This is a genomic window from Sphingobium sp. LF-16 (assembly GCF_003711185.1).
GTDB lineage: Bacteria > Pseudomonadota > Alphaproteobacteria > Sphingomonadales > Sphingomonadaceae > Sphingobium > Sphingobium yanoikuyae_A.
In genome coordinates this window covers 2,267,609-2,325,279 of the sequence record NZ_CP029335.1, presented here as the reverse complement: position 1 = coordinate 2,325,279, position 57,671 = coordinate 2,267,609, and the positions used below count along the sequence as shown (strand labels likewise).

Annotated in this window: 44 protein-coding genes, 1 tRNA gene and 1 pseudogene (2 of these 46 running past the window's edge); 34 read left to right on the top strand and 12 right to left on the bottom strand. The window is 61.5% G+C overall.

Going from position 1 to position 57,671, the window contains the following annotated elements; all coding sequences use genetic code 11:
- From DIZ22_RS10845 to DIZ22_RS10825, 5 genes and pseudogenes are all read left to right on the top strand, one after another.
- On the top strand, window positions 1-354 hold the final stretch of the coding sequence (locus DIZ22_RS10845) for a mannitol dehydrogenase family protein (protein ID WP_122928194.1). It extends 1,107 nt beyond the left edge of the window; only the last 354 of its 1,461 coding nucleotides appear in the window; the start codon falls outside the window, past its left edge; it ends in the stop codon at window positions 352-354.
- 11 nt (window positions 355-365) lie between these two features.
- Window positions 366-3,047, top strand: a complete 2,682-nt coding sequence (galB, locus tag DIZ22_RS10840) for a beta-galactosidase GalB (RefSeq protein ID WP_048937357.1) — start codon at window positions 366-368, stop codon at window positions 3,045-3,047.
- A 133-nt stretch (window positions 3,048-3,180) separates the two neighbouring features.
- Window positions 3,181-6,046, top strand: a pseudogene (locus DIZ22_RS10835) (TonB-dependent receptor).
- 394 nt (window positions 6,047-6,440) lie between these two features.
- On the top strand, window positions 6,441-7,673 hold the full coding sequence (locus DIZ22_RS10830) for an SGNH/GDSL hydrolase family protein (protein ID WP_107917675.1): 1,233 nt from the start codon (window positions 6,441-6,443) through the stop codon (window positions 7,671-7,673).
- A gap of 76 nt (window positions 7,674-7,749) precedes the next feature.
- Window positions 7,750-7,953 carry a hypothetical protein gene (locus DIZ22_RS10825; RefSeq protein WP_048937356.1) on the top strand — a complete coding sequence of 68 codons (204 nt, stop codon included), beginning with the start codon at window positions 7,750-7,752 and terminating at the stop codon, window positions 7,951-7,953.
- Here DIZ22_RS10825 and DIZ22_RS10820 read toward each other — a convergent pair.
- A complete protein-coding gene (locus DIZ22_RS10820) occupies window positions 7,950-8,435 on the bottom strand; it encodes an Lrp/AsnC family transcriptional regulator (RefSeq protein ID WP_004211443.1) in 486 nt (161 codons plus the stop codon). The two genes, DIZ22_RS10825 and DIZ22_RS10820, sit on opposite strands and share 4 nt — an antisense overlap.
- A 98-nt stretch (window positions 8,436-8,533) precedes the next feature.
- Between DIZ22_RS10820 and putA the strand changes: the two genes are divergently transcribed.
- The gene (gene putA, locus DIZ22_RS10815; RefSeq protein WP_048937355.1) at window positions 8,534-12,160 is read left to right on the top strand and encodes a trifunctional transcriptional regulator/proline dehydrogenase/L-glutamate gamma-semialdehyde dehydrogenase; all 3,627 of its coding nucleotides are present in this window, start codon (window positions 8,534-8,536) and stop codon (window positions 12,158-12,160) included.
- Window positions 12,161-12,217: 57 nt separating this feature from the next.
- On the opposite strand, the gene DIZ22_RS10810 is transcribed toward putA, so the two are convergent.
- On the bottom strand, window positions 12,218-12,646 hold the full coding sequence (locus DIZ22_RS10810) for an organic hydroperoxide resistance protein (RefSeq protein ID WP_122928193.1): 429 nt from the start codon (window positions 12,644-12,646) through the stop codon (window positions 12,218-12,220).
- A 128-nt stretch (window positions 12,647-12,774) separates the two neighbouring features.
- On the opposite strand from DIZ22_RS10810, the gene DIZ22_RS10805 reads away from it, so the two are divergent.
- Window positions 12,775-13,239 (top strand): MarR family transcriptional regulator, encoded by a 465-nt coding sequence (locus tag DIZ22_RS10805; protein WP_048937354.1) that lies wholly within the window; start codon window positions 12,775-12,777, stop codon window positions 13,237-13,239.
- Window positions 13,240-13,248: 9 nt separating this feature from the next.
- Here DIZ22_RS10805 and DIZ22_RS10800 read toward each other — a convergent pair whose 3' ends face one another.
- Both DIZ22_RS10800 and DIZ22_RS10795 read right to left on the bottom strand, forming a co-directional pair.
- Complete coding sequence (locus DIZ22_RS10800; protein ID WP_122928192.1) at window positions 13,249-13,932, bottom strand: DUF6624 domain-containing protein; 684 nt, start codon at window positions 13,930-13,932, stop codon at window positions 13,249-13,251.
- A 3-nt stretch (window positions 13,933-13,935) separates the two neighbouring features.
- A complete protein-coding gene (locus tag DIZ22_RS10795) occupies window positions 13,936-15,549 on the bottom strand; it encodes a cyclic nucleotide-binding domain-containing thioredoxin-disulfide reductase (protein ID WP_048937352.1) in 1,614 nt (537 codons plus the stop codon).
- 205 nt (window positions 15,550-15,754) lie between these two features.
- On the opposite strand from DIZ22_RS10795, the gene DIZ22_RS10790 reads away from it, so the two are divergent.
- From DIZ22_RS10790 to DIZ22_RS10780, 3 genes are read left to right on the top strand one after another with little or no spacing between them, the layout of a single operon-like run.
- A complete protein-coding gene (locus DIZ22_RS10790; RefSeq protein ID WP_048937351.1) occupies window positions 15,755-19,168 on the top strand; it encodes a response regulator in 3,414 nt (1,137 codons plus the stop codon).
- The gene (locus tag DIZ22_RS10785) at window positions 19,153-20,028 is read left to right on the top strand and encodes a CheR family methyltransferase (RefSeq protein ID WP_048937350.1); all 876 of its coding nucleotides are present in this window, start codon (window positions 19,153-19,155) and stop codon (window positions 20,026-20,028) included. The genes DIZ22_RS10790 and DIZ22_RS10785 overlap by 16 nt, the downstream gene beginning before the upstream one ends.
- Window positions 20,018-21,835: a response regulator gene (locus tag DIZ22_RS10780; RefSeq protein WP_048937349.1), complete on the top strand. Its 1,818-nt coding sequence runs from the start codon at window positions 20,018-20,020 to the stop codon at window positions 21,833-21,835. The genes DIZ22_RS10785 and DIZ22_RS10780 overlap by 11 nt, the downstream gene beginning before the upstream one ends.
- A gap of 584 nt (window positions 21,836-22,419) precedes the next feature.
- On the opposite strand, the gene DIZ22_RS10775 is transcribed toward DIZ22_RS10780, so the two are convergent.
- Window positions 22,420-22,824 (bottom strand): helix-turn-helix domain-containing protein, encoded by a 405-nt coding sequence (locus DIZ22_RS10775; RefSeq protein WP_063141930.1) that lies wholly within the window; start codon window positions 22,822-22,824, stop codon window positions 22,420-22,422.
- Window positions 22,825-22,888: 64 nt separating this feature from the next.
- Between DIZ22_RS10775 and DIZ22_RS10770 the strand changes: the two genes are divergently transcribed.
- Window positions 22,889-23,545 carry a cation transporter gene (locus DIZ22_RS10770; RefSeq protein ID WP_122928807.1) on the top strand — a complete coding sequence of 219 codons (657 nt, stop codon included), beginning with the start codon at window positions 22,889-22,891 and terminating at the stop codon, window positions 23,543-23,545.
- Here DIZ22_RS10770 and DIZ22_RS10765 read toward each other — a convergent pair.
- On the bottom strand, window positions 23,508-25,454 hold the full coding sequence (locus DIZ22_RS10765; RefSeq protein ID WP_122928191.1) for a TonB-dependent receptor: 1,947 nt from the start codon (window positions 25,452-25,454) through the stop codon (window positions 23,508-23,510). The genes DIZ22_RS10770 and DIZ22_RS10765 overlap by 38 nt on opposite strands.
- Window positions 25,455-25,974: 520 nt before the next feature.
- Between DIZ22_RS10765 and DIZ22_RS10760 the strand changes: the two genes are divergently transcribed.
- The 13 genes from DIZ22_RS10760 (at window position 25,975) to DIZ22_RS10705 (ending at window position 37,141) form a co-directional block, all read left to right on the top strand.
- The gene (locus DIZ22_RS10760) at window positions 25,975-27,357 is read left to right on the top strand and encodes a hypothetical protein (protein WP_122928190.1); all 1,383 of its coding nucleotides are present in this window, start codon (window positions 25,975-25,977) and stop codon (window positions 27,355-27,357) included.
- Window positions 27,350-28,195, top strand: coding sequence for a hypothetical protein (locus DIZ22_RS10755; protein WP_122928189.1), 846 nt, complete (start codon window positions 27,350-27,352; stop codon window positions 28,193-28,195). The genes DIZ22_RS10760 and DIZ22_RS10755 overlap by 8 nt, the downstream gene beginning before the upstream one ends.
- Window positions 28,196-28,197: 2 nt before the next feature.
- A complete protein-coding gene (locus DIZ22_RS10750) occupies window positions 28,198-29,514 on the top strand; it encodes a hypothetical protein (RefSeq protein WP_122928188.1) in 1,317 nt (438 codons plus the stop codon).
- Window positions 29,511-30,431: a hypothetical protein gene (locus DIZ22_RS10745; RefSeq protein WP_164488887.1), complete on the top strand. Its 921-nt coding sequence runs from the start codon at window positions 29,511-29,513 to the stop codon at window positions 30,429-30,431. Before DIZ22_RS10750 ends, DIZ22_RS10745 begins: the two co-directional genes overlap by 4 nt.
- Window positions 30,431-30,619, top strand: coding sequence for a hypothetical protein (locus tag DIZ22_RS21795; protein ID WP_164488886.1), 189 nt, complete (start codon window positions 30,431-30,433; stop codon window positions 30,617-30,619). The genes DIZ22_RS10745 and DIZ22_RS21795 overlap by 1 nt, the downstream gene beginning before the upstream one ends.
- A gap of 97 nt (window positions 30,620-30,716) precedes the next feature.
- The gene (locus DIZ22_RS10740; protein WP_240626722.1) at window positions 30,717-31,262 is read left to right on the top strand and encodes a thermonuclease family protein; all 546 of its coding nucleotides are present in this window, start codon (window positions 30,717-30,719) and stop codon (window positions 31,260-31,262) included.
- 558 nt (window positions 31,263-31,820) lie between these two features.
- On the top strand, window positions 31,821-33,116 hold the full coding sequence (locus DIZ22_RS10735; RefSeq protein WP_122928186.1) for a phospholipase D family protein: 1,296 nt from the start codon (window positions 31,821-31,823) through the stop codon (window positions 33,114-33,116).
- Between the two features lie 420 nt (window positions 33,117-33,536).
- On the top strand, window positions 33,537-33,785 hold the full coding sequence (locus tag DIZ22_RS10730) for a hypothetical protein (RefSeq protein WP_164488885.1): 249 nt from the start codon (window positions 33,537-33,539) through the stop codon (window positions 33,783-33,785).
- 681 nt (window positions 33,786-34,466) lie between these two features.
- Window positions 34,467-35,000: a hypothetical protein gene (locus tag DIZ22_RS10725; protein ID WP_122928184.1), complete on the top strand. Its 534-nt coding sequence runs from the start codon at window positions 34,467-34,469 to the stop codon at window positions 34,998-35,000.
- Window positions 34,997-35,362, top strand: a complete 366-nt coding sequence (locus DIZ22_RS10720; RefSeq protein WP_122928183.1) for a hypothetical protein — start codon at window positions 34,997-34,999, stop codon at window positions 35,360-35,362. The genes DIZ22_RS10725 and DIZ22_RS10720 overlap by 4 nt, the downstream gene beginning before the upstream one ends.
- 32 nt (window positions 35,363-35,394) lie before the next feature.
- Entirely contained in the window at window positions 35,395-36,012 is a 618-nt protein-coding gene (locus tag DIZ22_RS10715) for a hypothetical protein (protein ID WP_240626721.1), read from the top strand.
- Complete coding sequence (locus DIZ22_RS10710; RefSeq protein WP_122928181.1) at window positions 36,009-36,605, top strand: hypothetical protein; 597 nt, start codon at window positions 36,009-36,011, stop codon at window positions 36,603-36,605. Before DIZ22_RS10715 ends, DIZ22_RS10710 begins: the two co-directional genes overlap by 4 nt.
- Window positions 36,593-37,141, top strand: a complete 549-nt coding sequence (locus DIZ22_RS10705) for a hypothetical protein (protein ID WP_164488884.1) — start codon at window positions 36,593-36,595, stop codon at window positions 37,139-37,141. Before DIZ22_RS10710 ends, DIZ22_RS10705 begins: the two co-directional genes overlap by 13 nt.
- Window positions 37,142-37,233: 92 nt before the next feature.
- On the opposite strand, the gene DIZ22_RS10700 is transcribed toward DIZ22_RS10705, so the two are convergent.
- The 3 genes from DIZ22_RS10700 to DIZ22_RS10690 form a co-directional block, all read right to left on the bottom strand.
- Entirely contained in the window at window positions 37,234-39,177 is a 1,944-nt protein-coding gene (locus tag DIZ22_RS10700) for a nuclease-related domain-containing DEAD/DEAH box helicase (RefSeq protein ID WP_240626841.1), read from the bottom strand.
- Window positions 39,178-39,307: 130 nt separating this feature from the next.
- Window positions 39,308-39,610 (bottom strand): DUF4258 domain-containing protein, encoded by a 303-nt coding sequence (locus DIZ22_RS10695; protein WP_164488883.1) that lies wholly within the window; start codon window positions 39,608-39,610, stop codon window positions 39,308-39,310.
- Window positions 39,607-40,791 carry a helix-turn-helix transcriptional regulator gene (locus DIZ22_RS10690; protein WP_122928178.1) on the bottom strand — a complete coding sequence of 395 codons (1,185 nt, stop codon included), beginning with the start codon at window positions 40,789-40,791 and terminating at the stop codon, window positions 39,607-39,609. Before DIZ22_RS10690 ends, DIZ22_RS10695 begins: the two co-directional genes overlap by 4 nt.
- A 742-nt stretch (window positions 40,792-41,533) precedes the next feature.
- Between DIZ22_RS10690 and DIZ22_RS10685 the strand changes: the two genes are divergently transcribed.
- The 5 genes from DIZ22_RS10685 to DIZ22_RS10670 all read left to right on the top strand — a co-directional run bounded on the left by DIZ22_RS10685 (window position 41,534) and on the right by DIZ22_RS10670 (window position 51,060).
- Window positions 41,534-44,794 carry a MobA/MobL family protein gene (locus DIZ22_RS10685; RefSeq protein WP_122928177.1) on the top strand — a complete coding sequence of 1,087 codons (3,261 nt, stop codon included), beginning with the start codon at window positions 41,534-41,536 and terminating at the stop codon, window positions 44,792-44,794.
- Window positions 44,795-44,892: 98 nt separating this feature from the next.
- Window positions 44,893-45,090: a hypothetical protein gene (locus DIZ22_RS21790; protein WP_164488882.1), complete on the top strand. Its 198-nt coding sequence runs from the start codon at window positions 44,893-44,895 to the stop codon at window positions 45,088-45,090.
- The gene (locus DIZ22_RS10680) at window positions 45,068-47,764 is read left to right on the top strand and encodes a DNA methyltransferase (RefSeq protein ID WP_122928176.1); all 2,697 of its coding nucleotides are present in this window, start codon (window positions 45,068-45,070) and stop codon (window positions 47,762-47,764) included. The genes DIZ22_RS21790 and DIZ22_RS10680 overlap by 23 nt, the downstream gene beginning before the upstream one ends.
- 3 nt (window positions 47,765-47,767) lie before the next feature.
- Entirely contained in the window at window positions 47,768-49,843 is a 2,076-nt protein-coding gene (locus DIZ22_RS10675) for a DEAD/DEAH box helicase family protein (protein WP_122928175.1), read from the top strand.
- On the top strand, window positions 49,843-51,060 hold the full coding sequence (locus tag DIZ22_RS10670) for a GIY-YIG nuclease family protein (RefSeq protein ID WP_122928174.1): 1,218 nt from the start codon (window positions 49,843-49,845) through the stop codon (window positions 51,058-51,060). The genes DIZ22_RS10675 and DIZ22_RS10670 overlap by 1 nt, the downstream gene beginning before the upstream one ends.
- A 165-nt stretch (window positions 51,061-51,225) precedes the next feature.
- On the opposite strand, the gene DIZ22_RS10665 is transcribed toward DIZ22_RS10670, so the two are convergent.
- The gene (locus DIZ22_RS10665; RefSeq protein ID WP_122928173.1) at window positions 51,226-51,804 is read right to left on the bottom strand and encodes a recombinase family protein; all 579 of its coding nucleotides are present in this window, start codon (window positions 51,802-51,804) and stop codon (window positions 51,226-51,228) included.
- A 536-nt stretch (window positions 51,805-52,340) separates the two neighbouring features.
- On the opposite strand from DIZ22_RS10665, the gene DIZ22_RS10660 reads away from it, so the two are divergent.
- The 3 genes from DIZ22_RS10660 to DIZ22_RS10655 are packed head-to-tail and all read left to right on the top strand — an operon-like array spanning window position 52,341 to window position 55,239.
- Window positions 52,341-53,825, top strand: coding sequence for an AAA family ATPase (locus DIZ22_RS10660; protein ID WP_122928172.1), 1,485 nt, complete (start codon window positions 52,341-52,343; stop codon window positions 53,823-53,825).
- Window positions 53,822-54,259 (top strand): helix-turn-helix domain-containing protein, encoded by a 438-nt coding sequence (locus DIZ22_RS21785; protein WP_164488881.1) that lies wholly within the window; start codon window positions 53,822-53,824, stop codon window positions 54,257-54,259. The genes DIZ22_RS10660 and DIZ22_RS21785 overlap by 4 nt, the downstream gene beginning before the upstream one ends.
- Entirely contained in the window at window positions 54,247-55,239 is a 993-nt protein-coding gene (locus DIZ22_RS10655) for a site-specific integrase (RefSeq protein WP_164488880.1), read from the top strand. The genes DIZ22_RS21785 and DIZ22_RS10655 overlap by 13 nt, the downstream gene beginning before the upstream one ends.
- Window positions 55,240-55,351: 112 nt before the next feature.
- Here the strand turns inward: DIZ22_RS10655 and DIZ22_RS10650 are convergent.
- Both DIZ22_RS10650 and DIZ22_RS10645 read right to left on the bottom strand, forming a co-directional pair.
- Window positions 55,352-55,428, bottom strand: a tRNA-Pro gene (locus DIZ22_RS10650).
- Window positions 55,429-55,532: 104 nt separating this feature from the next.
- Window positions 55,533-55,808, bottom strand: coding sequence for a JAB domain-containing protein (locus tag DIZ22_RS10645; protein WP_048937348.1), 276 nt, complete (start codon window positions 55,806-55,808; stop codon window positions 55,533-55,535).
- A gap of 204 nt (window positions 55,809-56,012) precedes the next feature.
- On the opposite strand from DIZ22_RS10645, the gene thyA reads away from it, so the two are divergent.
- On the top strand, window positions 56,013-56,948 hold the full coding sequence (gene thyA / locus DIZ22_RS10640) for a thymidylate synthase (RefSeq protein ID WP_048937347.1): 936 nt from the start codon (window positions 56,013-56,015) through the stop codon (window positions 56,946-56,948).
- A gap of 117 nt (window positions 56,949-57,065) precedes the next feature.
- Window positions 57,066-57,671, top strand: partial view of a 3-methyl-2-oxobutanoate dehydrogenase (2-methylpropanoyl-transferring) subunit alpha gene (locus DIZ22_RS10635; protein WP_010337241.1) — the start only. 690 nt of this gene lie beyond the right edge of the window; only the first 606 of its 1,296 coding nucleotides appear in the window; it begins with the start codon at window positions 57,066-57,068; its stop codon lies beyond the right edge, outside the window.

Sequence of the window (57,671 nt, the reverse complement as noted above, 5' to 3'; positions counted from 1 at the left end):
GCGATGGACGGCTCGCAAAAGCTGCCCCAGCGCCTGCTCGCCACCATCGCCGCGCGGCTGTCGGCAGGGCAGGGGATCGATGCCCTGTCGCTCGCCGTCGCCGCCTGGGTCCGCTGGCAGGCCGGCGTCGATGATCGGGGCGAAGCGCATGTCGTCGACGATCCGCTCGCCGCTGCCATCGCGGCCCGCCTTGCCGACGCCCCTTCCACCAAGGCTCGGGTCGACGCGATCCTCGCCTTCGATGCCGTGGTGCCCGCCGACCTTGCCGGCAACGCCGCCTTCCGCGCCGCGCTGATCCGCTGGCTCGCCATTCTCGAAGCCGACGGTGCCCGCGCCGCGCTCGCCCAGCTCTGACGGAGCCCCTGATGAAGACCCTGCGCACCATCCTGCTCGCCTCCTGCCTGCTCAGCCCCGCGACGCTGCTGGCCGCGCCGCGCGACAGCGTCTCGATCAGCCGCGACTGGCGCTTCACCAAGGGCGATCCCGCCGGCCTGACCGAGGATTTGCGCTATGATGTGCGCCCTCGAATAGAGGATGCCGGCGACGGCAAGGTGGCCGACGCCCGTCCCGACGCGGCGGTGCAGGTGGACGATAGCGGCGCCCGCGTGCTCAAGCCCTGGATATTGCCCAGCGCCAATCCTTTCATCGCCGATCCCGCCAGGCATCACACCCGTCCCGCCGGCAATCCGGGCGGCACCGTCTCCTATGTCCAGCCCGGCTTCGACGACAGCGGCTGGACCCATGTCGACCTGCCGCACGACTGGGCGATCGCCGGTCCCTTCATCAAGGATGGCCCCTATGGCGGCATGGGCCGCCTGCCCAGCTGGGGCATTGGCTGGTATCGCAAGGCGCTGACCATCCCCGCCAGTGACAAGGGCAAGTCGATCTTCCTCGATGTCGAAGGGGCGATGTCCTACGCCACCGTCTGGTTGAATGGAAAGCTCGTCGGCGGCTGGCCCTATGGCTATAACAGCTTCCGCCTCGACCTTACCCCCTATGCGGTGCCGGGCGGGCAGAACCAGCTGGTGATCCGGCTCGACAATCCCCAAGCCTCGGCGCGCTGGTATCCGGGCGGCGGCCTCTATCGCGACATCTATCTCACCACCACCAACAAGGTCCATGTCGGCCAGTGGGGCAGTATCGTCCGCACGCCGCAGGTCAGCAAGGCGCAGGCCAGCGTGGACCTGAGCCTCACCCTCGACAATGACGGCGACACCCCGGCGCAGGTCGAGGTTGCGACCGCCCTCTACGCCATCGACGCCAGCGGCAAGCGGCTCGGCCGCCCCGTCGCCAGCATCGCCCGCCAATCGACCAGCATCGCCCCCCATGGCAAGGCGGAGCTGAAGGGCAACACGATCCTCAGCAACCCGCGCCTCTGGGGCCCGCCGCCGACGCAGCAACCCAACCGCTATGTCGCCGTCTCGACCGTGACCCAGGGTGGCAAGCTGATCGACAGCTACGAGACCCGCTTCGGCGTGCGCGACATCAAGTTCGATCCCGACAAGGGCGTGATCGTCAATGGCGAGCAGATCCCGCTGCGCGGCGTCAACAATCATCATGACCTTGGCGCACTCGGCGCCGCCTTCAACGCCCGCGCGGCCGAGCGCCAGCTCGAAATCCTGCGCGACATGGGCACCAACGCCGTGCGCATGAGCCATAATCCGCCCGCGCCCGAACTGCTCGAACTCACCGACCGCATGGGCTTCCTGGTGATGGACGAGGTGTTCGACAGCTGGGAGAAGAAGAAGACCCCGCACGATTTCCATCTGATCTTCCCGGATTGGCATGAGGCCGACGCCCGCGCCATGCTGCGCCGCGACCGCAACCATCCCTCGATCATCATCTGGAGCATCGGCAACGAGGTCGGCGAACAATATGATGGTGAGGCGGGGGCGAAGATCGGCCGCGAACTGGTCGCCATCGCGCATCAGGAAGACCCGACCCGGCCCGCCACCAGCGCGATGAACTATGCCAAGGCGGACATGCTGCTGCCCACCACCGTGGACGTCATCAGCCTCAATTATCAGGGCGCCGGCATTCGCGGCATCGTCGGCCAATATCCCGCCTTCCGCGCGAAATTCCCGGACAAGCTGATCCTGTCCACCGAAAGCGCCTCGGCCCTGTCCAGCCGCGGCGAATATATGTTCCCGGTCGCCGGCGCGATCAGCGGCCCGGTCCGCCCCTGGTCGGGCGGCAATCCCGACACGCATCAGGTGTCCGCCTATGAGATGCACGCCGCCGATTTCGGGTCCTCGCCCGATCGGGTCTGGGCCGCCGATGACCAGAACCCCTATGTTGCGGGCGAGTTCGTCTGGACCGGCTTCGATTATCTGGGCGAACCGACTCCCTATTACACGTCGCGCAGCAGCTATTCCGGCATCCTCGATCTCGCCGGCTTCCCCAAGGACCGCTTCTGGCTCTACCAGGCGCGCTGGCGGCCCGACCTCAAATTCGCGCATATCCTGCCGCACTGGACCTGGCCCGACCGCGTCGGTCAGATCACGCCGGTCCATGTCTTCTCCTCGGCCGACGAGGCGGAGCTGTTCGTGAACGGCAAGTCGCAGGGCAAGGTCAAGAAGCGCGATTATGAATATCGCTTCCGCTGGGACTATGTCGTCTATGAACCGGGCGAGGTGAAGGTCGTCACCTGGAAGAAGGGCCAGCCCTGGGCGACGGAAACGATCCGCACCGTGGGCGACGCAGCGAAATTGTCGCTGACCACCGATCGCAGCGCCATTGCCGATGACGGCCGTGACCTCAGTTTCGTGACGCTCAAGGTCCTCGACAAGGACGGCAATGTCGTCCCGGCCGCCAAGCAGGACATCCGCTTCTCGATCGAGGGACCGGGCGAGATCATTGCCACCGACAATGGCGACCCGACCGATCTGACTGCCTTTCCGTCGAAAGATCGCAAGGCTTTCAATGGCCTGGCGCTAGTGATCGTGAAGGCCAAGCCGGGCGAGAAGGGGCGGGTGACCGTCCGCGCCAGCGCACCGGGCCTGACCGCGGCGCAGGCCGTCATCAGCACAAATGCCACAGTCCGCTGAAAATTAATAACGTTACCATTTTCGCCCGTCCCATATCTTGACAATTGGGACGGGCACTTTATTGGTCTGCATCTGATAGCGCTACCAGATACGCCCACCGGATAGTCGGGGGCAGCGCTCGGGGAGAGGTTGTATGAACGTTTCACGCCACCATAATATCCGTGCGGCCCTGTTCGCCGCATCCGCCTTCGGTGCGCTGGGCCTGGCCCAGGCTGCCGCCGCGCAGGATGCCGCCGCACCGGCCGAAACCGCCGCCGCGCCGCATGACAGCGAAACCGCCGACATCGTCGTCACCGGTATCCGCGCCTCGCTGGAAAGCGCCACCAACGCCAAGAAGAATGCGGTTGCCTTCGGCGACTCGATCTTCGCGGAAGATATCGGCAAGCTGCCCGCCACCAACCTCGCTGAAACGCTGAACCGCATGCCCGGCGTGCGCCTCAACCGCGACATCAACGGTGAAGGCACCCAGGTCGCGATCCGCGGCCTTGGCCCCAGCTTCACCCGCGTGCTGCTCAACGGTTCGCAGCTTCAGGTTGCATCGGATGGCGGCACCAACGGCGGCAGCGCCAACCGCGAAGTCGATCTCGACTTCTTCCCGTCGGAACTCTTCACCCGCCTCGACCTCGCCAAGAGCCCGTCGCCCTCGACGCTCGAAGGTGGCATCGCCGGCACCGTCAACCTGCGCAATGCCCGTCCCTTCGACAAGGAAGGCACCCATGTCACCGTCGTGGCGCAGGGCCAATATACCGACAATAACGACAAGTTCAGCCCGCGCGGCGCGATCGTCGCCAGCCACACCACCGACACGTTCGGTATCCTTGTCGGCGTTGCCGGCGTGAAGACCAAGACCCGCGTCGATGGCTTTGAATCGGTCGGCTGGACCGACGGTAATCTCGGCACCGGCGACGCCGGCGGCAATAATTTCTCCTGGGCCTCGGTCGTTCCCAACAATACCGGCCATGGCCTGGTCGCCGGCCAGCCGGTCGATGTCGTCGCCACTTCGGGCCTCACCCGCGACCAGCTCAGCACCGCACTGATCCCGCGTCTCGGCCGCAAGAGCCTGACCGAAGGCGATCGCTCGCGCATCTCGGCGCTGGCCTCGCTCGAATGGCGCCCGTCGGACGAGCTGCATTTCGCCCTGGACGGCATCTGGGCCAAGTCCAAGCGCGACTACAGCAAGGTCAACATGAACTGGCAGGTCCGCAACTCGGGGCCGGGCACCAGCGCCCAGTCGACCGGTGGCATGGTGCCGATCGACCTGACCGTCGATGACAATGGCGTCGTCACCAGCGGCACCTTCGCCAACTCCTCCTATTTCCTCGAAGCCAGCCTGTTCAAGCAGACGACCAAATTCTGGAACGTCAACCCGAGCGTCAGCTGGCAGCCGACCGAGGATCTGAAGGTCGACCTCAGCGCCAACTGGTCGAAGAGCCGCTTCTTCCGCGAACAGCCGACCTGGGCCTTCCAGACCACGCCGCAGTCGGGCGTCGAAACCTATTATGACAATACCGGTGGCGACTATCCGTCGATCACCAGCAATCTCGACCTCAACGATCCGAACAATGGCAGCTGGCAATGGTATCGCCAGAATATCCAGCTGGTCCGTCGCAAGACCGAGACCAAGGGCGCGCATCTCGACGTGACCTATGGCGATGACATGTTCAACGTGAAGGTCGGCGGCGCCTATGATCAGGCGACCCGTTCGATCCGCGCCTATGACAACAGCACCGCCTATCAGCTGTCGGTCTGCGGCACTGGCTGCACCGGCGCCACCGGCACCGTGCCGACCAGCGCCATCGCTCAGTATCTGCGCAGCTCCTCGACCGCCGGCTTCATCGTGCCGGACTTCGATGCGCTCAAGCAGGCCACCAACTATGCCAGCTATCGCGACAGCGCGCCCGAAGCACGCGGTGCCGTCACTGGCGGTGCGACCGGCGACATGGATGAAAAGGTCTGGGGTGCCTATTTCGAACTGAACGGCGTCACGACCATTGCCGGCCGCGACCTGCACATCAACACCGGCATGCGCTACGCCCACACCGACCAGCTGGTCGTCGGGCCGAGCCAGGTCGGCACGGCGATCGTCGACATCACCTCGTCCTCGACCTACGAAAATTTCCTGCCGTCGATCAACCTGACCTATGATGTCGCCGACAATGTGAAGCTGCGTGCCTCGGCCTCGCGGACGATGACCCGCCCGGATGCCGGCGCGATCCTGCCGGGCATCACCTTCTCCGATCCTTCGGCGCTGACCGCCACGGCGGGCAACCCGAACCTCAAGCCCTACACCTCGGACAATTATGACCTGGGCGGCGAAATCTACACCGGCGGCATCGGTTATGTCGGCGTGTCGCTGTTCATGAAGAACATCCAGGGCTTCACCGTCACCACCTCCGAACAGGTTGCCTTCGGGTCGCTCAACATTCCGTTCGACAGCCTGATCTCGACGCAGCAGAACGCCCTCAACGACCGGTCGCTCCAGACCGGCATCCCCGGTCGCTCAGCTGCCGATCACCGTGAACCGCCCGGTCAACCTGCGCGATCTCAAGATCAAGGGTATCGAAGCGACCTGGGTGCAGCCGCTCGACTTCCTGGTGAAGGGCCTCGGCTTCTCGGCCAACGGCACTTACCTGAAGCAGTCCTCCTCCTCGGGTCTGGTTGCGACTGGCGTGTCGCCCTGGAGCTACAACCTGCAGGGCTTCTATGAAAATGGCGGTCTGTCGGTCAGCGTGAACTATGTCTGGAATGACGAGGCGATCGCCGTGAACGGTCCGCAGAACGGCATCAACGGCGCCGACCTCAAGTCCGACGCCCGTGGCCAGCTCGACATGTCGGCCGGCTATCAGCTGCCCTTCTTCAACAAGGCGCTGCGCCTGACGCTCGATGTGCTGAACATCACGGACGAGCCGATCCGCACCACCTTCGAATATTCGAACGCGGCCTATTCGGTCTATTATCCCGGTCGCACCGTGCTGGCCGGTATCCGGGCCAACTTCTGATCCTCCCCCAGGGATGCACTGACAGGGCCGGCGGCAACGCCGGCCCTTTTTCTTGGGAGCATGGGGCGGTCCTCGGCCTGTGGACCGGAGTGCTTCCCAAATTGGATTTTCTTTGATCTACCCTGTGGGATGAAACCGCCCGTCTCCGCCTCCATCGATCGCATCCGCTGTCGCTTGGGTGTCGTCTTGTTGTCGCTTCGGTGTCGCTTCATCGTCGCGTCGGTGTTGCATGGCTGTCGCTTCACGGGCGCCTCACTGTCGCGCCATCCTCGCGATTTCGGCGGAAATGGCCGAAATTCTATCGTGCAACGGTGTGAACTTCGAACTGTGACATTCTCATATCCCTGCAATGGCGTCGCGTGCCGGTCGGGCCGCCGCTGAAAGGAACCTGCCGATGATGCGTTCTCCGCTTCTGATCTGCCTCTCGCTCCTGGCCCTCACGACCAGCCCGGCGGCGGCAAAGACCTGCACGCCGACCTGGGTGTCGGGCTGGGTCTCCTCGCAATTCCGCCCGACCGGCGACGCGGCACTGCCCGCCGGCACGCTCAAGGACCAGTCGCTGCGCCAGATCGTCCGTCCCTCGATCGCCGGCGACCGGCTGCGCGTGCGCATCTCCAACCTCGCCGGCACCGCGCCGCTCCATATCGCTGGCGTCAGCATCGCCCGCGCGCGCGCCAGCACATCGCCGGCGATCGATCCCGGCACGCTCATTTCGCTGCGCTTCGATGGCAACCCGGACCTGATCGTGCCCGCTGGTGCCGATTATCTCTCCGACCCGGTATCGCTGCCGGTCGCCGCGCTCGACAATATCGCCATCACCATCCGCTATCAGGGCGAACCGGAACAGACTTCGCATCCCGGCTCGCGCGCCACCTCCTGGCATCTGCCCGGCGATCATCTGACCGACACGGTGATGGCGGGCGCCGCCTCGTTCGACCATTGGTTTAATCTCGCCGCGCTGGAGGTCGAACGCTGCGCGCCCGCACGGCTGGTCGTGGCGCTGGGCGACTCCATCACCGATGGCAAGGGATCGACCACCAACGGCAATGATCGCTGGACCGACCGGCTCGCCCAGCGTTTGCAGGCCGATCCCAAGCGCCGCGACATCGCCGTCGTCAATCAGGGGATCGGCGGCAACCGGCTGCTGAACGACGGGCTTGGCCCCAATGCGCTGGCCCGGCTCGACCGCGATGTGCTGGCCCAGCCCGGCGTCACCCACCTGGTCCTGCTGGAAGGCGTCAATGATCTTGGCACGCTGACCCGCGACGCGCCCGTCAGTGGCGAGGATCACAAGGCCCATGTCGCCCGCATCATCGGCGCCTATCGCCAGATCATCGCCCGCGCCCATGCGCGCGGGATCAAGGTGATCGGCGCCACCATCATGCCCTTTGTCGGCAATGATTATTATCATGCCGATGCCCAGAATGAGGCGGACCGGCAGGCGGTTAATGCCTGGATACGGGCGCCGGGCCATTTTGACGGGCTGGTCGATTTCGACCGCGCCACCCGCGATCCTGCGCGCCCCGACCGGCTGCTGCCCGCTTATGATGGCGGCGATGCGCTCCATCCCAATCCGGCCGGCTATCGCGCCATGGGCGACGCCGTGCCGCTGGCCCTGTTTGATTAACATGCCTTAACCGCGTGATCCCGATCACGCGGCTTTTACGTAAAATCCGCTACGTCTCCCGCGAAAGGGATGACGGGTGATCGAAAAAGCGCCGAGGAAATATCGTCTGCAGGACTATGCCAATGCAGAGGCGGACGTCGCGTTTCGCAGCGATCAGGATGTGCTCGAAATCTGGCGTTCGACCACCGACTATCATCGCCTGACCCCGCATCAGAAGGCGGCGCGGGCCGAGCTTCAGCGGCGCGGCATCCGGGTGGAAGGGGCTTCGGTCCCGCGTTAACGGCGCGGCCGCTTGCTGCCCGATTCCAGCACCGTCTCCATCGCCACGAAGGTCGATGTGCTGGCGACATGGGGCAGGGCGGAAATCTTCTCGCCCAGCACCATGCGATAGCGGCGAATATCGGACGTGCGGACCTTGAGCAGATAGTCGAAATTGCTCGCCAGCATATGGCATTCCTCGACCTCCGGGATGCGCCTTACCGCCGCATTGAACTCGCGCAGCGCGCTCTCTCGCGTGTCGCTCAGCTTCACCTCGGTAAAGGCGACATGGTCCATGCCCAGCTTCGCCGGATCGACGATCGCGCGAAAGCCGCGAATGACGCCACTCTCCTGCAACCGCTTCAACCGCACCTGGCAGGGCGTCTTGGACAGGCCGACGCTGGCGGCCAGATCGGTCACGGTCATGCGGCCATCCTCGACCAGCGCGGCGATGATACGGCGGTCGAACTCATCCATTTCGACCATGGCAGGCTTGTTGCTCATGCAATTTGCCTATCATGCTGCCATTAATAAGTCACTTTGGCATTTATCGGGGCATTCATAAGACGGAATGAAATGCGCCAATCGGATATTCTGGTCGCATGACCGACCAGCATCCCTTTGCCGCCTTCGCCCCCGCCATCCGCGATCAGTCGCCGCTGCGCCAGGCGATCACCGCCGCCTATCGCCGCGATGAGGCGGAGTGCCTTGCCCCGCTGCTCGACGCGGCGACCCTGCCCGGCGCCACCCGCGCCGCCGTGGCCGACACGGCGCGTCATCTGGTCACCACCCTGCGCGCCAATCACAAGGGCACCGGGGTCGAGGGGCTGGTCCAGGAATATTCGCTCTCCAGTCAGGAGGGCGTGGCGCTGATGTGTCTCGCCGAAGCTTTGCTGCGCATTCCCGACAATGACACGCGCGACGCGCTCATTCGTGACAAGATCGCCGATGGCGACTGGAGTTCGCATCTGGGCGGCGGCAAGTCTTTGTTCGTCAACGCCGCGACCTGGGGTCTGGTCGTCACCGGCAAGCTGGTCGGCAGCGTCGATGATCGCGGCCTGGCGGCGGCGCTCGCCCGCCTGGTCGCCCGTGCCGGCGAACCGGTGATCCGTCGCGGCGTCGATCTTGCCATGCGGATGATGGGCGAACAGTTCGTCACCGGCGAGACGATCAAGGAAGCGGTCAAGCGCGCCAAGGAACTGGAGGCCAAGGGCTTCGCCTACAGTTATGACATGCTGGGCGAGGCGGCGACCACCGCCGCCGACGCCGCGCGCTATTATGCCGATTATGAAAAGGCGATCCACGCCATCGGCAAGGCGGCGGCCTGTCGCGGCATCTATGCCGGCCCCGGCATCTCGATCAAGCTGTCGGCGCTCCATCCGCGCTATGTCCGGGCCCAGGCCGACCGGGTGATGGGCGAATTGCTGCCGGCGGTGAAGCAACTCGCGCAGCTGTCGAAGCGCTACGACATCGGCCTCAACATCGATGCGGAGGAGGCGGATCGCCTCGAACTCTCGCTCGACCTGCTCGAAAGCCTGGCGCTCGATCCCGACCTTGCTGGCTGGGATGGCCTAGGCTTCGTCGTCCAGGGCTATGGCAAGCGCTGCCCCTTCGTCATCGACTGGATCATCGATCTCGCCCGCCGCGCCAATCGCCGGATGATGGTGCGCCTGGTCAAGGGAGCCTATTGGGATGCGGAGATCAAGCGCGCGCAGGTCGATGGCCTCGCCGATTTCCCGGTCTATACCCGCAAGGTCCATACCGACGTCGCCTATGTCGCCTGCGCCAGGAAGCTGCTGGCCGCGCCCGACGCCGTCTTCCCGCAATTCGCGACCCATAATGCGCAGACGCTGGCCACCATCTACCAGATGGCCGGGCCGGACTTCGCGATCGGCAAATATGAGTTCCAGTGCCTGCACGGCATGGGCGAGCCGCTCTATGAGCAGGTCGTCGGCAAGGACAAGCTGGACCGTCCGTGCCGCATCTATGCGCCGGTCGGCACGCATGAGACCTTGCTCGCCTATCTCGTCCGCCGCCTGCTGGAAAATGGCGCGAACAGCAGTTTCGTCAACCGCATCGCCGACCCCGATGTCTCGATCGAGGAGATGATCGCCGATCCGGTCGAGATCGTCCGCGCCATGCCGCATCCCGGCGCCCGGCACGACCAGATCGCCGCGCCCGCCGGTCTTTATCCCGATCGCCGCAATTCTGACGGCATCGACCTTAGTGACGAAGGCGCGCTCGCCGCGCTGACACAGGCGCTGCAGCACAGCGCCACCATCGCCTGGACCGCCGCGCCCGAGGGCGGGGAAGGGCCCGAAGGCGGGGAAGGGGAGGCGCGCCCGGTCTGCAACCCCGCCGACCATCGCGACATTGTCGGCACCGTCTGGGAAGCGAGCGCCGATCACGCCCGCGCCGCCGCGATCCGCGCCGCCAACGCCTGCTGGCCCAACACGCCCGTTGCCGATCGCGCCGCCATGCTGGATCGGGCGGCCGACGCGATGCAGGACCGGATGCCGGTGCTGCTCGGCCTCATCATGCGCGAAGCGGGCAAGTCGCTGCCCAACGCCATTGCCGAAGTGCGCGAGGCGATCGACTTTCTGCGCTATTATGCGGCGCAGGCGCGCGGCACCTTCGGCCCGGATCAGGCGCCGCTGGGGCCGATTGTCTGCATCAGCCCCTGGAACTTCCCGCTTGCCATCTTCACTGGACAGGTCGCGGCGGCACTGGTCGCGGGCAATCCGGTGCTGGCCAAGCCTGCCGAGGAAACCCCGCTGATCGCGGCCGAAGCCGTCCGCCTGCTTCATGAGGCCGGCGTGCCCGGCGAAGCGCTTCAACTGTTGCCCGGTGACGGCCGGATCGGCGCCGCGCTGGTCGCCGCGCCGGAAACGGCGGGCGTCATGTTCACCGGCTCGACCGAGGTCGCCCGGCTGATCCAGCGCCAGCTCGCCACCCGCCTGTCGCCCGCGGGCAAGCCGATCCCGCTGATCGCCGAAACCGGCGGCCAGAATGCGATGATCGTCGACAGTTCGGCGCTGGCGGAACAGGTGGTGGCCGACGTCATCGCCTCCGCCTTCGACAGCGCCGGCCAGCGCTGTTCGGCGCTGCGCATCCTGTGCCTGCAGGAGGATGTCGCCGATCGCACCCTCACCATGCTGAAGGGCGCGCTCAGGGAATTGCGCATCGGCCGCACCGATCGGCTCGCGGTCGATACCGGCCCGGTCATCACGGCCGAGGCGAAGGCGGGCATCGAACAGCATATCGCCGCGATGCGTGCGCTCGGCCGCAAGGTCGAGCAGCAGGAACTGCCCGAGGAGGCGGCGCACGGCACCTTCGTCGCGCCGACCATCATCGAACTCGACAGCATCGCCGACCTCACCCGCGAGATATTCGGCCCGGTGCTGCACGTCATCCGTTTCCGTCGCGAGCGGATGGATACGCTGGTCGATGCGATCAACGCCACCGGTTATGGCCTGACCTTCGGCCTGCACACCCGCCTCGACGAGACGGTGGCGCGCGTCACCGCGCGGGTGAAGGCCGGCAATATCTATGTGAACCGCAACGTCATCGGCGCGATCGTCGGGGTTCAGCCGTTCGGCGGGCGCGGCCTGTCGGGCACCGGACCCAAGGCGGGCGGGCCGCTCTATCTCGGCCGCCTGACCCGCACCGCGCCGGTCTTTGCCGAGCGGGTCGGCTATCTCGCCTCGCCCATCCATGATTTCGTCAGTTGGCTGGAGGCGCAGGACGATCATGAGGCGGCGGCGGTTGCGCGCCATTATGGTGATGCGTCGGCGCTCGGCGTCGAACTGGCGCTGCCCGGCCCGGTCGGCGAGACCAACCTCTATGCGCTGCATCCGCGCGGCCTGCTGCTGCTGCGTCCGGGCACGCGGCGGGGCCTGCTGGCCCAGATGGCCGCCGTGCTGGCGACCGGCAATCGCGCGGTGATCGAAGGGGCGCTGTTGCCACAGGGCCTGCCCGCCAGCGTCGCCGCTCATTTTCACGCCCAGCCTGACGCGCCTTTCGCCGCGATGCTGGTGGAGGGGGATGCCGACCAGATCCTCGCCGCAACCCAGGCGGTGGCCGAACTGGATGGGCCGATCGTCACCGTTCATGCCGCCGCGCCGGGCGACGAGCGCGCCTGGCATCTCGACTGGCTGCTGGAGGAGGTGTCGACCTCCATCAACACGACCGCCGCGGGCGGCAATGCCAGCCTGATGATGATCGGCTGATGATGAAAAGGGCGGCCCGCAAAGGCCGCCCTTTTTCTTTGGCTAGAATGCCGCGCGTCAGGCGACGCTGAGGCGCACCTCGATATTGCCGCGGGTGGCGTGCGAATAGGGGCAGATCGTGTCCGCTTCGGCGACCAGCGCCTCGGCAACAGCCTTGTCGACGCCCGGCAGGCTGATTTCCAGCGCGACGTCCAGGCCAAAGCCCTTGTCGCTGCGCGGGCCGATGCCGACCGTGGCGGTGACGCTGGCGTCGGCGGGTACGCGGGGCAGATCCTTGTCCTGACTGGCGGCGAACTTCATCGCACCCAGGAAGCAGGCGGCATAGCCCGACGCGAACAGCTGTTCGGGATTATTGCCCTGGCCATTGCCGCCCAGTTCCTTGGGCGTGCCCAGCGTCACCGCGAAGCTGCCATCGGTGGTTGCGGCCTTGCCGTCACGGCCGCCGGTTGCGGTGGCGCTGGTGGAATAGAGGATCTTGCTGCTCATCGATCGGTCCTTTCGTTTAATCATCTGCGATTAAATCGCGTGCGATCTATATGTGCCTGCCGACGTGCGTCGTCAACCCTTGCGATCATATCGCGTGCGATTTATATTTCGGGGCAAGGAGTATCGCCATGACCACCCCCGCCATGACTACCCAAGATGCCGCGCGCGGCGCGCTCGATGATTTTCTCTGCTTCGGCGTCTATTCGACCGGGCTCGCCTTCAACCGGCTCTACAAGCCGCTGCTCGATCGCTACGGCCTCACCTATCCCCAATATCTGGTGATGGTGGCGCTGGCCCGGCGCGACGATCAGACGGTCGGCGAACTGGGCGGTCAGCTCTTCCTCGAATCCAATACGCTGACCCCGCTGATCAAGCGGCTGGAGGCGGCGGGCCTCGTCACCCGCCAGCGCGACATCATCGACGAACGAGTGGTCCGCGTGCGCCTGACGCAGCAGGGTCAGTCGGTGGCGCAGGACGTGTCAACCTGCGTCCCGGCCGAACTGATGGAGGCCGTCGGCATCTCGATCGAGGAAATCGCTGCGCTCAACCAGTCGCTGGTAACGCTGCGGGAGAAGCTGCAGCGCGCGGCCTGACCGGGCGCGCTATGCCCTCGGACACTGGGCGTTATCGAACATCGCCAGATATTGCTCGATGGTCTGTGACATGCCGATCGCCTGGCGGCGCGAATTCACCGTATCGGGTGTTTCCAGGTCGGTCGGCTGCCATCGGCCGTCGACACAATTGACCTGGGTGCCATAGCGCTGCGGCTTCTTGTCGAATGTCATCGCCACCCGGTCATAGAGCATCGCATAGGCTTGGCCCTCGGCCTCGCCATCCGGCAGCAAGGCCTCCATCCGGTTCAGCGTCCCGCGCATCAGCGCCGGATCATCGACGGCATGCTGAACGATCAGGAAGGCGGCGCGGGCCGCTTCCTTGCCGTAGACGCTAATCCGGAACCATCCTTCTTCCGGGATCAACGTCTTGAGCCGTTCCTGATTCAGCCTGTCATGGCGACTGATCTCGGCCAATATGGCTCCGCGCCATTTCGGTTGCTGGTGGGCGGGCACCAATGACCAGTCCAGTTTCATCATGGTGATGCGACCGACCTGATCCAGCGTGCCCAGCCGGATGATCTTCTCGGCATCGTCCTTCGCCGGTGGCAATGCGGCCTGTCGCGCCTCCTCCTGGCGATAGGCATCGGTCACCTGCTGGCGCATGGCGTCCATCGTCGGGGCAGGGGCCATGGCGCCGGTGGCGGCCTGCAGGAAAAGAAGCGCTGCCTTCATGCTTCACCCATTCACATGACTCCAGATGCGCGAGATCACGACCGATCCTTCGCCCACGGCGGAAGCTACGCGTTTCACCGATCCGGCGCGTACGTCGCCGACCGCGAAGATGCCGGCGCGGGAGGTTTCATAGGGGGAGGGGGCCTCGACCGCATCGCCGGTCAGCACGAACCCCTTGTCGTCCAGCGCCACCAGTCCCGACAGCCAGCCGGTATTGGGCGCCGCGCCGACCATGATGAACAGGGCGCAGCAGGCGATCTCGCGCGCGCTGCCGTCGGCATGACGGATGGTCACCGTGTCGAGCTGCGCATCGCCATGCAGGCTGTCAATTTCGGTGTCATAATGGATGGTGATCGCCGGGTCGGCCTCCAGCCGGCTCGACAGGTAGCTGGACATCGACAAAGCGAGCGAAGGCCCGCGCACCAGCAGATGGACATGGCGCGCACTGCGGCTGAGGAACATCGCCGCCTGGCCGGCGCTATTGCCGCCGCCGACCACCACGGCTTCGGCCTGGCGGCAATAGCGGGCCTCATTCTCGGTCGCGGCATAATAGATGCCGGCCCCCTCCAGCTCGGCGAGCCGGTCGATCGGCAGGCGGCGATATTCCACGCCGGTCGCGACCAGCACTGCGCGGGCGCAGATGCGCTGACCATTGTCGAAGACGCCGCAATAATGGCCGTCGCCGGTTTCCTCCAGCGCCGTCACCCGGCGCGGCATCAGGAAGCGGGTGCCAAACTTCATCGCCTGCACCTCGCCGCGCCAGACCAGGTCGGCGCCCGAAATGCCGGTGGGAAAGCCCATATAATTTTCGATCCGGCTCGACGTCCCCGCCTGACCGCCGATCGCGATATCCTCCACCACCAGCGCGTTGAGCCCTTCGGCCCCGGCATAGACGGCCGCCGCCACGCCGGCTGGCCCGCCGCCCACGATCAGCAGATCGACCGTCTCATTCTCGGTAAAGCCGCGATCGAGGCCGAACAGCCGGGCGACCTTCTCGGGCGTGGGATCGGCAACGACATTGTCGCGACCGAAGATCACGGCAGGCTGGTCCGCCTGCGCCCCGCAACTGGCAGCGACCCGCCGGGCGTCGTCGCTGCCCAGTGCGTGGGATGTGTAGGGCAGGCGGTTGCGGCTGGCGAATTCGGCGATGCAGCGCACCGCCCGATCCTCGTCCTCGCCGATCAGCACCAGGGTACTGTCGCCCATGTCGAGCTGCCGCCGGCGTCGCGCCGCCAGCACGGTGATGATGATGTCCGACATTTCCGGGATCGCCGCCATCAACCGCAGCATCGCCGGGCGCGGCACTTCCAGCACGCGGGTATCGCGCGCTGCGCGCATCGGGATCGACCAGCTGCCGCCGCCCAGGAAGGAAATCTCGCCCATGAACTGGGTCGGCCCGATGGTGGAGGGGACATGCCGCTCTTCGCCAAACGGATTGACCACCTCGATCTCGCCATCCTCGACATAGATGAAGCGGTCGACCGGGTCGCCGGGCCGGACGATATAGGTGCCCGCGGGATAGACCGCCTCGCTGCCCTCGGCCCGCAGCGCCGCGACATGCTCGGCCGTCAGCGGCACACGCTGCATCTCCCGCAGATCGCGCCCGATCGTTTCCATCGCCGGCCTCCCGCCACTCCGTGTCGCGCGATGATGGCGATGGTGCAGCCTGTGCGCAATGGTCGCGGGTGCTCGGGATGCGATCAGGCACATCAAAAGGTTGATCTCGATCAGCCCTGGCGCTCCGGCGCAAGGTGGCGCTTGCTTTCGCGCGGAAATGCCCCTTAGTCGGCACCTCCGTCACGGCAACGACAACAGGATGATAATGGGCAAGGCGAAATTTGGCTCCGTCAGCGGGCGCACGGATGCATGGGCGGCGCTGGGCCTGTTCCTCGGAATTGCCTTCTTCCTGGTAAGCGGCGCCGTCGCCTATCTCAATATCCAAGGCCTGGGCGAGAGCGACCGGGCGATCCGCCATACCCATAATGTGCTGATCGCGCTCGACGAACTGCTCTCGACCGCGCAGGATGCCGAGACCGGCCAGCGTGGCTATCTGCTGACGAGCGACCGCGGCTATCTGGAGCCCTATGAGAATGCGGTGGCGACCATGCCCGGCCGGCTCGATGCGCTGGGCAGGCTGACCCGCGACAACCCGACCCAGCAGAATAATCTCGCCCGCCTGCGGCGTCATGTCGATGCCAAGCTTGCCGAACTCAGGGAAACGATCGAGGCGCGGCGCAACCAGAGCATCATCCAGGCGCTGACGATCGTTACCACCGGCCGCGGCAAGCAGGAAATGGACGCCGTCCGGGCCCAGCTCGACACGATGGCGCGTGAGGAATTGCGACTGCGGGAAATCCGCCTCGCCGACATGGCATCGGCCTCGCAGACCGCGATCATGTCGGGGCTTGTCACCGGCCTTCTGGGCGTGGTGTTGACCATCGCCGTCTATCTGCTGGTGCGCCGCAACAGCAAGGCGCGCGCGCGCCAGGCCTGGTTGCAGGCGGGGCATCTGGGGCTGGCCGACGCCATGCGTGGCGACCAGAGCGTCGAGCAGCTGGGGGAGGCGATCCTCGCCTTCCTCGCGCGCTATCTCGGCTTCCAGGGCGGTGCGCTGTTCAAGGGGGAGGAAGGCCAGTTCAACCGCGTCGCGACGCTGGGCGTGCCGGCCGACGCCGACATGCCGCAGCGCTTCGTCGCCAAGGAAGGGCTGCTCGGCCAGGTCGCGGCTGAAGGGCGGGCGCAACTGCTGCATGACGTGCCCGATCATTATCTGACGATCGGCTCGGCCTTTGGCCGCGATCGTCCCCGCCATCTGCTGATCGTGCCGACCGTGACCGACGGCGTCGTCAATGCGGTGCTCGAACTGGGCGCCTTCGATCCGGTCGATGACCGTGTGCTCGAACTGTTGGAGGAAGCGAGCGCCGGCATGGGCATCGCACTGCGTTCGGCCCGTTTCCGCGCCCGGTTGCAGGACGCGCTGGAGGAAACCCAGCGCCAGGCCGAGGAATTGCAGGCCCAGGGCGAGGAACTGCGCGCCAATAATGACGAGCTGGAAACCCAGAGCCGCCAGCTTCAGGACTCCGCCTCCCGCCTGGAGGCGCAGCAGAGCGAACTGGAACAGACCAATGTCCAGCTGGAGGAGCAGGCCCGCCACATGCAGGCGCAGCGCGACGATCTCGCCCGTGCCCAGCTGTCGCTCCAGCAACAGGCCGCCGAGTTGGATCAGGCCAGCCGCTACAAATCCGAATTCCTCGCCAATATGAGCCATGAGCTGCGCACGCCGCTCAACTCGCTGCTCATCATGGCACGCCTGCTGGCGGAAAATCGTGCCGGCAATCTCAGCGCCGATCAGGTGCGTCATGCCGAGACGATCGAGACGTCGGGCAATGACCTGCTGACCCTGATCAACGACATTCTCGACATTTCCAAGATCGAGGCGGGCAAGCTGGAATTGCAGCCGCGTTCGGTGCGGATCGCGCCGATGCTGGACAAGCTGCAGGCGATCTTCGCGCCCTCGGCCCAGGCCAAGGGCCTGTCCTTCCGCCTCGCCGCCGGCGCCGATCCGGTCGAGATCGAAACCGATCCGCAGCGCGTCGAGCAGGTGCTGAAGAATTTCCTGTCCAATGCGATCAAGTTCACCGATCGGGGCGAGGTCGCGCTGACCGTCGGCCGGCATGCGGATGGCCGGGTCGCCTTCACCGTGCAGGACAGCGGCGTCGGTATTGCGGAAGCGCAGCAGAAGCTGATCTTCGAACCCTTCCGCCAGGCCGATGGCACGATCAGCCGCAAATATGGCGGCACCGGCCTTGGCCTATCCATCTCGCGCGAACTGGCGCGGCTGTTGGGCGGCGAACTGCGCGTCGAAAGCCAGCCGGGCGAGGGCAGTGCCTTCTCGCTGCTGCTGCCCGATCGCTTCGATCCCGCGCTCAGTCATCTGCCTTCGATCAGCCTGGCCGAAGCGCCGCGGCCCCAGCCGGTGGCGCCCGCGCGCCAGCGTGTCGCCAGCCTGGTCGATACCCAGGATGATCGCGAAACCCTGTCCGGGGATTCGCGCCTGATCCTGATCGTGGAGGATGATCCGGTCTTCGCCCGCATCCTGTGCGACATCGCGCATGAACAGGGCTTCCAGTGCCTGATCGCCGGCACCGCCGACGAAGGCGCGCTGATGGCTCGGCAATATCTGCCCCATGCCGTCATCCTGGACATGAACCTGCCCGACCATACCGGCCTGTCGGTGCTCGACCGGATCAAGCGCGACATGCGCACCCGCCACATCCCGGTCCATGTCGTGTCGGTCGATGATGACAGCCAGGCGGCGCTGGCCAGCGGCGCGATCGGCTATCTGTTCAAGCCGGTGAAGCGTGACGCGCTGATCGACATGCTCGAAGGGCTCGAAGCGCGCATGGCCCAGCGCATGCGCCGGGTTCTGGTGGTCGAGGACGACGCCCAGCAGGCCGAGAGCATCAAACTGCTGCTCGCCTCGCGTGAGGTCGAGACGCTGGAGGCCCATTCGGCCGCCCAATGTTTCGAGATGCTGGGCCGCGAGACCTTCGACTGCATGGTGCTCGATCTCAACCTGCCCGATGCGTCCGGTTTCGATCTGCTCGAACGGTTGAGCGCAGACGACAGCGTCGGCTTCCCGCCAGTCATCGTCTATACCGGCCGCGACCTTGGCGCGGAGGAGGAACTGCGCCTGCGCCGCTATTCCAAGTCGATCATCGTCAAGGGCGCCAAATCGCCCGAACGGCTGCTCGATGAAGTGACGCTGTTCCTGCATCAGGTGGTGTCGGAACTGCCCGAACCCCAGCAGCAGTTGATCGCCCGTTCGCTCAGCCGCGACGAGGCGCTGGAAGGCAAAAATATTCTGGTTGTCGAGGATGATATACGGAACGTTTATGCTCTCACGAGCATTTTCGAACCCCATGGGGTTCATGTCCGTATCGCACGCAATGGCCGCGAGGCGCTTGTCGCGCTCGAAGAGGCTGCGCGCGCCGATGCGCCCAAGGTCGATCTCGTGCTGATGGACGTGATGATGCCCGAAATGGACGGCCTGACCGCGATGCGCGAAATCCGAAAGCAGGGCTGGGGCGTGGGCCTGCCGATCATCGCGCTCACGGCCAAGGCGATGGCGCAGGACCAGCAGGAATGTCTGGCGGCCGGTGCCAACGACTATCTCGCCAAGCCGCTCGACGTCGACAAGTTGCTCAGCCTGGTGCGTGTATGGATGCCGCGCTGATGGAAGAACATTTCGGGCCGCGGGACGAGCTGGAGCTCGACCTGCTGCTCGAAGCGATCTTCCGCCATTATCATTACGACTTTCGCGGCTATTCGCGCGGATCGCTGCATCGCCGGCTGGCCCGTGCCCAGCATCAGCATGGCTGCGACAGCCTGTCCCAGCTTCAGCATCTGCTGCTGCGCGATCCCGCCGTATTCGCCGACCTGATGGGCTTCCTCACCATCCAGGTGAGCGAGATGTTCCGCGATCCCGCCTATTTCCGGGCATTGCGCGAGCAGGTCGTGCCGCATCTCAAGACCTATCCTTCGCTCAAGGTATGGATCGCCGGTTGCGCCAATGGCGAGGAATTCTACTCGCTCGCGATCCTGTTCCGCGAGGAAGGGCTGGAGGATCGCACGATCTTCTACTGCACCGACATCAGCCCGGCCGCGCTGGAAAAGGCGGAAGCGGGCATCTACGCCATCGATCGTCTGCCGCAATTCAGCGAAAATCATCGGCTTGCGGGTGGGAAGGCCTCGCTGTCCGATTATTATACTGCCGCCTATGGCGCTGCCGTCTTCGACAAGACGCTGCGTCGCCGCGCGGTCTTTGCACAACATAATCTGGCGAGCGACCAGGTCTTCGGGGAGGTACAGCTGGTGTCCAGCCGTAATGTGCTCATCTATTTCGATCGCGAATTGCAGGACCGCGCGCTCGGCCTGTTCGGGGAATCGCTGGTCCGCGGCGGCTTCCTCGGGCTGGGCTCGAAGGAAACGCTGCGCTTCTCGCGTTATTCCGATGGCTTTGCCGATTTCGACGAGGGCGAGAAAATCTATCGCCGCAACCTTCAGGATCTGAAGGCGCTCGACCATGCAGCCTGAGCCCACCAAGATCCTGGCGGTCGACGATGTCGAGGAAAATCTGACTGCGCTTGAAGCGCTGCTGGCGGACGAGGGCGTGACCCTCATCAAGGCGCGATCGGGCATGCAGGCGCTCGAACTGCTGCTGGTGGAGGATGTCGCGCTGGCGCTGCTCGACGTGCAGATGCCGGGTATGGACGGGTTCGAGCTGGCCGAACTGATGCGCGGCACGGAACGGACCCGGCGTGTGCCGATCATCTTCCTGACCGCCGTGGCGACCGACGAGCGGCGCCAGTTTCGCGGCTATGAAAGCGGCGCGATCGACTATCTGTTCAAGCCGGTCGATCCCCATATTCTGCGGCACAAGGTCGCCTTGTTCGTCGAACTGTTCCAGCAGCGGCAGGAACTGGCGCGGGAACGGGACAGCCATGCCGCGGCGCTGGCCCGCATTCAGGCCCATGGCGACAACAGCCCGTTGGCGATCGTGGAAATCGATGCCCAGCGCCATGTCGTTGCCTGGTCCAAGGGGGCGGAACGACTGTTCGGCTGGCGTGCGGCAGAAGTGGCTGGTTTTGGTGCGTCCGAACTCAAATGGCTGGACGACAGCCAGCGTGGCGACTTTGCCGGCCTGATGGACGAGATGATCGCCGGCACCGTGCCGCGCACCAACCGCCTGCTGCGCTTCCACACGGCCGAGGGGCTGACCCTCGATTGCGAATGCTATTGCTCGGCGCTGCGCGATGCCGCCGGCCGGCTCTTCTCGATCAGCCTGCAGATCCTTGACGTGACCGAACGCAAGCGGGCGGAGGCAACGCAGAAGCTGCTGATCGGCGAACTTAACCACCGGGTGAAGAACACGCTGGCGTCAGTCCAGGCGATCGCCACCCAGACCTTGCGCCATTCGTCCGGCCCGTCCGATTTCGCCCCGACCTTCATCGGTCGCATCCACGCGCTGGCCAGCGCCCATTCGCTGCTGAGCGGCGAAACCTGGCAGGCCGCGCGGCTGGGCGATCTGATCGAGGGGCAGGTGACGATCGGCGCGATCGACGGAGAACGCTTCCATTGGAACGGGCCGGAGGTCGACCTGCGGCCCGAACCGGCGCTGCACCTGGCGCTGGTGCTGCACGAACTGGTGACCAACGCCCATAAATATGGTGCGCTGTCGGCCCCGGCCGGCCGTGTCGAACTGGAATGGCGCCTGACCAATGACCAGTTGGTTCTGGATTGGCGCGAACGCGGCGGCCCCCCGGTCGAACCGCCCAGCCGTCGCGGCTTCGGCACCGCGCTGATCGAGCGCAGCCTGCGTTCCGACGGCGGCAGTGCCCAGCCCCATTACGGCGCCGAGGGCATGGGATGGACGCTGACGCTGCCCTATGCCTCCAGCCCGCGCCTGCGCAAGAAGGCGCGTCCGGCGCCTCGAGAACAGGGCGCGAGCGGCAGTGGCAGTGACGGCAAGGCGCATCTGGGCGGCCGCCGCCTGCTGCTGATCGAGGATGAGCCGCTGGTGGCCTTCGAACTGGCCGCGACGCTGGAGGATGCGGGCGGCCATATCGTCGGGCAGGCTGCGACCGTGGCCGATGCGCTGGCCCTGATCGATCAGGCAGAATGCGACCTGGTGCTGCTTGACGGCAATCTCCAGGGTGAGGGGGTGGAGCAGGTTGCGCGTGTCCTGGCGGACCGGGCGATACCCTTCCTGTTCGTCAGCGGCTATGGGCGCGATCATCTGCCCGAGGCGTTCGATGCGGTGCCGGTGATCGAAAAGCCCTTCAAGGTCGCCGACTTGATCGACGCGATTGCCAAATTGGCGGTGCCGGCAACCGAGAAGTAATAGGCTCTTGAAGTCAGGACAGGGGGCGTACCGAACCGGGTTCGTTATGCCCTCGGTCGGTCCGCGGTCCAAAGGGCATGCAAGGAAACAGAACGCAAAAACCCCGTACTTCCGATGGAAGTCCGGGGTTTTTCTGCTTATCGTTCCGAACCGAAGTTCGGGCGAATAAGTTGGTCGGGGAAAGAGGATTCGAACCTCCGGCCCCTGCCTCCCGAAGACAGTGTACCTGCGCATTTTTGGCAGTTTTCCGCGCTTATTCGTCGGGGCTTCTTGCCGTTTATCACGCTGTATTCTTGATTTGTTCATGGTGTAAGGTTCACACCGAACCTACAACCCCTGTCTTCGCGGAGAGTAGAAAAAGTGCTTTTCTTTCAGAGTGATGTCTCGGCGTGCTGCTCCTGGCACTATGGATACAGAGCTTTGTTCAGCGCGCTCAAATTAGCGTCAAAACGATCCGGCTGAGCTTCCCTGTACCTTCGGATGTGGATCGGCTTGAGATACGGCGCTGGCAATTCGGCGAGGGCAGCAACTGGCCGTAAGGAGACGGACAGCTTTGAACCAAGGGAGCCACACAGCTGCCATTCTCAGGCTGGCGATGCAGGCCCCAATGCTTCGATGATACGGCAGTCAGCAACGATGCCGCCATCGCAGGAATCGATCACGGCCTTGAGCTCTTTGCGAAGGGCGCTCAGGTCGGCCAGCTTGCGATCCACCTCCAGCAGATGTTCTTTGGCGATCCGGTCGATACCGGCGCAGTCACAGCTGCGGTCGCCGGAGATGCTCAGCAGCGCCCGGACCTGATCGAGCGAAAACCCAAGGTCGCGGGCACGGCGGATGAAGGACAGTCGGCCAAGCTCCGCCTGTCCATAATCCCGGTAGTTGCTCGTCGTCCGCGCCGGCTTGGGTAGAAGGCCGATCTTCTCGTAATAGCGGATCGTCTCGATTTTCGTTGCAGTAGCCTTGCCCATATCGCCGATCGTGAATGCCATGCCCTTGACCCTGTAGTTGCTACAGGCCCTATATAGCCCGTCATCACCGAAACAGGAGATGCATATGGCCGGCGGATGCTGCGGCGGATCTCAGGACGATACCGAAAAGCTGAACGACGCAGCGTGGCGGCGCGTGTTGTGGATCGCGCTGATAATCAACGCTGCCATGTTCGGCGTGGAGATCGTCGCAGGGGTCACGGCCGGGTCTGCATCGCTCAAGGCAGATGCGCTCGACTTTCTGGGCGACGCAGCCAATTACGCGATCAGCCTCGGCGTTGCGGGCATGGCTCTGGCTTGGAGGGCGCGGGCCGCAATGGCCAAGGGCGTCTCGATCCTGCTGTTCGGTCTGTGGGTGCTGAGCAACACCATCTGGATGGCGGTGCAGGGCATAGTTCCTGCCGCCGAGACCATGGGGGTCGTGGGCGTGATTGCGCTGGTCGCGAACCTTGCCTGTGCCGCGATGCTCTGGCGTCACCGCGAGGGGGACGCCAACCGACGCTCGGTCTGGATATGTTCGCGCAACGATGCGATCGGCAATATCGCCGTGGTCGCCGCAGCGCTGGGCGTGTTCGGCACAGGCACGGGCTGGCCGGACATCGCGGTCGCAGCAATCATGGCTGCGCTCGCACTATCCGGCGGATGGCAGATCATCCGCCAGGCTCGCGGTGAACTGAGGAGCGCGCCTATTCTCCGCCGAAGCGAATCCTCACCCCTCCGTTGAGAACGAACCCATCGGTCGGTGCCCAGGCATCGACCGTCCATGCGCCCGTCGCGGCACGACGTGGCAGGAGCAGCGGATCATATTTCGTCTGCCGCACATTGAGCAGGTTCTCGGCATTGAGGAACAGGCTGACCTTGCCCAGTATCACTTCGCCCATGGCGCCGAGTTGGACATAGGGCCTGCTGCGCGTCCGGTAGGGATTGTCGTCCAGCGACTGCCGCCCGGTGTAATAGGCCTCTATCCCGAAGCGGCCGCGCCCTTCCTTTTCCCACACGCCGACAAGCCCCGCGCTGTCTCGGGGCGTCAGCGGTACGATCCGCCGACCGGGGCCATCGGGATCGGGTTCACTCGCGGCGACGTGAACGTAGCTGCCGGTGAGAGACAGAGCCTGCCAGCGATAGCGCAGCAGCACTTCGACGCCACGTGTCCGCGTGACGCCATCGGCATTGATCAGCGTGACATGATCCGCGTCCACCATCTGCAACTGCTGGGCATGGTCGATGTTGGAAGCGAACAGGCTGAGGTTCGCCTCGAACGGTCCGCTGGCATAGCCGAAGTCGATCGCCCCGCTGTCTGCGATCTCCGCCTTGAGTTTTCCATAAGGTAGGAGGCGGGCGAGGCCATTGGCCTCCGTCTCCTCGACGAACGGTGTCGGCGCGTAGAAGCCGCGTCCGAGCGATGCGCGGATCGTCCAGGGGCCGGGCCGATAAAGGGCGGAGAGACGCGGGCTGACGTGCGAGCCATAGTCGCTATGCGCATCCCAGCGCAGGCTTCCCGCGAGGGTCAGCCTGTTGGCCAGTTCCTTCTCGCCCTGCACGAAAAGCGCGGGCACGGTGTAACTGTAATCTAAGGCTGAGAACGCTTTGGACCGATAGTCGTCCAACTGGATCGCAGCGCCTGCCAGCCATGTCGTCGCACCTGCCTTGCCGCCGATCGACGCCTCCGCAAATGCCGTGCGGTGGCGGTCATTCTCCACCGTGTCGCCAAAGACATGCCGATGCGATTGGGTAACGCCCGAGGCGCGCAGATGCAGCGTGCCGATGTTTTCCAGCGGCGTTTCGGCCGTGAGGCCGAGGTCGTAGCGTCGGCTGCGCAGCGTCTGCGCGAACGGCGACCCGTCCGGCGCATTCGCGCCTGGCATCGTTCCGCCATCACGTTGCTCGGCCATCGCGCCGAAGGTGAGCAAGGCCTTGGTCCCATCGGCAGCATCGACAAACAGCCGGGGCCGGACTGTGAAGCGTTCGTAGCCGGGCATGTCAGCCCAGCCGTCATCGTTCAGATCCTGACGGCTTTGCCGGTCGTAGCCGGTCGTGAGCGAGGCGCTTAACACGCTGCTGAGCGGCGCGGCGACATAGCCCGTCATATCCTGCCCGTTGCGACTGGTGGCATTGAACAACAGTTCGCCCTGCGGTTCGCTGGCCGGACGACGCGACACCAGATTGATGACGCCGCCGAGTGCCGAGGGGCCGTAAAGGGCTGAGGCTGCGCCCTTGATGATCTCCACCTGGCCAAGATCGGTGGGCGGGATTTGCAACAGGCCAATGGAAGGCGTCTGTCCGCCGTAGAGCGGCAATCCGTCAGCCAGTATCTGCGTGTAGCGGCCCTTGAGGCCCTGAATGCGAACATTGGCTGCGCCAAGGGCAGGCGAGGTCGTCTGCACGCGGACGCCCGGCGTCTCGCTCACCAGCATGGCGATGTTGCCGGGACGCATGAGGAGCTTCTCCTCAATCTCCTCGCGGTTGATGACCTCGACGCGGATGGGCTCATCCTGAACCCTGCGCCCGGTGCGCGTCGCCTGGACGACGATCTCGTTTTCGGCCTCTCCGGCATGATCGGCCTCGGCTTGCGCATAGGCCGGGCCGGCCATCATGGTCGCGACTACCAGCGCGCTGCTTCCCGCGTACACCATGCCGCCACGAAATATCGAAGTCACTTCGCCCCCGTTTCCGCCCGACATAGAGCGCCGGGTACGGAGGCTCCATAAGGCCTGTAGCAACTACAGGGTCAAGGGCCGCTTTTAGCATCGACAGTCTCCGACCTAAACGGCCGGAATGGGGCGCATTGCTGTCCGGCAGTTCAGGCCTGCACCTGCCAAGGCGTTTCTGGCTGATAGACGAATGTCTGGCTCGGAGCAGGAATCTGACAATAGTTGCCATTCCCGCGGCGTCGCTTCCCGAACAAAAAAATGCCCTTCACCGGACATGCCTTGAACGGCGGGTCCGCGAAATTCGAGAAAAGCATTTTATCTGGAAGAAGCGTTGCCGGTATAAACGAAGTACCAACAAAATCGCCTGAGAGACAGCATCGTGTCAGTGCGCAACCCTGTCTGCCGACCATTCAACTATCAAAATTACATGATTCCGAGAAATGCCACTTGGAATCTCGGTGTCTCCCCGGCTAGTGGTTAAGCCATGGGGGCATGGTCTAAAATGCGTGGATTTTTCGATCGGGGTGAGCACTTGCGCGCGCCGATGGATGACCCGTTCATTCAGTTGGATAGGGACGTACTGACGAGCGAACTGCGCTTACGTGAGCGTGGCGCAGAGCAAGGAGCGCTCGAACTCCCAGACACGTCGATGCAGGCACCCGATGTTGTCGAGGCTGACGTTGAGGCAAGAATCCGCGATCATTTTAAGCGGGCTCAGATCGATGCTGCCAACAATATCCGTACGTACGATTCTCGACTGAGCGGGTTGGCACTGATCGCCAACCTGAGTTCGATACGGACCCAGGCGAGCATTGCGGTGGGCGAGTTTAAGACCGAGGTGGTAAATCGCCGTGGAAAGCTGACGCCGAGCCGGGATGCGATCCGGGACAGCTACGAGGAATTGCGTGATTTCCGCAAGGACAACGGGTTGCGGCGTCCCGCGCATGACGTCCCCCCGACTAGCGCGACCGTCGGCTCGATGATGGTCTTTTGGCTGTTGGAGACGATCGCCAACTCCATGTTCCTCCGGCTTGGCGACAGCATGGGTTGGCTGGGCGGCGTGATAGCGGCCGCCGTCGTCGGCGCGATCAACGTGGGCTTTGCCGCCTTCGTGGGACGACAGGTTTGGCCGAAGATCAACCATCGAGACGCTGGCGTGCGGATGTTGGGTTGGATCGGCAGTGCCGCTTGGCTCATCCTGACCATCGGCTGGAACCTGATGGCGGGTCACTATCGCGATGCGAAGTCGCTCGGCGTGACCAATCCGGAGGCAGCGGCGCTCAGCATGCTCGGTTCCGGGTTGGAAAGCATTTATTCCTACGGTCTCCTTCTGGCTGGTCTTATATTCGCGTTCGGGGCGGCGATCGCGGCCTACAAGATGGATGATCCCTATCCTGGCTATGGCCCCGTCTGGCGGCGTCATGCCAAGCGCTGCGAGGACTATGTCGCGGACGTGAAGGCAGCGACCGATGAATTGCTCGACATTCGTGACGACGCCATAGGGGAGGCAACGGATATCCGCATGGAGCTAAGTCGACAGCTGACCCAGCGCCAGCAGATCATGTCGGCGCGCGACGCGTTCCGCCGCCGCTATGAGGAATACGCTGAACAGCTCGAAGCCACCGCGAACGCGCTATTGCAAGAATATCGGGCTGCGAACAGGGCCGCCCGATCGACTGCGGCTCCGTCTCGTTTCGACCAACTCTGGAAGTTATCGCACGAACCGCTGCCGATCGCCCCGGGAGAGGACATCCCTCGTTCTGCGATCGATGCCGCCGAACAGGACCTTGAGGCAACCGTGTCCCAGATCTCAAGTGCCTTTGACGATGCAATTGATAGCTTCGAGCCGCTGGACGAACTGAAGAGAAGGATAGCAGATGGCTAGGGATCGCAATCGCGGTCGTTCGCGTGACGGTCGTGGCTCCGCCGCCGCACAGCGCGCTTCGTCCGAAAACCGCAGGGCGACTCTGAAGATTGCCTTGGTAGTGGCTGTCGTGCTTTTGGTTGGCGGTATCTATTTCTGGGCAGCGTCATCACGTCGGACGCTTGACGATCAGCTCTGTCCTACGACGCCGGACAGCATCACCGTGCTGCTGGTCGATGTCACCGACCCAATGAACATGGCGCAACGCCAGGATTTCGAGAACCAGCTTACAAAGCTGAAGAACTCGATACCCCGCTATGGCAAGCTGGTTGTCGCCAAGGTCGATGCGACGGCGGACAGATTGCTTGCTCCAGTGATTACGCGATGTAATCCGGGGACTGCGGATGACGTCAGTTCGGCGACCGGTGATCCTGCATCCGTCCAGAAACAATGGGACGAAGGCTTCGATGCTCCTTTGAGTGCGGCCTTCAAGCGTCTCGACAGTGCGACAGCTGCTGATCAGTCTCCGATCCTGGAGAGCATCCAATCAGTTGCGCTGACTGAACTCCAGAAGCCGGGACAGGAGAAGCTGCCAAAGCGTTTGATCGTGGCATCTGACCTACTTCAGAACACTGCCGACTTGAGCTTCTATCGCGGGCTTCCTGAACCCAAGGCCTTCACCGATGGTGCCGCTTTTAGACGGGTTCGGACCGATCTCCGCGGCGTCGAGGTGGAACTCTGGATGCTGGAGCGGTCGGATGCAGCCACAACGCAGCCGCGTTCGCTGGCCGGTCTTTGGGAGCGCATCATCGGTGCCGAGGGTGGTGATGTGCGACGCATTTACAATGTGAGTGGGTGACAATGAGCGAGGGGGCGGAATTTCAGCGGGATTTGCTCGAAGATCGGAGCTGGATCGATCGGTGGGGATTCCTGCTGTTCGCCTTCGGTGGAGGTGCAGCCATTCTCGTCGCCAAGTCGATCGGGCTCGCCGCCATTCCGGTGGCAGCGTTCGCCGCGGCGGCGATGGTGGCGTACGCTTATATCGTGCAAGCGTCGGGGACCGGCAAACTGCGTGCCGATCAGGCCGGGGATAACTGCTACTACCTTGGACTGATCTACACGTTGATCAGCCTGGCCTATGCCATCTTCTTTTTCGATCCCGCCACGACAGCTACCACTGTCGTTCAAGGCTTTGGTATCGCACTCGCCACGACGATCATGGGGCTGGTGCTCCGCGTCTTCTTCAATCAGACCCGGGTCGATCTGGTCCAGACCGAAGACACGGCGCGCATAGAGCTTGCTGACGCGGCGGGCAGGCTGAAGGCCGAGCTCCAGGCGATCACGGTCAGCATGAGCGACTACGGTCGGGAAACCCGACAGGCGCTTGAGGAATTGCGCGGCCAGGTGGTCGAAGCGCTCGGTGCAGTTCAGGGTGATGCCGTTAAGTCGATGAGCGAGACCGCTGCGACGGCGAGCGAGGCAATCAGGTCCGTAGCCACGTCGGCGACGGACGCGCTGTCGACTATGTCGACGGCGGCGACGGCGACAGTTACGCAGCAGGCGAACGAGGCGGTGGCCCGGTCACGTCGTCTTTCGACGGCCACCGACAAGGTCATCACCGGAATTGAAAAGCACTCTGAGGCGATGTCCGGCATCGAGCGTTCGACCAAGGCGATCGGCGCGAGCATGATTACTTTGGAAGGCGCGGCGGAAAGCACGCACAAGAATCTGGGCGAACTGTCTGCTCGCGCAGAAGAACTGGCTGGCACCCAGACGTCATTGGTTCAGGCTGGTGGCGACCTCCGTCAGGCGGTCGCGGATATGGCGGCGCAGGTGAAGAGCTTCGACGAGACGGCGACCCGCTTCGACACCAATGTCAACAAGCGCCTGGAGGAGGTTAATGGGGTACCGGCGAACACCGCCAAGCGGACCGCGGAGGCATTCGCGAAGGCCGCCGAGGCGATGGAGGAGCAGTTCGCCACCATTTCCCGTGCGCAGGAAAAGTTCGTGGAGGATCTCTCGCGGCACGCCGAGGACAGCGCTGCGATGCTCCACCGGCACAATGCCGCGCTGGAGCAGGATCTGGAGCGGTCCCGTGAGAACGTGGGCAAAGTCCACACCGCACTCGTCGAGATGACGGGTTCGCTAGTCAACCGCGTTGAGGCGATCGAGGCGTGAGCGATTCGCAGCTCGATCTGAGACAGGACAAGTCCTATCGCCGTGGATTGGTCTTGGGCCTCACCATGGCTGAGATCATGATTCTTCTGCTGTTCGTACTGCTCATGGCGTTGGCGGCCGCGCTCCAGAATCGAGACGAGCGTATTCAGGCGATGGACAACGGTGGAGCGTCCCGGCTCGTGGAGGAGCTCCAGCGCGCATACCCGAAAGCGAAGAATTCAGAAGAGTATTTCAAGGAACTGACGCGTGCGATCGAGGCGCGCCGACAGATCGAGGCCGCTGGTGCCGAGGACGTGGCTGAGAACCTGATGGCTGACGCGGAGGTTGGACGACAGGTGCGCGAGGCTGCCGCCGCTAGTGGGGTGAAGGATCCGGAGAAGTTCGTGAAGGAGGTCGTCGCCGCTTCGTCGAAGGGCCGCAAGGGGCAGTGGCCGCCGTTCTTCAGCCTGAGCGAGGCGGGTGGCTACTTCTTCGACAGCGGCAAGGCTACGCTGCGTCCTGAATTCGACCGGAACCTTCGAGGGGAGGTCATTCCCATGCTGGCGAAGAGCGTTGCCGACTACGACGTCGATGTGGTCGAGGTGATCGGCCATACAGATGAGGTGCCGATGTCCGGGAACAGCAATCTTGATTCTTCGCTTATCGCGGCCTCTGTCGGACACTCTCCCATCTCCGCTCTGCGTTCGACCGACAACGCAGGTCTAGCCATGGCGCGTGCCGTCGCAGTGGTCCATGTGCTGCGCTCTGATCCGCGTCTGAGGAACGTGGCGATCCTGCCGCTCTCGGGTGCTCAGATGATTGTGCCGGTTGATCGGGTGGCTGACGGTTCGGCACGAGGTGATGATCAGCGTCGACGCCGCATCGAGATCCGGATGCGACGTTCAACGCAACAGGCCTCGCCATCGATCCGCCAGTGATGGATCAGCTCGATCAGAACCTCACCGCGCTGAAGGCAGCGGTCGCAGCCAGGAAACGACGGGCTGAAAGTGCCCGCACGCATATTCCGCAGTCGGCACCGTTATCCAATGAAACCGTTATGCCCGCGCAGACAGCATCGACGGGCGGACCGCCGCGTGGATGGTTCGCGCGCATCTTTGGCGGTTGATCGGGTGGGGCGCCGTGGAGGCCGTCGGCGTCGTGGACGTCGGCCGGAAGGGAGGCGTTCTGAGCCTGGACAGATCGGGCCGGTCGAAAGGGTCCTATTGGTTATTGTCTCTCTGGTTTTCGTCGCGGTATTCGCCGTGACCTACAGCTACACTGACCTCATGCGCCCCAAGGCCGTCAAACGGACGGTAGAGCAGAAAGTGTCAGAAGACGTGCCCGATAGGGTGGCGCGGATGGCATCAAGCGCGGCGGAGCCCACTCCAGCGCTCGAGTCGGGCGAACCCGAAGTGGTATTCTCGTCGGGTAAGTTTTCCATTTGCCACACGGGTGGAGGAATGAACTGTGTCGTGGATGGTGACACGGCGTGGATCGATGGCATCAAAGTTCGCATTGCCGACATCGACGCGCCCGAGACGCATCCGCCCCGTTGTGAAGATGAGGCCACATTGGGCGAGCGGGCCACTGAGCGTTTGGCTGAACTGATGAACACTGGCCCATTCGAGGCGGTCGTAAAGGGGCGGGCGCAGGACCGGTACGGGCGGCAGCTGCGAGTACTGATGAGAGACGGTCGTTCTTTAGGTCAGCAGCTCATCGATGAAGGGCTGGCTCGTCGTTGGGACGGTGCGCGCCGACCTTGGTGCTGAATTTGGTAGGCCGCAGGCGTCTTCGACCAGAACAGTCCAAGCTGGCTGGTCCACTATCAGCCCAATCTCTGTTTGTCTGCGGACCCGTTCGACACGCCCCAAGGGAACGGCAGGAATGTCCCAGACCACTCCACAGCTGAACTTTGGCTCCACAGCGCTGGAAGAACCGAACGGCAAGGATGGGCGCAGTGCGGTCCGACCGTTCCCGTAGTGACCGATTGAGGAATTTCCGGTTCGGAAGGCTGACCCTTAGATAGCTGACGTTTTCGCCGCGTCGGTTCCCGACCAAATCCGGCCATTCACCTCGGAACCGGGGAACGTCCGGGAGAGACAAAGGCCGCCGCTCGGCTCACGCAGACCACACTGTCAATATCGCTGGATGTCACAAATTGTCCACGCCGTTGTAGCGATGTTGCATGACGTTGATGGGGTCTGCCACACCCTGATCCGGCGACAATGATGCTGATGACCGAGGTGCTGCCATCGTAATCGCGGAAAATGGATGCGCGCCAGGCACCGAGCGGGCAATCTGACCGACCAAACCGAGGGGGAGTAAAGATGAGTTTCCTAACCGGCGCCGCCCTGACCATGGCCATTCGCCGGGTCACGGCCGCAAGATCCGTCTCCATGGCGGTGGCGTTCTGGGGTGGCGACGCCCTGGACCTGCTCGCCCTGCCGTCAGATCTCAGCGGCTACCGGATCGCCTGCGACGCCTTCTCAGGAGCGTGCAACCCGAAAGCGATGGTCGAGCTCTTCAAGCGTCAGGCCAAGGTTCGCGACGTCCCTGGTCTTCATGCTAAGGTCTATCTGTCTGGCGACGCCATGGTAGTGACTTCAGCGAACGCCTCGACCAATGGCCTCACCGAAGACGGATCCGATCTTGGGCTCGAGGCGGGAATATCGGTATCGACGCAAGATCAGCTCGATAGGGCGGCCGCCTGGTTCGACGATATTTTCGGCCGGGGAAGGTCGCTTGGCCCTAAGGACCTGCCGGAGATGCGTCGGTTGTGGAAAGCCAGGCGGGCCACGCGTCCCCTGCGGATGACACTGGCCCACGCCATCTTGACCAATGATGCCAGCCTCGCCGATCGCTCCATCAGAGCTTATGTCTATGATGCGGACGCGCCATCCAAGTCGGTCCAAAAACGTTTCAAGGACAGCCCCTATTTCAACCCGACTCTATGGGACGAGGATAGCTATCCCTTCTTTTGGGGAGATCTCCCGGGCGCACCACCTGGGTCCGAACTGCTATGTTTCGAAGCTGAAAACGGCAAAACCAGCTTCGACAACCTCTGGCGCATCTTGGCAGAAGTCAAAGACAAGGAGCCTGCCATCTGGCCGGCGCTGAAACTCGCCGACGCCGCCGGTATGCCGATCGGCGATATGAAGGTCGTGGCGAAACGCATCGCCGGCGCCCTGGCTCAGGGACGCATCGAGAGCGGGGGTGAACCGATTTCCCTCACCGACCTCGCCGCAGCCTTGGCGGAACCTATGGCCGATGATCATATCGCGCTGATCAGCGCCGAGCCTGCGCGGGTAGCCTACCGCTTGCTCGCCGGGGCGACCGCATCGCTCGGGTTGTGGAGCTCCTACAAGACTGGAAAGGTTCCGGCGGTCCGGCTCGAGGATGCACGAGGTCGCTACATCCTCTCTTTTATCCCGAACCGCGCGCACCTGCTCTTCTATATTCGGCATCCTGCGCTGAAAGCCCGGCCGGGCCTGGCCCGGTCGGCGACCGACTTCGGGCTTCCCGTCATCTTCAATCCTTCGGGAGAGCCCACCATCCGCATCCATACAGGGGGGGAAGCCAGGCGCGTGCTCGACTGGCTTGAGAGCGTGCTACCCCTCCCGTAAATCGCCCCCAAAGAGCGGCCTGTGCTACGCACCGTACCGGGCGGTCTTGGACCCTCGTCTCTACTATTGATACCGCACGCGGCTCTCGCAGATTGTGAGCGTGTTGATTGATGGCCTCTTCCAGCAGATCGGCCAAGCGTCGGCGTTGCGTGTTTTAAGCTTGAAATCGGACAGGCACACTTCGGCCAGGATGAGCGATGAGCGCATCGATTGAGCTGGTGAAGGCTTTGGAGGGCAAAGGAGGGAGATGGCCAGCGAAACCAGATTGAAGGTTGCCCGCCTCCGCGCTCAGAGGCATCGAGAAATGCTGCCCACGGCATCGGAGGGCAACGATAGGACGTATGGTTTCACGCGGGAGGACATGGACGTTCTCCTTTGGGAGACAGCTCAGATACCCCGGTTGCCGCTGACGATTTGCGGATGTCGATGATTGTACAACTCAGGACGCACCACCGACGCTATGTCGACGCAATCACGGGCCGCCAGAAGGCATATCCAGACCTGACCGGGATGCTTGTTGCCGAATTGACCAGAGGGTGGGAGCGTTACAGGATACATGCCCCGACGATTGGTGTGCGGGGAGTGATGTCGCTGCAGGATTTTGTCGAGGGCTTGCTTGGCTCTGATGGCGTGCCGCCTCAGGAGCCGAAGCATCGCGAAGGGCACTGATGAAGCGCCTTCTGCTCACACTTGAGATCTGGCTGATCGTCGCGGTGTCAGTCGGCGGCGTCGTGATGCGGCTGGTGAGATTTGCCGGATAAGAGCGATCCGAATATCACCGGGCCGTCCAGCGCTTTGGTTTAGACTGCCCAGAGCGCTGGGCAACTGGCATTTGCGACAGACCGAGCACCATTAACCACGCTTGCTCGGATTTTGTTTACCGCAATTTGCGATGGTTTGGCGCTGGGATTTGGCCCCCAGACAGTAGCGAAGGCTCGCTCAGGATGCGCCTGGGCGAGCCGTTCGTGCGCGAGCCTTTAATGGCCGAATAAACAAAAAATAGCCCTACCGCCCAATGGAGGCCGGGCTAAGACGAAGGCCTCACGGTCTTCGGGGCTGCTCTCAGACGTTGCAGCGTGTGGGCTATGACCACGGACTTGCCACTGCCAGCAAAACCGGAAATGAAATGAGCGTGGCCGTCGATGTTTTTCGTCACGTCATCGAGAGACTGTCATCGATGGAGGCTTGGTGGGTCTGAATGAGCTTGGCGAATTCCACGGTTTGGGATTCGCAATTGAGGGAACTGGGCAGCTGAATGGAGCAGATTGGCTGCAATTATTGAAATGAAAATCTCATCCTCACTCTGACGGCCGCAGCCGCCGCAGGGTGGGGAGAAAGAACCCACCTCAAATGATCTATGTCAGTGAAGAAGACCGCAAGCGCGCCGCGCTTGCGAAGGAAGCCGCTCGCGCATTCGCCGGGCTGGTCGGCTGGACGCTTGTGCCTTTCACATCGATAATGCCGCCCGTGCTGGCGGAGTTCGAATATGTCGAACGCGCCAACATCGTGATGGCGCATTGGCACAAGAAGCTCTCGCTTACCGGCCTCATCAAAGCCGTTGCCGAGTGCCGAACTGATCTTCTCCTGGTCGAGCCGAGCCAGGTCTCAGGGAAGCAGGCCAGCAGCTATATCACGCTCTTGCTGTGCCGCGATGGCGAGGTCCAGATCATCACGGGCCTCTGGCTGTGGCTTCAGGAGCCTGGCGGACCGATCCACCTGGTCACAAATCCTGATGGCGGCGACGAGATGCGCGCATTCATGGTCGATCGCGGCGGCATTTGTCCGCTGCCAACTCTGCCCTGGTCAACCGCAGAAGCACAAAGGCTCGGCTTCTGGACCGCTAGGCGCCACTGGGAATTGACCATCGGAGGACATTACGCATGAGCGGGAACGACAATCTCCTATGGCTGGACAACCTGCCGGTTGGCTGGGCGCAGCTCTACCGCGACCTCCTGTCTGATCTCGCGGCGGCCGGCATCAATGTCAGCGTGGACGAGGCGAAGGAAAAATTCGGATCGCTCCGGATTCATCTCGAGCCCATGGTTCCCGAAGCAAGACCCTATATCGCCGCGGCCGAAGAGCAGTCCAAGTTTACCTGCCAAAAATGCGGCGATCCGGGTGAAATGCTGATGGGGAATCGCATCGTTGCCACTCTCTGCTCGGTCCACGGCCACGGCTTTTCCAAGCCAGTCAGGCCGCCGGTGGTCACGGTTTACATGAAGCCGGGGAACATCTCGGACGAGTAGGCGCCGCTGCTGCGGCGAAGGCCAAGTTTGAAGTGGCTCAGGCAGCTGAGCAAAAATGGAATGAAAAAGGGGCAAGGCGCGGCACCGCTCGGCTGCCGCGCGCCCTCAACGCGAAAGTCTTACAAATGCAGACTAATGTTACACCGCGCTCCTTCGGGAGCGCGAACGGCTTGCCGTGGATCAAAGCCGCGACCTATCGCGGCATCATGATGCTGGCGGCGGATATTGGCGGGCCGATCGACTTCAGCCCGGAGCAGCGCTTCCCGGGCGCGCGGCATGGCGTGCTACTGGAAGGCGCCAATCTCCTGATCGTCGGGACCCGGACCGGTCCGAACATTGGGCTGTATGACGTTAGCGCAGTCGCCCGGCAGTATGGCATGGACCTGCTGCTCGCGCGCTTCTCTGGTCCAGTCGCGAAATACGACATTTACCGCTGCAAAGACGATCAGTGGTTTACCGGCTATCAGCGCGCATGGTTTGAGGACCGCTACTGGTTCTGCCCGCCCGATGAAGTCGATCAGCCATTCATCCTGGCACACCGGCGCGGCCTGCAATTCTCCACCCATGCGCCTTGCCCCGATGCCCGGCGCTTTGAGGCTGGTCTCTCGCTGGCGGCGCAGACCAGCACGCAGTGGCAGGAGGCGGCATGAGCAAAGCCAAATCGAAGCCTGCCACGGCCGATCAGCCAGAGATGCTGTCCTGCTTCACGCTGGATCCTGCCGATGACGGCAGCTTCAAATATATCCGCTACTTCTACAAACAGGATGTACATCGTGCCGGAATAGCCGACATGGTTATGGCGAAGCTGACGCCTGCCGGGCACAAGGCATCGCGTCATGATTTGCTGCTGCCTGACGCAGCCAGCGGTGAATATATGGACCTCAGCTATCTGCTGCAGCGCTACGATGCGATGCTGCCCGCGGCTGAACGGACCGGATACGCCCAATTCACCCTGACACTGCCATCAGATCAGCCACCGCATGTAGGATGGGAGCAGGTGCGGGCGTGGGTTCGGAGCTATTTTGTGCGTCAGGAGCAGCTGGCCGCGTTGATGGTTCTCCATCTGCCCTATTTGGCTGGTTCGTCAAATGCCGCTCACATCCATATCCTCCTCCCGGCACGCCGGCTTTCGATGAATGGGTTTACCGGCCAGGCCCGCGACGTCTGTTCGGATAATGGCTGCCACGATGCATGGAACGCCTGGCTCAGCTTTCAGAAGGAGGGCGGCTCATGCGTGAAGTGACGATGATCGATCCGCCCCATGGCTGGCGCTATGGCTTTCCCAAGCCCCTCACTTTTGGTGAGGGGCAGAGCTTGCAGGATTGGTTGATAGAAAATGGATACCCCCAGGCCGAGATCAACGTCTTCGGGATCGTTCATCTGCCTTGCCGATACTGGATGCGGGAAATTGAAGAGCCGCCGCCCTATGAGTTGAATGCGCACGACATAGGCGAGCGGAGAAAACTCATCCTGGCCCGCCGTCATGTCGCCGCGCTTCGGGCCAATCCGGACCTCATCATTCAGGCGCAGGCGGAGAATGACCGGCAGCTGGCAAGCCATCGTGCGACCATTGGAAACAGGGCATGGCGCTTTATATTGAGACGATCCATCGATGAGATCATCGCCTATATGCTTCAGAAGTCCCCGACCGGGAGGACACTACGTTCAACCAGTCCATTCTCGATGATGCTGCCGCCCGAGCCGGAGGCCGAGCGGCGGAGGATGTGGCGGGCGGCCAAGGCTGAACTGATTGCGGAAATGATATGTGGTCCGGGTTGAGCGCTTCCCCCGACAGCTAACGCTTGAAAGTGATCGCTTGTCACAGAGCGCGCTTGGGACTTTCCCGAAATTTGGCTTGAATCGCGCCGGCTTCAGTTGACCATCTTGCTGTAGCGTTCGCCAAATTCGGCAAGTCCAGGCTCCGAGCAGACAACGATGATATGACTGCCAGCGGGGTGACGCTTCAGGCGAGTGAGCGCGGCGTAAATCCCGGCTCGGGCTTCTCTCCCGCGCGCGCTGGCGATGTAAACCACGAGTAGCCGGGTCTCCCAGCCTTTGAAACTATGAAAGGTCGTGGCTTTGATACGTGGCTGACCCATCCAAAATGCCATTTTCAGGCGGCCTTCCTTCCCCTTGTCGTGTTCGTAGGTGTGGGCGATGTTGTGCTTGTATCCCGTGTATGATTCCAACTGTTCGACCACCTTTTGGCCGTGATCGATGGAATCACAGAGAAACACGATGTCGGTGTTGGATGTGCCGTTGTGGTTCACATTGTATTTCATTTGATGCACTGCATACGTGCACTTAGCGACGGCCTCCAGCTCGGAACATTGGATCCAGCGGACCGAGCTTTCGCCCAGTTCGAGGCTAGCCTGGTCAGGTTCGGGCAAATCGCAGGATTCTGCGGGCAGGAAACGCGTACCGAAATCGGTCGCGAGGCCAAGTGCAGCGGAAGGGACGCGGTAGCCGACCTTGAGTTGCGCCCAAGGGCCCTTGAATCCGGCTCCCGACATCACCTCCTCGGTCCAGTTCCCGGCTGTGCCGTAGACGTCCTGAGTAACGTCGGCGACTAGCACCATTTCGCCATCCGGGCGGCAAATTTCGCGCAGGGTGTCCCACCATTGGGGCAGAAAATCCTGGCCTTCATCGACAAGCACGGCATCGAACTGTTCGAATTGGCTGAGGGCACGCGCAGCCTCTCCGGCTAAGCGAGGAACTTGATCATTCAGGATTGGGCCACTGATCGCATTGATTCGCCGCTTCTTCTCCTTAGGATCGAGGCTTGGATTATTTTGAATTTCGGCGATCGGCTTCATGATCTTGCTATATCGCTCGAGGAACCCCAGGCTTTCGATCCGCTGGTGTTGGCAGACCTGTTTAGACCAGCCGTGAAAATGCGTGAACGTCACCCTGCTCATCGGCTTCGGCATGGATTCGCCGTTCACGACGAAATCGCGCAGACCGCGCACGATCAGGTCATGCAGGTAGTGCCACAGCGTGATGTTGAACGATACAATGAGGACCGATTTGCCCTCGCTGGCAAGCCGGGCGGCGCGGCCGGCCAACACCATTGATTTGCCCGATCCCGCCGGACCTTTGATGCGGCGATATCCTGATTGAGTGCGCGTATTCGCCATGTTCCGCTGGTTGCTGTCCATGGCCAGCGGCTCGCGCTGAGTTTTGGCAAAATCGGGTTCGACGAGCCATTTCCGCAAATCGTCGGCCTGATATGGCCGCATCACCGTATGGCCTTCTCGCTTGAGCAAGGGGATCCTGCTTTTCAGGCCGCCTGCCGTCATATCTTCCTTCCCGGCGACGGGGCACCAAGTTTCTCGGTTTTCTCGTTCCTTGTCCTTCAGGAAAGGCGTCTGAAGCTCCAGTATCCGGTCCCGGGGTGCAAACGGGAAGATCACGATTGGCGTGATTGTGCCAAATCCTGCCTTTTCGGGCAGGCGGGGGCAGTATATGTTGAAGATCGCTTCCTTGTATTCCTTGATCCTTGAAAACGGGTTCGGGATGGCAAATTCCTCATCATCCCTTCGAGCGCAGAGTTCGGCGTGGCCGTTGTCTCGCGTTTTTACGAAATAGTGCATCGCGTCGAGGTTCCAGTCCTTCACCTCGATCACGACGATGCCGACAGTCGGGTTGAGAAGCACGAAATCTGGGCGCAAGCCGTTGAGGTGGGGCTGGAGGTAAATCTCCCAAGCCTCGTCCAGTTCGCGATCCAGTTGATCAAATATCAAGCGCTCGCCAAAGGTGAGCGACTGTCTCAGACTGTCGAGTTCGTTTCGGGGTGGTTCGACGATACGGGACATGAGCAACCTTTTTACGAAGTTCAATGGAGTATTATTGCAGAAACCTGAAACGGACGTTTACCGATTTTTTCACCTATTACTCGCGCACCGAAGATACCTTCCTGGCACTTCTTGGCCGGAAGCCGCCCGATCAGTGAATCCACGCGGTGGTGACGACGTGGCCGTTTTTGGCCACGATCACGTATGCGTTGCGTGCGCGCTCAAGACGGCGGGCTTCCGACCCCAACTGCTCGACGAACCGCCTCCAGGTGCGATCGGTAAAGGCATAGCTAAAGCATCCTCCACCTGCGTGGCGCTCCTGGCCGAAGTCGATGACGGCATTGATGATGTCCAGTGACATGCTGCGTTGCTGGCTGCGCAGCGCCGCGTGTCTGCTGAGTTTTGTGCCCAGGGTGGGGCAAGAGACGGAGCGGCTGCGATCGAACGGGTTCACTGGCTGCCTCCCTCGAACGCGCTCTTCGACGCGGCCCGATGGGCCTGCAGTTCCTTGAACCGCTCCACGTCCCCATTAGTGCAAGGGTACACGGGTTCGTGATCGAACAGGGCGAAGGGGCCAGGGTACCGCGCTCTGTCAATGAAGCGGGCTTCTGCGAATGGATTTGCGCCGGCCTCCTCGATCTTTTTGTCCGAGTAGTGGGCCGGATACCAACCTGCTGGATGGCAAAGCGCTGCCGTCAGTTCCTCGTATTCCTGCGCCCATTCCGGATGATCCAGTTCGTAGCCCTGGCGCCATTGATCGAGCCTTGCCTGGCTTGCTCGCCGCCGGTCTTCGAGCATCGCGCGGTGCAAGGCCGCCTGTTCGGTCAGGTCCTTGCGAATGAGCTCGGCCAGTTGGCCCAACGTGCTCTTGTTCGCGATCTCGGCCTTGTCGATGCTGGTGGAGAGGCGCACTTCGCCCCGGACCAGCCTGCGGATGATTTCCGGATCGCCCTCGGCGACGAGATCGAGCAAGGCAACGTGGGGATTGAAGCCATCGGCATCGGGCACATGTCCGGGCCAGTCTTGTTGCCACATGTCGATGCTGATCCGATGGCCGGCCTGTCCTACCATCCGGCGCAAAGCCTCGCAGAAGAGATTTCGCGAGATAGCCATGGAGCCATGCTCGGGTTCGAGACCGAAGCATTTGTGATCGCTGGCTGCCTTGCGATCGAGGTCCAGGCCATCGCTTTCGTCTTGGTGTCCAAACCGGTTGATGCGGATGTCCCGGTTCTTCGCTTCGCGCTCATGCGCCGCGAAGAAGGCATCGTCATCTCCGGGAATTTGGAGCGCCCGGGCCGCGACGGTCGCAAACAGGATCGGCGCCAATTCGAGGATCTGGGTTTGGGAAACGCCGAATACCAGTTTCATGGCTGCGTAGGCGTTGTGCGACGCCGCAGTCACCCGGCCCGAGACAATGACACCTTCCATGCTGTCCGCGAAGTCCGGGTCGAAGTCCCTTGGGCTGCAACCGAGAGCTTCAGCTAGCTTAAGGATGGAAGCGGACTTGGGAACCTGGCGGCCATTGGCCCAGCGGCTGATCGAGCGCACGTCGCACGAAGTTCTTTCGGCCAGCTGTTTTTGGCTGATCCCGCATGCCTTCATTTTCTCGCGAAAAAGTTCTGCCTTGAATGCCATGTCGCATCTTCCTCTGATTGGTGTGATGCAGGTTGTATGCGAACATGCAGGACGTATTTAGCCGGTAAATTTTGTCTTGTTTTGCCGGATATCTGTAGGAATAGTGCATCAAACTTCTGTAATCTGCTTTTCTGAAAGACAAAATACAAGACAAATGGAGGCGGGTAGCCGGTTGTCAGGCAGTTCGACCAGCCTGCTTTGCACTCATAGACGCCTACCTCGACGGCTTCGATGGTGAGGATGAAACCCTGACTTCACTCGCAGGGATCCTCGAGCAACGCCGCAGCGATGGCGTACTGTTATGGATAATTCGCCCGGCGCTGATGCAGTCCTCATACGCTGACTCACCCGTGCTTCGGCTCTCCAGTTCCTCGATATCATCGATCGGCTGATGCCCGACCGCCGGCGCAAGACGCTGACCAGCATAAAAAATATCTCGGACGCTACGACCGAATTTTATGCGCGTCGGTGCAGTTCGCAGTTTCGAGAAATGAGCTACGGCTATATAATTGGCTAGATCCATCATGGATTTAATGGAGATTATGCGTTTTCATTGAGATTTAAGGAGGAAATTTGCGCAATAACGCTAACCCTCAATTTGAAAATTGAGAGTTGGCGTTGCTTGTGTTCTGGAGTTTTGGCCTAGATATATCTTTTGACTCGCTGTGCGAGTGGTCCTTCGGAAGAATTTTTAATGAGGAGGTGCTTCCGGAAGCATTGGGCAGAACGCTAAGATGACGCTATGGTCATTGCTGCCAACATTCACTCGATCACGGACAAAGTTCGTCGCCTTATCGCGATCAATGAGCGCGAGGAGCTCGTGGGCAGTATTCGTTTCGGAAATTTCCGAAGGCCCATCGAACATGAAAAGGGCAAAAGCGGGAAGGGGCCGTTCGGCCGGTCCGTCGATTTCTTTATGCCAGTGGCACTGCCTGGGCGCGCCACGATGGCGAGTGGAGGATCATCGTTCCATTGCAAGTTTGAAAGCGTCGGAAGAGGCGGAGAGGTTGCTGGCCGAAGCCGCAAGAAAAGTGCTGCCTCTGGACCGGACAAAAGGAAAGATGCGGCGGGCTTCGAAATTTATGTCGCCGAGCAAGCGGTGGCATTGGAATCGCCCGCCATCAGTTCGGACCAGTTTGAACGATATGCGGCTCTGGCGCCCAGCGAAACGCAAGACGAGTTAGAGCGCTCTCGGGTAGCCAGGGTCATATCAAACATTTCGTCAGATCCGGTTGTCCGGGGAGGGTTTTGGAAAGCGGTCGAGCAGAATGAACGGCGGGCTTCGGCTCCACACGTTGCCTTTTTTCCGGACAGAGCGGCGCCGGCGTTTTGGGAGGGGGCGAAGAAGGTGCTCGCCGATGTTGAAGGGGTCCAGGCCCCGCTGAGCAAGATTATCGCGCTGCAGACGACCGGCTCTGCACGCTCTAAACGGTTGCGTGATCGAAAACCGGTACGGGTAGAGTGTGACGCCGGGCTCGCGGCTTCGGTTCTCGATCGACTGTCCGCCATCGACGGCTGGGACGCTCATCACCCGCCCGTCACAATACCTCGGACGCGTAATGGCCGGGTCCAAAACCGATGGGTTTTCGAAATCCCAGTCGAGATTGCGGCCGCGCCCGAAGCCTTGGATCGTGTTCTTTGCAGCTTGGCCGCGACCTTCGACCGCATAGGCACTATGTACACGTTGGTGTTGCATGATCCGGATGCCGATAATGATCAGCGCAATTCGCATGTGCATGTGATCAGTCACGACCGTGCCTGCAATTTCATTGAGGCTGCGGCGAAATGGGACATTGAGCTCAGCGCCGCGGAGCGGAAAAAATACGACGTGAAGCTGGCAAAAAAGCGCCGCCCAAAAATGGAAGCGGATGGCGCGTATTGGGAGGCCGGCGCCCGAGATATCGCTCAAATGCGGGCCCACTTTGCAGATCTTTGCAATGCAGAACTGGAAAAGTTGAAGGTCAAGCGCCGGCTAGATCCTCGAAATTTCGCCGAGGCCGGTATGCAACGAAAGCCGCAGATTCATATGGGGCCGGCGGCAGCGCGGCTTTCGAAATTTGGCGTCGCCACCGAAGCCGAAACTGAAAATATGTACAGGTCGCTTCATGCTGAGCTGAGTGAAATCGAGGATCGGGAACGGACGAGGTTTGCCGATCGCCTTGCGCTGGCCCAAAAGATGGCTGACGTTTTGGCAAAAGCCGACAAGAAAACCGACTGGTATCGTCATTTTGATCAAACTTGGGACCGATTGCGTGACCTGCTTTACGCCGTCAAAGGTGCAGAAGCGGCACTTGAAACACTGACATTGTTCGAGCTCCTCGCCAAATCACGCGCCGAATTGGTGCAGCGCAACTGCGACCGAATGCTTGCTGGCATTCGATCGGGTAAGGCCAAGGCTTCGATTGTGCGGGATCAGGCCAAAATTGAGCGCCGCCGTAACGAGGCTGTGGCACACCTCCAGCATGTCGCGACGACTCTAGCGCCTTATCAACCAGACCGGCAGTCGGACGAGCGCGATGTGCGAGAAATGGCTACAGAAATCGAAGGCATACTCGCCGAATTTCGAGTAGAGCTGGAAAAGCTGTCGGGGCGCCAGCAGGCAGGCGATCGTCTGGAAAGTACCCCATCAGTTCGTCCAATTACGTTGCGGTGGGCGGCTTTGCGCGAGCGCATCCTTCGCGACAAGCCCGTCATAATTCGTACCGCTGAAGGGTTTGACGTCCCAACGTTGGATGCCGCTAGCAGAGCGCTCTTGCGGTCCCAGCCTCTAGAAAAGCGGGCACCTGCCTTTCTTAAGTCCCAACTTAAAATTCAGGATGCTGAAGTCGGGCGCTTGCGTGCGGCGATTGAGGCCCATGGTATCGACGGGTTGGCCGGATTTCCAACTGCAGCAGCTCTGTTGCAACGTTACAAAGGTCGGCCGGACGTTGCGGCACTCATAGCGGTTCAACCGGCGCGGGAGGCGGTTGTCAGTGAAGCAACTGTCGTGGGCGTATTGTCACCGGCCAGTTCCGTTGTAACCGTGCCTGAGACGGCGAATCAGGTGGCGAAGGAGATCGTTTCGTCTAGAGCCTCCATTCGAGAGGCGGGAGGTGTGCTGCCTCATTCTAAGCATATCGCTTCGGCCGAAGCAGCAGACGGCAGTGTGAGTGCCGGACAGGCGCCCCGAGCGAAGGGGGTGTTTGCTCAGGCTAGAGAAATCGTTGCTAGCAGATCACAGCCGCGCAAGGAGCTTGTCCGCGGGGTAGGACCGCGGGATCGATCTACTATGATGGGCGGCCCGCGAGAGAACGCTGAACCCGCAAATCCGCAAGCGGCGCAGGGGGGCGAAACTGAAAACGGCATTGCGTTGGATCATGGTCGCCTAGGAGAAGAAACGGCCCGACAACTGATTGGCCAGCCGGTACCTGTCCTCCAGCCGGAGCTAAAACCCGACCCCGCCCGCGATGCGGCCGTAGAGAGCCTTAGAATCGCTTTGCTATCGGACCCGGCCATGCGTGTGGTTCAGGAAAATGGGCGCCTGAAAATCTCGCCGCAGGTATCGGGCTGGGACATGACCGTCGACGTCTTTTCCGATCATCCCGTGATAGCCGCCGCGATGCGAGAGCGGGCAGCCTCTCCGTGGTTGGACGTTTCTGAAGCGAAGCGAGTGGAGGTGGCGCGGCGTGCAATTGCTGAGCTGAAACTTGGGAAAAGCCGGACGGTTTGGCGGTCGGAGCAGGGTTGGGATGTTAAGCTTCCGGATCAGGCACTGGCTGATACCCTGTCTTCTTGGTCTACATACAAACCCATCTCGGATTTGCTGGCCCTAACCGACATGTACTGGTCAAATCGCGAACGAGTGGTCTCATCAGCGGCACCTCAATTGAGGCGCGATGATCTAGCGCATGCGGCGCCAATTCGGCGAGAACATAAAGCAAAAGCATCGGCGCCAGAAGCGGATCAGGATTTTGCTCAGTTGCAGGCGCTGGCCCAAACTATGCGGGATCAGCGATCGCGTTGAGGCTCTACGATAAGGCATGACTGCGACGTGCCCATGTTGGTGCGTGCAGAGGTTGCCTATCCGATCCGCAAAACTGCCGTTCATTGCACGATGTGCGAATGACCGCTGACGGCGGAGAGCCGACTTTGCTGCATCTCGGTCGAACGGCAGAGATGCTTGCGAAGCAGCTGATTAACATTTTGCGCAAACTGATTTTCATTCATGGCCAAAGCGTTTTCGGTGGATTCAAGATTGGGCGTCACTTAGCTATGGGCAAGTATCTCGAGGCCCTTGATGAACCCTACCGAAATTTATGACGCGTTGGCGGAGATTGCCGCCGAACCTTTTGACGCAACCGAATTTCCCTTCGCCTTTGCCGCTGCCATAGATGGCGCTAAGGCAGCGATCTCCAAGCTGAGGAGCGGGTCGACCAATAAGTCAGACCTTCAAGGCGGTGTGCTGTTCGGCAAGAAGTTCCACTATGCCCCTACGCTGGCGGGCATGACCGACGGCACGCTGGACCTGCTGCGTAGCTCGAAGAAGACCAAGACCTCAAAGCCCGCGATATTGATCGCCACTGATGGCGAGATGATCTCGGCAGAGCATCCGGCGTCGGGCGATACGCTCCATTGCCGCTTTGCCGAGCTTGGCGACAACTTTGGCTTCTTCCTGCCTGCCGCAGGCAAGGAACGCTACCGTGCGGTCGAAGAAAACCCCGTTGACGTCAAGGCGACCGGCAAGTTGGCCCGTCTTTATGACGCGCTGACCAAGGCCAATCCGGACTGGGGCAGCGACGAACGTCGGCACGAGATGAACCAGTTGATGATGCGCCTGATCTTCTGCATGTTTGCCGAGGATGTCGGCATCTTTCCCGACAACCAGTTCTCACGCCTGCTGTTCACCCATGCGGGCGGCAAGGGCGAGGAAGCGCGCGAAACCATCATCGCGGCCTTTCGGGCGATGAACCTGCCCAAGGCAAAACGCGAGGGGCTGCCCGTCTGGACGGGTGAGCTGGAATACGTCAACGGCGGGCTTTTCGCGGGCACCATCGATGCGCCGCGCTTTGATGCCGTGGCCTTCCGGTATCTGCGCGAGGCCTGTGACCTGAACTGGCGCGAGATCAACCCCGACATTTTCGGCTCGATGATCCAGTCAGTCGCGGACCCGAAGCAACGCTCGGAACTGGGGATGCACTATACGTCGGTACCGAACATCATGAAGGTGATCGGGCCGCTGTTCCTCGATGAGCTCGATGCCGAGATCCACAAGGCATGGGACCGCGTCCGCGTGCTGCAACAGGTGCTGGACAGGATGTCGCGCATCCGCGTGTTCGACCCGGCCTGTGGCTCGGGCAACTTCCTTGTCGTGTCCTATCGCGAACTCAGAGCGCGCGAGACGCGTATCCTGCGGCGGCTGGAAGAATTGAACGGACCCGGCTCGATGCAGATGTTCTCGGCCATCCCGATCAGCCATTTCTACGGGATCGAGATCGCGGATTTCGCTGCAGAGACCGCCAAACTGGCGCTGTTCATCGCTGAATATCAGGCTAATGCGAGCTTTGCCGAGGTCTTTGGTCGCCGCCCCGCCGCGCTGCCCCTGAAGGACGCGGCGCATATCCGCACCGGGAACTCGCTGCGTATCGACTGGGAAGAGGTCTGCCCGCCCCCTGCTGAGGGCCAGGAAGTATTTATTGCAGGTAACCCGCCGTTCCTCGGCGACAACTCTCGGTCACGCGAGCAGAACGAGGACATGGAATATGTCCTTTCGGAGACACTTTCGGCATACAAGCGAATTGACTTCGTCACATGCTGGTTCGTCAAGGCCGCCAATTATATTCGTGGTCGTTCAGCGAGATCGTCTCTCGTAGCAACAAACTCAATCTGCCAAGGACAGTCCGTTGACGCTCTGTGGCCGCACCTTTTGGTGGGGGGGGTTGAGATAGGCTTTGCCCATACCAGCTTTAAGTGGCGCAACAACGCATCGGCAAATGCTGCCGTGATGTGCGTCGTCATTGGGCTTCGCAATGAAGACCGCGAGCCAAAACGGCTATTTGCGGGCGACTTGGAAGCACGGACTTCTAACATCAACGCGTACTTGCTCGATGCGCAAAACCTGTACGTTGGAGCCGAGACAAGGTCCCTCTTCGGTCTGCCATACATGGAATACGGCAATAAACCGACCGACGGCGGCCACTTGATTCTGAGTGATGGTGAACGCGATGATTTGTTGGAGCGCTACCCAGGTGCGGCGCCATTCGTAAAGCGTTTCATGGGTTCTGATGAAGTGGTCAAAGGTAAAACGCGGTATTGTTTATGGGTGACCGATGACCAGGTAGAAGCTGCTGCGGAATTCCCGCCTATTAAGGCTAGGTTCGATGCGGTCGCAAAGTTCCGCGCTGAAAGCAAAGCGGCTTCGACCAGAGCATGGGCCATTTACCCGCATAAATTCCGCCAAGCACAAAACTGGGCCCAAAATTATGCAATTTTGGTTCCTCGCGTTTCCTCAGAGCGCCGCCCGAATTTGCCTGTCGAACGAGTGGGAGCGGATGTGATCTCATCCGATCTTAACAATGTTCTCTACGATGCCCCCGAGTGGTGCATCGCCTTGATCACTTCCCGTTTACATTTGGTCTGGATAGCAACGGTCTGTGGAAAGCTCGAAACCCGTTTCCGTTATTCAAACACAATGGGGTGGAACACCTTCCCCGTTCCGAAATTCACCGGGGATCAGCTGGAGGCGCTCTCGGCCTCGGCTCGTAAGATCCTGCGCTGCCGCTATTCCCATTACCCAGCCACGATTGCCGATCTTTATGATCCGGACAAGATGCCCGACGACCTGCGCGCCGTGCATCGGGAAAACGATGAGCTTCTGGAGGGCATGTATATCGGGCGCCCCTTCCACAATGATACCGAACGGCTTGAGAAGCTCTTCAAGCTCTATGCCGCCAAGGTGAAAGCGATGGAAGCCGCGCCGACGAGAAAGGGGGCCTGATAGATGGTTCAGATGGTCAATGTCACCTATGGCACCTCCAAGGCGACGACGAACGCCCTTGGTCAGCGAGAAATGCAGGCCCGCACCTATGCTGCCCGTGCCGCGCAGTTCCTGCTGCTGAAAGCGCCCCCGGCGGCGGGCAAGAGCCGCGCGCTGATGTTCGTGGCGCTCGACAAGCTTCGCCATCAGGGGCTGGACAAGATCATCGTCTGCGTGCCCGAAACCTCGATCGGCGGCTCGTTCCGCTCGACCGATCTGACCAGTTATGGCTTCGAGGCGGATTGGGAGGTCGATGACCGCTGGAACCTTTGCCTGACCGGCGAGGATGCCGGCAAACAGAAGGTGAAAGCGTTCCAGACCTTCATGGAGAGCAATGCCAGGGTGCTGGTCTGCACCCATGCCACCTTCCGCTTCGGCTTTGACGAGGTGATCAAGACCAAGGGGATCGAGGCCTTCGACAGCTGCTTCATTGCCATCGACGAATTCCACCATGTGTCGGCTTCGGACAACAACAGGCTGGGGGTGATCCTGCGCAGTCTGATCAACCGCGCCGAGTGCCATGTGATGGCGATGACCGGCAGCTATTTCCGTGGCGATGCCGATCCGGTGCTTCGTCCCGAGGACGAAGATCGCTTCACCAAGATCACGTACAGCTATTACGAGCAGCTGGAGGGCTACGCCTGGCTCAAGGCGCTCGGGATCAACTACGAGTTTTACAAGGGCAATTACGTCAACGGGCTGCCGGGCGTGCTGAACCCCGATCAGAAAACGATCATCCACATCCCGCATCGTGGGTCGTCCGAGGCGTTCGATGACAAGTTCAACGAGGTGGGAAAGATCCTCGACCTGCTGGGCACCCATGAGGGGCGCGATCCCGAGACGGGGTTTGACCTGGTGCGCAAGCCCGATGGTGGGCTGCTGAAAGTGGCGGACCTGGTGGATGACGGGCCGGGTCGCGATATCGTGAAGTCCGCGCTGTCGCGTGAGATCAAAGGGCCAGATGGCAAACGCGATGACGTGGCGGACCGGGCTAAGGTTGACATCATCATTGCCCTCGGGATGGCTAAGGAGGGATTCGACTGGGTCTGGTGTGAACATGCTCTGACGATCGGCTATCGGTCGTCCCTGACCGAGATCGTGCAGATCATCGGGCGCGCGACCCGCGACGCGCCGGGCAAGCCCCGCGCGCTGTTCACGGAACTTGTTGCCGAACCCGGCGTCGAAACCGGTGTCGTGACCGATGCCGTGAACGACATGCTTAAGGCGATCTCCGGGTCGCTTCTGATGGAGCAGGTACTGGCCCCCAACTTTAAATTCTACCGCCGCGAAGATGGCGACGTGCGGGCGCCCATGGGCACCGATGATGAAGGTAATATTACCATCGGCATCAAGGGGCTGGTCGAGCCGCCCACGGACCGTTCGCGCGAGATCTGCGAAAAGGACATGAACGATCTGATAGCGACTGCCTATCAGGAGATGGACCGGCGCGTACTGTCGCCTGACGCGGCCCCCGAGGTCGCGACCCAGATGGTGCTCACCGATATCATCGAGAAGCGGTACGAGGCGCTGGATGCCGAGGAAGCGGAATCCGTCCGTCAGCATCTGGCGGCACATATGAACGTCCTGACGTTGGCGCGGAAGGAAGCCGAAGGCGGTTTTGCTGAGGGGCAGTCGCCTTTGAGCGGTACGCCCCTGAAGCCGAGCGGTGACGACGATGATGGCGAACCTGCCAGCGCACCGAATACGCTTCTGGAGATGGTTCGAAAATTCATCAACGTCCGGGACATCGACATCGAGCTGATTGACAGCGTCAACGCCTTTCAGGAGCGCTTCGAGGTCGCTTCGAAATCGCTGAACTCCAAACTACTGGCGCATGTCCAATCAGCGATGGTTGCATTGCGCGTAAACATGACCGGCGATGAGGCTCGGACGCTTTGGCCTCGCATCAAGGCATTCCGCGCTGCCGAAGGGCGTGAGCCTAATATCCACTCCGCCAATCCACTTGAAAAGCGCATGGCAGAGGCACTCGCTTGGCTGAAGGCCGAAAAGGCCAAGCGAGTGCGTGAGGGGGCTATTTGATGTCGCGCCCGAGCCTGGACGACATTTTCGCGGAAAACGACGAGTTCGGCCTATTGGATGTCAAACCTCGCGGGGGGCGCGGTGGTCCTTCGCAGGATCGTGGCGTCGCAGCCTTGCTCGAAGTAACCGCCTTCTATGAGCGTCATTCGCACCTCCCCGATCCAGACGCTACGGATCATGACGAGATGCGCCTTGGAGCAATCTGGGGCACCGTAAAGTTGGCTCCCACCGATCAGATGCGGGCTGTGGATCGGTTGGACCTGCTAAGCGACTCCGCCGCTCCAACGTCGCGCTCATGGGAAGATGAGCCTGTCGACGCTGAGATTCCCAATAGCCTGGATGACATCTTTGCTGATGACGATCTTGATGTTGATGCATCACTGGTCAGCCTCAAGCACACCACACCGGCAGCCGAAAGGCACGTTCCTGATCATCGCGCGGACTTCGTGCCTTGTCAGGATTTCGAGCAGTTCCGGGAGCGCTTTGAAACGGTCCAGCGCGGCTTGGAAGCTGGTGAGCGCCAAGCAAGCCCGGTAAGGAAATGGTCGGTGATCGAGCCGATAGAAGGGGACTTCTTCATAAGGAATGGTTTGCTCGCCATGATCGCCGAGAAGTCGGAAATGACCGCCCGTGGTGGCGCGCGCGACCATCGGCTTCGCGTCATTTTCTCAAACGGCACGGAGAGCGACCCGCTCATGTCGTCATTTCGAAAATCCCTGAACGACGATAAGACAGCTCGCATGATCCAGAAGGTTGGTCTCGGGCCGCTTGATCCTGAATGGGAGAACGATCAGCTCGAACTGTCGGGAACAATCTATGTGGCCCGCTCCCGGTCCGAGAATCCCGAGATCAAAGGGCAGCGTATGATCTTGCATAAGATCGGCGTTACCAGCCAGGATGTATCCCGCCGTGTCGCTGATGCCAGAAACGATCCGACGTTTCTTCTGGCGCCGGTGGAGATCGTCGCGACCTACAGCCTGCAAAATCTGTCGCGCAACAAAGTCGAGAACCTGCTGCATCGTTTCTTCGCAGCGGCTCGCCCGGCCAAGCTATTCGTGAAAGATCGGTTCGGAAAGAAGGTTCATCCTAAGGAATGGTTCTATGTACTGCCAGAACATGTCGGTCAGGCGGCTAGGATGATCGAAGAGGGTATTTTGCACAAATATCTTTATGATGTCGATTCTCAGAGGATTGTATTAAAAAAAGAGAGAGAATGATATTTGGAAATTCAAGTTATTATAAATGCTACAGCAAATTCTGCTGTCGGAAATTGGGCTGTGACTTGCCATCTTTGGTGCTAGGTCTGTAAATACATGGATGCCTAAAATTCCTTGAGCGCGTGCTGGTCCGGCCTCGGGTGGCCGTCAACAGCGATCACTCTATTAGTCCGGACGGCAGTACCGTTTGACCGTGGAAGGCGAAATTCCGAATTGACGGCATGTCACGGAGATGCTGGCGTTGTTCGCTTCTCGCCATGCACGAACTTCGGCACAATCGGCTACGGGGGGCCTTCCGAGGCTCGCCTTCCCGCGATGAGTATGCCCATTCTCCATCAATGAGATTTTTGCCACATCGCGGCCGGCTCGAGTTCGTTCGACAATGCGCTGTCGTTCCATCTCCGCAATCTGGGCAAGCACCGCGATGATGAGTTCGCCCACGCCTTGTCCGATTAGGCCCAAGCCGCGAACGTGGAGGGCGACGCCCTTTTGCAGCAGGGCTCTGACATTCTTTTGAATGTCGATGGCATCGCGGCCCAGGCGATCCACAGCGTAGATATATAAAGTATCTCCATCCCGGACATATCGGAGCATTTCGGAAAAGCCGGGGCGGCTTTCCGCCATCGTGGCTCCACTGACGGCCTGATCTACAAATTCGCGATCGAACGGTCCATCCATCGCGGCGCGCTGAGCATCGATCGATTGATCTGCGGTGGACACTCGGAAATACGCAACTCGGCTCACTTCTTTTCCTTACAGGGTCAAAACTTACCCTGACCTTTTCGAGCCTAGTTCTTTTTCCCTCTCGGTATCTTTCGGCCCCGAAAGTCACCGCAAAACAGCCCTCGGCCAAAACTTAGAAGTTCTGGACCCGTGATTTTCTTCGGCACGGATTCAAAATGGTTCGGTCTGGGGCGGACCGTGAGATCGCGTCATCCGCGCAGCAACGGTCTCTAAACCGACCGAGGCGGCGGCCAGCAGGATGGGGCATTAGAAGGAAGTGAGTTTGAGCAGCAAACGACCGGATCGTTGCACTCAGCGCGTTCGAACTCGAATTTCCTATCGAGCTCCACGCCTGCATTACCGAAAGGGTAAGGGGGTAGAGGGAGAGTTGAGGACTAAAGCTCCTCTCTCTCCCTCTACCCCCTTACCCCCATTCGGATTTGTATCATGGCAGGGTGTTAATAAAAGGTAAACGAATTCTAATTTAGGAAATTTTATAAAGATAGCAATCGGTTAACTCTCGCCATCTAAGGGGCCTGCCTACGGAAGGAATTAGCATGAGCGATGAGAATTGGACCGTACTCGCGCGGCAAGGCGCCTACAACGCAAGCGCAGCGGCCAAAGCCGACTTCGTCATGGACTGGGCTGTCGACGGGCTTCTGCCTGCGACGGGCGCAACCGTGCTGTTCGGAACCGGCAGCACCGGGAAAACACAGCTTCTGCTGTGGCTTGCGATGCATATTGCCGCACGTGGCGATCAAAAGCCCGAAAAATGGCTCGGTGCAGATGTGAGAGCTACCGGCAAGATCTTGGTTCTCTCCGCAGAAGATCTGCGAGAACACCTGTTCAAGCGCATCGGTGATATAGCTTGGTGGATGAGTGATCAAACCGGCTGGGCCGAGGAGCAGATCGAGGACGTCTGCTCCAGAATCCATGTGATGCCATTCTTGTCGATGAGCAACCAAGAGTTCGGGGATTTAAACCCTTCCCTTTTTTCACGAGGAGGAGACAGAGGCGAATGGGGGCCCACCCCGTCGCTCGACAGCATTGAGAAATTCCTCGACGAGGCAAATCGAGAGGCTGTCGCTAGTGGCCGACCAGAAGATCGCTTCGTAGGCGTCATTCTCGATTCCGCGGTTTCGATGGCCGGGTTCGAAATGTCGCATTCCGAAGCGACTACTAACTTCCTCTTCCATCTAAACCGTATGTCGCGTCGGCAGGGAATGTTCTGGGCTATCATCGGTCACACGCCGAAGGATGCGGCCAAAAAGACCGACGATCCAGCCGTTGAACGGCTGCGAGGCTCTGCCATGTGGTCAACCACGCCTCGCACAGTGATCGAACTGCGCTGCGCCACGCAAAATGACAATGTAGACCAGGTTCTGGTCCAATACCCCCAATTGAGCGTTCGTGACGTGCTGTTTCTGTCGACAGCAAAGGCCAATTCAATGGGAGCAGATTTGCGCCCGCGCGCGCTCATGCGCGTGAAGGAACATGGCGCCTTTATTGACATATCTGAACAATTTCCAGGTATCTTCGAGCGCAACGCCAAGTCTTTTGGTGAGACGGATCACGTTGGGCCGCGGAGGCCAATCGATCAGGATCAAACTTGGCTTGCCATTATTGACCTGGTGGCATGGATTACTGAAAGCGGTCGCCCGGGCGTGAAGTTCAGTCGGCGAAATCTGCGTGATGCGTTCGAACGGCATCAGCCGCGACATGATGTTTTGAAGTATGTTTCTCCTGAACATGAAGGGAAACACTCGCGGACAGACTTCACTCTGGCGTGGTATTTGGCCCAACTACGAGAATTCGGTGCGATATCCGATGCCAAGGCCGGGCAATTCGTAGTCGTCAATCTCGAGGAGGCTCGCACCCGGTTCAGGTCAGCGAGCGGAGGTCCGAGTGCTAGCTGGGCCTATTGGGAAGATGTCAACGAGGAGCCAATGGCGGCGGCCCCGGCGGATCAGAATGAAGCTAGTTCTACAACTGGGCCGGTTGGTGGAGAGCGTCTGCTCCCACCGCTGAGAAAAGACGGATGAGAGAAGGCTTCTTGGATGTCGTGAAAGACATTCCAAGGAGGAAAAAAGTGAGTTTTCACGATAAGTTACTAAGCAGGAAGGGAAGGGCGAAGGTTGGATCATCCATCAATATCGGCAATCCCGAAGATCTGAGCGACATTCAAAATCGCAGTATTACAAACGCCAGCGCAATCGATATCCTGGTTCCCTTGGCTCGCCCGGCAACGGGCAGAGTTAACGGGACCGGGGTGAGGCCTCCCTCCGCGCATAAAGAAATCCAGACCATCCTCGCAGAAGCGCCGCCGTTTTCAGTGCGGTCGCTCGCGACGCGATGGGACTGTTCCCAAGGTGCTGTGCGCAATCTCATCCGAGCTGGAAAAATCAGCCATTTCCGGATCGGCGACCTCATTCGCATCCCTGCAGAAGAAGTCGGGAGGTTCGAATGTCGCCAGTAACCCCCTATACGGTCCAGAAACTCCGCGGAGCTTATGCCCTCGTCTGGTACGAAGGTGAAAAGCGTCACCGTCGTCAACTCTCGTCAATCGAACGATCAAGCGCCGAAGCCGAGGCAAGGCAGCTCTGGGAGCGCGCCAACAACTCTCCGTGGACAGTCGGACGGGTGGTAGAAGCTTACATCGCCGATCTTGCTGATAAGCAGGCTCCATCATCACAGCGACGCAAAGACGCTTGGAAAGCAATGCGCGCCTTCTGGGAAAATGTGGACCCAGCGCTAATAGACCGCAAGATGTGTCAATCTTATCGTGACACGCGCGCGGTCGCTGACGCCACGGCACGGTACGAGTTGTTGATGCTGTCCACGGCGCTAAATTGGGCTGGCCCAGCCAAGGTGCCGCACAAGCCCAAGATTTGGCTCCCTGAGAAGGACGAATATCAGGTCCGCTACCTCAGCCGCGAACAGTTCGCGAAATTCTTCGCAGCGGTCAAAGCTCCCCATGCCCGTCTCTATGTTCAGATCGGCCTTTACACGATGGCTCGCCCAAGCGCGATTTTGGAGCTGAAATGGGATCAGGTTGATTTCGATCGGCGCAAGATTCAGCTCAATCCAGACGGTCGGAAGCAAACCGCAAAAAAGCGACCGGTCGTGCCGATGAACACGATCCTCTATGAGGCTCTGCTTGTCGCTTACGCCGCCCGTGAGGGAGTTTCCGTAATTGAGTGTGGCGCCGAGCCGATCCACAGCATCAAGAAAGCCTTCCAAGCCGCCAGCAAACGCAGCGGCGTAAAAGCAACTCCATATACTCTGCGGCATACAGGCGCGGTCTGGGCTGCCGAGGCGGGCGTATCCATGGCAGAGCTGGCTCAAGCTATGGGGCATGACGATGATCGAACCACCCAAAAGCACTATGCGCGCTTCTCGCCCGAGCACCTAAGGCACGTTGCAGAGAAAATAGCCCAACCAAGAGAAATCGAGTGAAGGTTCAGACTGAACCTTCGGCCTCTGTCCGCGAAGCGAACGGATCAAAGCAACAAACAGCAAAAAACCCAGCGTTTCCGCTGGGTTTTTGTGCTTCACCTGAAGGTGAAAATGGTCGGGGAAAGAGGATTCGAACCTCCGGCCCCTGCCTCCCGAAGACAGTGCTCTACCAGGCTGAGCTATTCCCCGACCGGTGCCGAAGCCGCTTTTGGGGCGGCCCCGTAAGGCAGGAGTGCGCCTATAGAGAGGGGTTTGAGGGCTGGCAAGCCACCTGATGCGCTTTTTTGAAAATTCTACAAAAGACCCGCATCGCGGAAGCTGAAACAGCCGCTCGGCGTGTCGATCCGATGGTCGGCTAGGTGGATGTCGAGCGCCCGCAGCCGGCGGTGCAGGCTGCGGGTCAGGGCGATGTCGACCGGCTGCGGCGCCGCACTGTGCCGCCGCTGGTGCAGGATGACCCGTCGCGCATCGCTGGCCAGCAGATGAGCCACCAGACAGGGCCAGTTGCCATCGGGGTGCAGCCGGTCGCGCGGCTGGCCGTCCTCGTCGAGAATCACCAATGTCAGCATCGCACCCCCGAGGCACGCAGCCTGTCAGCAATGGGCCGGGAGCGGAGACGCGGAATGATCCGTAGTGGCGGAACGGAGCGGGCCGGGCCGGCAGTCGCATCCGTTATGGCGCGACCTTTGGTCGGGACAGCGGGGCAGGGGGGATGCTACATGGACGGAACGCCCAGATTCATTCCCATCCCAGGATCACCGACCTTGCACGCCATGTCGCCGCAGCCGCCCCATTATGAAGAGCAATATCTCGACCTGATGCGCCATATCTGGCGCCATGGCGACGAGCGGATTGACCGCACCGGCGTTGGCACCCGATCGATCCTGGGCGCGACCCTGCGATTCTCGCTGGCCGACGATGCGGTGCCGCTGCTCACCACCAAGCGGGTCTATTGGAAGGTCGCCGCGCGCGAGATGCTGTGGTTCCTGACCGGCGACACCAATATCCGCGAACTGGTGAAGCAGAATGTCCATATCTGGACCGACTGGCCGCTCGACAGCTACCGCAAGGCGACCGGCGAGGATATCGACCGCGACGCGTTCGAGGCGCGAATTATCGAGGATGAAGCCTTTGCCCGGCAATGGGGTGATCTCGGTCCGGTCTATGGCGCCCAATGGGTGAACTGGCCGCGCTACGAGCCGGTCGGCGACGGCCTGTTCCGCCGGGCGGCGCAGGGCCACAACCAGATCGCTGCGCTGGTCGATGCGATTCGCACCAACCCCGGTTCGCGCCGCCTGCTCTTCACCGGTTGGAATGTCGCGGAAGTCGCGCAGATGGCCTTGCCGCCCTGCCACATGACCTATCAGTTCCAGGTGTCCGATGGCCGCCTCAACGGCCTGCTCTTCCAGCGCAGCTGCGACCTGGGATTGGGCTTTGCCTTCAACATCTTTGGCCTGTCGATGATCACCCGGATGCTGGCCCAGCAATGCGATCTGGAACCGGGCGAGGTGGTCTGGCAGGGCGGCGACGTCCATCTCTACCTCAACCATGCCGATCTGGTGGAGGAGCAGATCAGCCGCACCCCGGCGGGCGCGCCGAAGCTGCGGATCAATCGCCGGCCTTCAAGCATTTTCGACTATGGGATCGAGGATTTCGAGGTGCAGGATTATGCGCCGCAGGCCCATATTTCCGCGCCCGTCGCCGTCTGAGGTGACAGCGAAGGCGACAGGCGAAAAGGAATTGGGTCAGTAAGGCTTGCCTTGCGCGGCGTTGAAATATAATAATTGCCACAAGCAATATTATTGCAACGCACAATAGGAGGCAGGATGACCGATTCGATCGAATCCGGCGCTGTGACGGACGGGCAGGGGCGCAACCTGCCGCCGCTGCAGCTGCATGTGCCCGAGCCGCCCGCGCGGCCCGGTGAAAGCGCGGACTTCACCCATTTCGACATTCCCGCGGCCGACGCGGCGCCGCGTCCGGACGAGGCGACCCACCCGTCGCAGATGCGCGACTTCGCCTATGGGCTGGTCCGCGTGCTGGACGAGGATGGCCATGCGGTCGGCGCCTGGGACCCCAAGCTGCCGGCGGACACGCTGCTCAAAATGCTGCGCTACATGGCGCTGACCCGCGCTTTCGACGGCCGCATGTTCCGCGCCCAGCGCCAGGGCAAGACCAGCTTCTACATGAAGTCGACCGGCGAGGAGGCGGTGTCGATCGGCGCCGCGCTTGCCCTGTCGCGCGACGACATGTGCTTCCCCTCCTATCGCCAGCAGGGCATATTGATCGCGCGGGACTGGTCCATCGTCGACATGATGAACCAGATCTACTCGAACAAGGGCGACCGGATGAAGGGGCGCCAGCTGCCGATCATGTATTCGGCGCGCGAGGCCGGCTTCTTCTCCATCTCCGGCAACCTCACCACCCAATAT

Bases quoted from the DNA above. Each gene is read 5' to 3' on its own strand.
- galB (WP_048937357.1), top strand. From the start codon at position 366: ATGAAGACCCTGCGCACCATCCTGCTCGCCTCCTGCCTGCTCAGCCCC.
- DIZ22_RS10830 (WP_107917675.1), top strand. From the start codon at position 6,441: ATGATGCGTTCTCCGCTTCTGATCTGCCTCTCGCTCCTGGCCCTCACG.
- DIZ22_RS10820 (WP_004211443.1), bottom strand. From the start codon at position 8,435: ATGAGCAACAAGCCTGCCATGGTCGAAATGGATGAGTTCGACCGCCGT.
- putA (WP_048937355.1), top strand. From the start codon at position 8,534: ATGACCGACCAGCATCCCTTTGCCGCCTTCGCCCCCGCCATCCGCGAT.
- DIZ22_RS10810 (WP_122928193.1), bottom strand. From the start codon at position 12,646: ATGAGCAGCAAGATCCTCTATTCCACCAGCGCCACCGCAACCGGCGGC.
- DIZ22_RS10805 (WP_048937354.1), top strand. From the start codon at position 12,775: ATGACCACCCCCGCCATGACTACCCAAGATGCCGCGCGCGGCGCGCTC.
- DIZ22_RS10800 (WP_122928192.1), bottom strand. From the start codon at position 13,932: ATGAAGGCAGCGCTTCTTTTCCTGCAGGCCGCCACCGGCGCCATGGCC.
- DIZ22_RS10795 (WP_048937352.1), bottom strand. From the start codon at position 15,549: ATGGAAACGATCGGGCGCGATCTGCGGGAGATGCAGCGTGTGCCGCTG.
- DIZ22_RS10790 (WP_048937351.1), top strand. From the start codon at position 15,755: ATGGGCAAGGCGAAATTTGGCTCCGTCAGCGGGCGCACGGATGCATGG.
- DIZ22_RS10785 (WP_048937350.1), top strand. From the start codon at position 19,153: ATGGATGCCGCGCTGATGGAAGAACATTTCGGGCCGCGGGACGAGCTG.
- DIZ22_RS10780 (WP_048937349.1), top strand. From the start codon at position 20,018: ATGCAGCCTGAGCCCACCAAGATCCTGGCGGTCGACGATGTCGAGGAA.
- DIZ22_RS10775 (WP_063141930.1), bottom strand. From the start codon at position 22,824: ATGGCATTCACGATCGGCGATATGGGCAAGGCTACTGCAACGAAAATC.
- DIZ22_RS10770 (WP_122928807.1), top strand. From the start codon at position 22,889: ATGGCCGGCGGATGCTGCGGCGGATCTCAGGACGATACCGAAAAGCTG.
- DIZ22_RS10765 (WP_122928191.1), bottom strand. From the start codon at position 25,454: ATGGTGTACGCGGGAAGCAGCGCGCTGGTAGTCGCGACCATGATGGCC.
- DIZ22_RS10760 (WP_122928190.1), top strand. From the start codon at position 25,975: ATGCGTGGATTTTTCGATCGGGGTGAGCACTTGCGCGCGCCGATGGAT.
- DIZ22_RS10755 (WP_122928189.1), top strand. From the start codon at position 27,350: ATGGCTAGGGATCGCAATCGCGGTCGTTCGCGTGACGGTCGTGGCTCC.
- DIZ22_RS10750 (WP_122928188.1), top strand. From the start codon at position 28,198: ATGAGCGAGGGGGCGGAATTTCAGCGGGATTTGCTCGAAGATCGGAGC.
- DIZ22_RS21795 (WP_164488886.1), top strand. From the start codon at position 30,431: ATGGATCAGCTCGATCAGAACCTCACCGCGCTGAAGGCAGCGGTCGCA.
- DIZ22_RS10735 (WP_122928186.1), top strand. From the start codon at position 31,821: ATGAGTTTCCTAACCGGCGCCGCCCTGACCATGGCCATTCGCCGGGTC.
- DIZ22_RS10730 (WP_164488885.1), top strand. From the start codon at position 33,537: ATGTCGATGATTGTACAACTCAGGACGCACCACCGACGCTATGTCGAC.
- DIZ22_RS10725 (WP_122928184.1), top strand. From the start codon at position 34,467: ATGATCTATGTCAGTGAAGAAGACCGCAAGCGCGCCGCGCTTGCGAAG.
- DIZ22_RS10720 (WP_122928183.1), top strand. From the start codon at position 34,997: ATGAGCGGGAACGACAATCTCCTATGGCTGGACAACCTGCCGGTTGGC.
- DIZ22_RS10710 (WP_122928181.1), top strand. From the start codon at position 36,009: ATGAGCAAAGCCAAATCGAAGCCTGCCACGGCCGATCAGCCAGAGATG.
- DIZ22_RS10705 (WP_164488884.1), top strand. From the start codon at position 36,593: ATGCGTGAAGTGACGATGATCGATCCGCCCCATGGCTGGCGCTATGGC.
- DIZ22_RS10700 (WP_240626841.1), bottom strand. From the start codon at position 39,177: ATGTCCCGTATCGTCGAACCACCCCGAAACGAACTCGACAGTCTGAGA.
- DIZ22_RS10690 (WP_122928178.1), bottom strand. From the start codon at position 40,791: ATGGCATTCAAGGCAGAACTTTTTCGCGAGAAAATGAAGGCATGCGGG.
- DIZ22_RS10685 (WP_122928177.1), top strand. From the start codon at position 41,534: ATGGTCATTGCTGCCAACATTCACTCGATCACGGACAAAGTTCGTCGC.
- DIZ22_RS21790 (WP_164488882.1), top strand. From the start codon at position 44,893: ATGACCGCTGACGGCGGAGAGCCGACTTTGCTGCATCTCGGTCGAACG.
- DIZ22_RS10680 (WP_122928176.1), top strand. From the start codon at position 45,068: ATGAACCCTACCGAAATTTATGACGCGTTGGCGGAGATTGCCGCCGAA.
- DIZ22_RS10675 (WP_122928175.1), top strand. From the start codon at position 47,768: ATGGTTCAGATGGTCAATGTCACCTATGGCACCTCCAAGGCGACGACG.
- DIZ22_RS10670 (WP_122928174.1), top strand. From the start codon at position 49,843: ATGTCGCGCCCGAGCCTGGACGACATTTTCGCGGAAAACGACGAGTTC.
- DIZ22_RS10660 (WP_122928172.1), top strand. From the start codon at position 52,341: ATGAGCGATGAGAATTGGACCGTACTCGCGCGGCAAGGCGCCTACAAC.
- DIZ22_RS21785 (WP_164488881.1), top strand. From the start codon at position 53,822: ATGAGAGAAGGCTTCTTGGATGTCGTGAAAGACATTCCAAGGAGGAAA.
- DIZ22_RS10655 (WP_164488880.1), top strand. From the start codon at position 54,247: ATGTCGCCAGTAACCCCCTATACGGTCCAGAAACTCCGCGGAGCTTAT.
- DIZ22_RS10645 (WP_048937348.1), bottom strand. From the start codon at position 55,808: ATGCTGACATTGGTGATTCTCGACGAGGACGGCCAGCCGCGCGACCGG.
- thyA (WP_048937347.1), top strand. From the start codon at position 56,013: ATGTCGCCGCAGCCGCCCCATTATGAAGAGCAATATCTCGACCTGATG.